Here is a 56,969-nt window from a genome sequence, read left to right as displayed (position 1 = left end):
TATCCCATTTTCGTGACATCATTCGCATAACGACAAAATACTTTCTTTTCACTTTAACAAAAACTTTACAAACTAAAGTTTTTACGATACTAATTAAGCCTTTCTCACAACAGCTTATGGAGACATGTCTATGCAAACAACGTTTACCCGTTCTTTATTGGCAAGTGCGATTGCACTTGGTCTTTCTGTTTCTGCTTTTGCGGCGAAAGTGCCTGAAGGTACTGTGCTTGCCGACAAGCAAGAAGTCATTATTAACAACAGCTCAGAACCATCCAGTTTTGACCCTCATAAAACAGAAGGCGTGCCAGAAGCACAGGTTTCATACCAATTATTAGAAGGTTTAGTGACTAAAGATTCAGCGGGTGAAGTGATTCCGGGGGTAGCGGAAACATGGACAAACTCGGATGATTTCAAAACATGGACATTCAAATTACGTAAAGATGCAAAATGGTCTAACGGCGATCCAGTTACCGCACACGATTTTGAATTCTCTCTTAAACGTTTAGGCGATCCGAAAACCGCATCACCTTATGCAAGCTACCTAAACTATCTTCAAGTTGAAAATGCACAAGATATCATTGATGCGAAAAAAGCACCAAGCGAGTTAGGCGTTAAAGCCCTTGATGATTACACTTTAGAAATCAAATTAAGCAATCCAGTGCCATACTTAGTTGGTATGATGACTCACCAAACCATGTTACCAGTGCCAAAAGCGGTAGTTGAGAAATTAGGTGATGCATGGGTGAAAAAAGAGAACTATGTCGGTAACGGTGCTTACAAACTCGCAGAACACGTGATCAACGAAAAAATCGTCTTTGAACGTAACCCACTTTATTGGAACGACAAAGAAACTGTGATCAATAAAGCGACATTCTTAATGATTTCAAATGCAAGTACAGACGTACAGCGTTACCGTGCAGGTGATTTACATATCACTAGCTACGCATTACCGCCAGAGCAGTTCCCAACGCTCAAAAAAGAAATCCCGAATGAAGTGTTTGTAACACGTACGCTTTCTACTTACTACTATGAGCCAAACAACGAAAAAGCACCGTTTAACGATGTGCGTGTACGTAAGGCATTAAACCTTGCGTTAGATCGTAATGTGATTACGGATAAAGTATTAGGTCAAGGTCAAACCCCGACTTATGTGTTTACGCCACCGTACATTACGGAAGGTCACTTAATCCAACAACCTGAGTATTCAAAACAGGATATGGCATCTCGTAAAGCAGAAGCGATTAAGTTGTTAGAAGAAGCTGGCTTTAGTAAATCAAATCCACTTAAATTCACGTTGTTATATAACACTAACGAGAACCATAAGAAAATTGCGATTGCAGCGCAATCTATCTTAAAACAAAACACAAATGGTATTGTCGATATCAAGCTTGAAAACCAAGAGTGGAAAACCTTCTTAGATACTCGCCGTGCGGGTAACTATGATGTGGCGCGTGCAGGTTGGGCAGCTGACTATAACCAAGCATCGACTTTCGGTAAATACTTCTTGTCTAACTCAAGCAATAATACAGCTAAATATAAGAGCGAAGCTTATGATGCAGAAATTAATGCAGCATACAAAGCGGGCAATGCAGAAGAGCGTGCAGCAGCGTATGCAAAAGCGGAAGCACAGTTAGCGAAAGATTATGCGATCATTCCTATCTATAACTATGTCAACCCACGTTTAGTGAAACCATTCGTGAAAGGTTATGAAGGTAAAGATCCACAAGATGACATCTTCTTAAGAAACTTATATATTATTAAACAATAATTTTTTTGTAAGCGGTGCGATCTTCTTAAAAATTTGTAAAATTTTGAGAAGATCGCCCCGCTTGTTTTATTTATAAGTGTGGATTGGAGAATTTACCTATGTTTAAGTTTATAGTTAAAAGGATTTTAGAAGCAATTCCGACGCTTTTCATATTAATTACATTTTCATTCTTCTTAATGCGTCTTGCACCGGGTAGCCCGTTTACCTCTGAGCGTGCTTATCCGCCTGAAGTAATGGCGAATATTGAAGCGAAATATCACTTAAATGAACCGTTATATAAACAGTATTTCATTTACTTGGAAAACCTATCTAAAGGGGATTTTGGGCCGTCTTTCAAATATAAAGATCAAACAGTGAATGATTTGATTGCCTCTGCTTTCCCTGTATCTATTAAATTAGGGATTGTCGCCTTTATCTTTGCGGTCACTCTAGGGTTACTGGCAGGCACGGTCGCCGCCTTGAAGCAAAATAGCAGGTGGGACTATATTGTGATGTCCTTTGCCATGACGGGCGTCATTATGCCGAGCTTCGTCTTTGCACCGTTATTAGTGCTATTCTTTGCGATTTACCTCAAATGGCTACCTGCAGGTGGCTGGAACGGTGGACAACTTTATTATATGGTCTTGCCGGTATTATCATTAACCATTGCTTATGTAGCAGGGATTGCTCGTATTACCCGTGGTTCGATGATTGAAGTGTTACATTCTAACTTTATCCGTACCGCAAAAGCGAAAGGATTACCGCTAAGCAGAATTATCTTTAAACACGCTTTACGCCCTGCGTTATTACCAGTTATCACCTATTTAGGCCCTGCATTTGTGGGGATTATTACGGGGTCAATGGTGATTGAAAGTGTTTTCGGTTTACCGGGTATCGGACAGCTTTTTGTCAACGGTGCGTTAAACCGTGATTACTCTTTAGTGTTAAGTTTAACGATTTTGGTCGGGACATTAACCATTACCTTTAATGCGATTGTGGATATTCTGTACGCCGTGATTGATCCGAAAATTCGTTATTCATAAGGAGTCAGTGAGATGTTAAATAACAAAAAGAATCAGGAACTTGCTGAAAAATTGGCGGAGCAAAATGCCGATCTGATTTTAGAAGGTCGTAGCCTTTGGCAAGATGCTCGTCGCCGTTTCTTCCGCAATAAAGCGGCGGTTGCCAGTTTGATTATTTTATTCTTTGTGGTGCTGTTTATTACCTTTGCTCCGATGCTCATGCCGTTCAGCTATGAAGATACTGACTGGAATATGATGAGTGCTGCACCCGATATGGAGTCAGGCCACTATTTCGGTACAGATGCCTCTGGGCGTGATTTGTTGGTGCGAATTGCCATCGGAGGACGTATTTCTTTGATGGTTGGGATTGCAGGGGCATTAATTGCCGTGGTGATCGGGACAATTTACGGTGCGATTTCAGGCTATGTCGGCGGTAAAGTGGATATGGTAATGATGCGTTTATTGGAAATCTTAGGCTCATTCCCATTTATGTTCTTCGTAATTTTATTGGTCACCTTCTTCGGTCAAAACATTCTTTTGATTTTCGTGGCAATCGGGATGATTGCATGGCTAAGCCTTGCTCGTATTGTACGTGGACAAACCCTCAGCTTGAAAAACAAAGAGTTTATTGAAGCAGCGATTGTCTGCGGTGTGCCGAAACGCCAAATTATCTGGAAACATATTATCCCGAACGTATTAGGTATCGTGGTCGTTTATGCTTCGTTAGAAGTGCCTTCTCTCATCTTATTTGAATCATTCTTAAGCTTCTTAGGCTTAGGCACACAAGAGCCGATGAGTAGCTGGGGCGCATTATTAAGCGATGGCGCAGCTCAAATGGAAACATCGCCGTGGCTATTGGCATTCCCAGCCTTTTTCCTCTGCTTAACCTTGTTCTGTTTTAACTTTATTGGCGACGGTTTACGTGATGCCCTCGATCCAAAAGATAGATAGGAGATCTCATGTCAGCGATACACAATTTACTTTTAGATGTGCAAGATCTGCGTGTCAATTTTAAAACCCCCGATGGCATGGTCACCGCCGTAAACGATCTCAACTTTACCCTGGATGCAGGGGAAACGTTAGGGATCGTAGGGGAATCAGGTTCAGGGAAATCTCAAACTGCCTTTGCGTTAATGGGCTTATTAGCAGCAAACGGCATTGTGTCAGGTTCGGCAAAATTTCGTGGCAAAGAGTTAGTCAATTTACCGACAGCGGAATTAAATAAAATCCGTGCTAATGAAATTGCGATGATTTTCCAAGACCCGATGACTTCTTTAAATCCGTATATGAAAGTCGGCGAACAGCTGATGGAAGTATTGATGCTACACAAAGGGTTAGGTAAAGAAGCAGCATTCAATGAATCGGTCAAAATGTTAGATGCGGTGAAAATGCCAGAAGCCAAAAAACGTATGGGCATGTATCCTCATGAGTTTTCAGGCGGTATGCGTCAGCGTGTGATGATTGCCATGGCATTACTGTGTCGTCCAAAATTATTGATTGCCGATGAGCCAACAACCGCATTAGATGTGACGGTTCAAGCACAAATCATGACGTTATTAAATGAACTCAAACGGGAATTCAATACCGCCATTATCATGATTACCCACGATTTAGGGGTGGTGGCAGGGATCTGCGATAAAGTGTTAGTCATGTATGCGGGAAGAACGATGGAATACGGCACGGCGGATCAAATTTTCTATCATCCGACCCACCCTTATTCGATTGGTTTAATGGATGCAATTCCACGTTTAGACGGACAAGCGGAAACCTTAGTCACCATTCCGGGCAATCCGCCGAATTTATTACAATTACCAAAAGGTTGTCCGTTCTCGCCACGTTGTAAACATTTTAGCTCTCAATGTCTAGTTGCCCCGCAATTAGAGCGTTTAGATGACGGTCGTTTACGTAACTGTTGGATTCCAGTGGAGAAGTTTGCCCTATGAGCCAAAATATGACAGAGAAAAAATTGATTCTTGAAGTCACAAACTTGGATGTGAACTTCAAAATTAAAGATAAAAAAGCCCTCTTTTTTGCTAAACCGCAAACGCTCAAAGCGGTCAATAACGTATCGTTTAAATTGTACGAAGGGGAAACCCTTGGCGTTGTGGGTGAATCTGGTTGTGGTAAATCGACCTTAGCCCGTGCCATTATCGGCTTGGTTCAATCATCGGCGGGGAATATTGTGTGGTTAGGCAAAGATTTGAGCCATCAATCGAAAGCAGAATGGAAAAATACCCGCAAAGATATTCAGATGATTTTCCAAGATCCGCTCGCCTCGCTCAACCCGCGTATGAATATCGGCGAAATTATTGCAGAGCCGTTGAAAATTTACCAACCGCAGTTAAGCGAAGCGGAAGTAAAAGAACGTGTACAAGCGATGATGATGAAGGTCGGCTTATTACCAAACTTAATCAACCGCTATCCCCACGAGTTCTCAGGCGGACAATGTCAACGTATCGGAATTGCCCGAGCGTTAATTATTGAACCGAAAATGATTATTTGTGATGAACCTGTTTCTGCGCTTGATGTGTCGATTCAAGCTCAGGTAGTGAACCTATTGAAATCATTACAGAAAGAGATGGGCTTATCGCTGATTTTCATTGCCCACGATTTAGCCGTGGTAAAACATATTTCTGATCGCGTATTGGTGATGTACTTGGGTAATGCGGTGGAGCTAGGTACGGATGACGAAGTGTATAATCACACTAAACATCCTTACACCAAAGCGTTAATGTCTGCCGTGCCGATTCCTGATCCAAAATTGGAACGCAATAAAGAAATTCAATTACTGGAAGGGGATTTACCGTCGCCGATTAACCCACCGTCAGGCTGTGTGTTTAGAACACGCTGCCCGCTTGCCGATGAAAGCTGTGCGAAGGAAAAACCTCTGCTGAAAGGCAACGATAGCCACTTTGTCGCTTGCTTTAAAGCTTAAAAAGCCAAATACAAGCGGTCGGATTGGCAAAATATTTTGCAAATCCGACCGCTTGTGATATATCAAACCGATTAAATAAATCGTTCTTTTATCTCTTTACTACCCATTCCAAAAATAACGCACAACATGGAAGTAAATCGGTGCGGCAAAGCAAATTGAATCGACTCTGTCCAACATGCCGCCGTGTCCGCTGATCATATTTCCCCAATCTTTGACATGATGATCCCGCTTAATCGCCGACATTACCAGTCCGCCGAAAAAGCCCATCAGGCAAATAACCAAACCAATTCCCGCTGCTTGCCAATAACTGAACGGCGTTATCGGTGCCATAAGCGCGGCTAATCCCGTTGCGGAGGCAATACCGCCCACGGTACCGGAGATGGTTTTAGACGGCGATAAGGTTGGCATAATTTTGGGACCGCCAATGGACTTTCCCCAAATATATTGCAACACGTCGCTCGCTTGAACCGTCGCAATCATAAAAATCAGTAATAGAATATTGTTGCTGCTGTCAAAACCGTCCAATTCCAAAAACAGCAATGCCGGTACATGTGATAAACAGAAAATACAGATCATCGCCATCCACTGCGTTTTTGCCGCCCGCGCTAAAAACTGCTCGGTATTACCACTCAAACTCGCAACAATCGGTAAAATCAAAAAGCCGTAAACCGGGATAAAAATCGAAAACATTCCGTACCATTGTGACCAAACAAAATAATATTGTATCGGGAGCAACAAATAAAAGCAGACAACCATGCTGTAATAGTCGCTTCGCTTCCGATAAACCAAGGTCATAAACTCACGTAATCCGACGAAAGAAATTAGAAAGAATAAAATAATCGTGCCGATATGCCCGAACAAAAATGCGATAAACAGCACAAGTACCATCGCCCACCATGCATTGATACGATCAATTAGATTCACGATCGTCGTATTTTGCGCCCCGTATTTTTGTTTCAGCAACTCTCCAATCACACTGGCAATAATCAATACGGCAAACACTGAAGCAAAAATATAGCCGACTTGCTGAGAAATCATACCGCCTCCTTCCTTTCCGGTGCTAATGCCAATAATGCCGCTTGCGTGCGATCAAGGAAAGCTTGTTTCTCTTCCCCGCCATTCCATTGCAACGGCTCGCCAATACGGACTTCGCATAATAACGGCACCGGCAGCCATTTGCCTTTCGGCAATACCCGATTAATATTGTGGATCCAAATCGGTACAAACTGTACATCAGGATTACGTTTTGCCAAGTAATAAATCCCCGTTTTAAACGGCAACAACGGAATGTTTTCATCAGTATTACGCGTACCTTCCGGAAAAATAATCAAAGAATGGTCTTTTAACGCTTCTGTCATTTGTTCGGTGATCGCTTTCGGATCATCACTTTGGCGGGGAATCAGTAAACCGTTAAAGACACTCTCGATAATGAATCGCTTAATCCGCCCCGATTGCCAATATTCGGCGGCGGCAACCGGGCGAGAATAAAGCCGCCAGCGGGCGGGCAGTGAATTCCAAACTAAAATGAAATCACCGTGACTGCTGTGATTGGCGTAATACACTTTCCTTCCCGGCTCAAACGCCATTTCATAGGGGGATTTCGTGCGAATACCGGTCAAAAAAGAAACAAACCGACAAAGTATATGGTTGGTCAACCACGCTAACGCCTTTTTGATACATCGTTTCATCGTCTGTTCCTTAAGCGTGCAAAAATAGTAATACCAGCTGTGCTGCCGTCGCATAAACAATATATTTCCACAGCCTTACCGCACCTTCTGCCCGCACTTCAAGCGGTCGGTTTCCTAACGATTTTTTCAAATTCAATTCATCTAATGAACGGTCGAGTTCTTCGGTGGTGAGATGGTGATACGCTAATTCCACGAAAAGCAGTTGATCGAAATACACCCTGACATGCAGGTAAATAAGTAGCGCAGCCAATAGCACTTGTAGAGAAAATGAACTGCCTCCTGACTGAGCTGCTAAAACCAAAATAACCAAATTAGCAATGCCGATATAACGGGCGGTTGCCAATAAATTTGATGTAACACGCGCGTGTGCAGACATATGTCCTCCTTAAAAGAATGAACAAGCGGTCAGATTTTCGCAGAATTTTGCAAATAGGCGATCGCTTCTTTTACCGCTTGCTCGGTTGCAGGCGGAAATACCATATTCGGGCGGACTCGGCGCAAATGTTCGACAGCCTGAGCAATCGTTTCACAACCGCCGAATACAACCAACCAAACGACCGTTACCGCCGCGCTGCGCCCGTAACCTAAAGCACAACACACCAATACGGACGCATTGCGTTGTCGGCAACGTTCCACGGCCTGTGCCGCATAGGCTAAATCACCGACCTCCGGGGTTGCCATATCCAACATCGGCACGCTGACATAATCTGCCGGCGGATGCAGGCAAGGATATTCTCCGCACATATCCACCACGGCATCGAACGCCTTGGCTTGAGTCACCGAACCGATATAAACCCCTTGTTTCACTTCACTGTATTTCGCTTTGTTTCTCAACCAACAAGCGATATTTACTCGGATACAGATGAAGTTAGGGAATAATAGCCACGAAGAAGCGGCGGAGAGTTTGCCGTCTTGCTGTTTTTGGAAAACCCGAATGCCGCCCCAGCCGTGTGCGTAGGCAACCAGCCCCAATGCCAGACTTATCCAAATAAACCATAACCATACACCGCCGAAAAACGCCGGTATCGCCGTGAGTACGAAACCAATCAAATACAATCTCATTTGGGCCAAGCGGGAAGCCGTGATTGTCTGCCATTTTCGCAACGGGCTCGGCTGCTCATAAGGCAATGCCCAAACGACTAACCAACCGACCAATGCTCCCGTCGGCAAATCGATAAAGTGATGTTGATAGGTGGTAAGAATAGAGACAGCAATTAATCCTAACCAAAGCAGCAACGGAATACGCCACGTTCTCGGCAAATAGCGCCAATAAAACATACCGACAATCACGGTTAAAATAATATGCAAAGAAGGGGCTTGATTATAAGGTTGGTCGAAAGTTGCCAACGAGGCGAATAAATAGCCTGAAATCCCTGTTGTTTCAGGTTTTGTCCAACTAAATTGTAACGGGAAAAGTAAAAAACAGCTCACCGCAATCACTTGCGCCACGACTAAATGCGTAATATAACGGTGCAGTTCCTGACGAGAACGGGCAAAAAAGAAGGCAAGTGAATACATCACATTGAGCGACCAATAAGGCACGATCGTCCACGCTAAAAACGGAATGTGTTGTTCCCACTCATAGACGATTTCGGGCACGTCCGCCCGTTGTGCGGTAAACCAATTGCTTAAACCGTAACTGGCGTAAAACAACATGCCGACTGCCAGTAAATAGCCTAAACGATGCCGCAGATGTTTCATCATTGCCTTGCTCTCTTATTCGCAAAATAACACGCCAAACCGACCGCTTGTCCGCCGCTAAACGGCATTTACTTTTTCACTGCCAAGCTGACGGTAAATATGCCGTCTTCATCAATCCATTGATGGATTTTTTCAAAACCGGCTTTTTCAACCAGTTGATCCATTTCTTGTTGACTGCGACGGCGCATTACCCAATCCGGACTGCCCTCTTTATGGCTGGTTAAACAGCGGGCGATCAGCTCCAACTGCGGGTGCCAAGGCTGACCGGTGTAAATCAAGTAACCGCCGGATTCAATCGCATCACCGAATCCGTAAATCGAATTCAATATTAAATCATTATCGGCAAACAGTTCATGTAAACCGGAGACAATTCCCAAGGTCGGGCGAGGCGAAAGATCACGATAATTGTTGCGATCATACGCATTCACTTCATCAAAGGTCACAACTTTTTGCAAATTGCGATCTTCAATTAGCTTCCGCCCCGCCGCCACGTTAATCGGGCTGTAATCCCGCAGACGGACTGAGTCGGGCAAACTCTCGTCCATTAATGCATCCAATACATAGCGCCCGTGACCGGAAGCAATATCCAATACATGAACCGGTTTACCCGCTTGGCGCAGTTTTGCCATTGCCATGTAAATCGCTTTGCCGATATTTACTTTGCGCTGCCGAATTCCGCGCCAACCGATTGCATTCAAGTAATTTTTATCGACCATCAGCCCGAATTTATTCGTTCCCTGCGGCTCATTGCGATATACATAATCCAAAGTTGAACCCGAATCGTATCCCGTTTCTTTGCCGATTCTGAGTCCTTCGCTCCAATTAGCACCTAATTTCATCAACCAGCGATAAGCCGCCCAAAACGCCCCTCGCGGACTATACGGGGACAACGGCGTTGCCAATTCATCCGCTTCGATACGGCTTTGGCTGTGAATATGCGCCTGCGTGACATCCACGACGGACAGCGGTTGATTAAAACGCTCACGGATAAAACGGCGCATTTCTTTAAATGCCGCTTCCCGTTGCTCCTCTCCTAAGGTATCGTGATAAAAACCGTCTAATACATGGCGTTCTTTAATATGGCTGCCCAAACGATTGTAAAAATCGTGCTGAGGTTGATGATGCACGACCCAGTCACTCCCCGAAATCAGCAACTGAATCGGTGTGGTAATTGCCTGTGCATCAGCCACTACTCTATCCGCCGCGTCATATAATCCGAGTAAAATACGCACGGAAATTGCACGAGCGATCAACGGGTCGTTGTTATAACTGTCTTGTCGCGCCTTATTGTGCGTCAGGTAGTGGGCTTTTACGTAACTGTTGACAAAGAAATTTCCTCGCCATTTATACATCAATTTCAATCCCGCACGGGCGAACGGCACATACAATTTCACTTTAAACGCCGGTGAAGCCAATACCGCACAACGAATTTTCGGTGCGTAATCATGCAGCCACGTCGACACCAACACCGCTCCGACGCTTTGCGCAATCACCGCAATATTTTCCGGCTGAATACCATACTCCCGCCCGATATGTTGAATAAAATCCTGAATATCGGAAACCGACGTCCCCAAACTCGGGCTGTCACCCCGCTCACCCGGACTTAACCCGTGCCCGCGCGCATCCCAAGCAAAATAGGCAAAATCCTCAAAACCCAGTTCATCGGCGACAAACATCATCCGTCCGGAATGCTCGTGTCCGCGGTGAAATAACACTATCGCTTTGTCCTGACTACCGTCTTTTGCCGGGCGATAACGATAAAATAACTGCGTATTATCGGCTGTGGTAAAATATTTTTCCTGCTTAATGAGACTTTGCATGAATGACTCCTTTATGCTTACGCTAAACCGTTTTTTACCCGTCTGTAACAGGTAATCACCAAGGCAACACACGCCAACCACATAATAATAGTGAAACTGAAATGAAACTTACCGACTATGGCGTACCACAGCGCCAACGCACCGATAAAAAACGCCCGATCGCTTTTACCGAAAGGACCGTCATAACGGCGTCCGTTATTACCGTGAACCTGCCCGAGCACGCCACAAAATTCCGTTATCACTGCTAAGAAAATAAACAACCCGATTTGAAAACCGTTAAACGGCGCAATAAAAGCAAACGGCAAGTACAGTGCCGCATCGGCAACGACATCCGTCAGTTCGTTCAAATAACCGCCTAACTTTGATTGCCAATGAAATTCCCGCGCCAACATACCGTCAATCGCATTTAATGCCATACGTAAAAACAGCCAAATTGGTAATAACCCAAAAAGTACGGAAGAGAAAGAAAAGAGGCTGAGAAATCCGCCAAGGAAAACGGAAACCCAAAAAGCAAACAGAGTTACTTGATTGGCGGAAATACCCTGTTTATCAAGTTGGCGAGCAATCGGACGGAGTAAATCCTGAAATTTAGGTTTAAGTGCATAAATGCTCATAATCTACACCTTCTATTGTTGATATCTTGTGCAATAGTAGCGATTAATTCCGCTAAAAACAAGTGATTCAATCAGAAAAAAGCTTGAAATATCAAAGAAATAAATCAATTAATCGAAAACGACAAGCGGTCTGATTCCACTGATTTTTTGCAAAAAACAGACGAAATCCGACCGCTTGTATGAAAGCCTTACTTTGTCAGAACAACATTCAATTAAAACAATCGCTTAGACATATCCAACCAATCATTTTTAGATTTACGACGCATATTATTAATCGCTTCAATAATATCATGATGCACCAATTCTTCATTTTGAATACCGACACAGCGACCACCCAACCCCTGTAGCAGCAGATCAACGGCAAAAATGCCCATACGGGAAGCCAATACACGATCAAAAGCGCAAGGCACACCGCCCCGCTGAATGTGACCTAATACCGTTGCTCTCGTTTCACGGTGGATTCTCGCCTCAATATCTTTAGCCAACTGATGTACATCAGTAATCAATTCTGTAATAGCAACAATCGCATGGCGTTTCTTCGTCAATTGATTCTCTATCTGACGAATCAATTCTTCACGATCAAACTGATCAGCGGAAGCTACAATATATTCACAACCACCGGCTATTGCAGCGGTAATGGTTAAATCACCGCAATGTCGCCCCATAATTTCAACGATTGAAACACGATGATGAGAGCTACAGGTATCGCGTAATCTGTCAATCGCATCCACTGCGGTTTCTAACGCCGTTTGATAGCCGATTGTATAATCCGTTCCCGCGACATCATTATCAATGGTGCCGGGAATGCCGATACAAGGGAAATTGTGCTCTTCTGTGAGTAATTTAGCGCCCATATAAGATCCGTCGCCACCAATTACAACCAACCCATCAATGCCGTGTGAGCGTAGGATTTCCACACATTTGGTTCTGACTTCAGGCTGCTTAAACTCCGGGAAACGTGCGGAACCTAAAAAAGTCCCACCTCGATTAATGACATCAGATACGCTATAGCGATCTAATGATTTGATTTGATTTTCATACAAGCCTTGATAACCGTCGTATACACCGTACACGTCCAGCCCTGCGGATAACGTGGAACGAACCACCGCCCGAATAGCGGCGTTCATTCCCGGCGCATCACCGCCACTTGTCAATACTGCAATTTTCTTGACCATAGACTACTCCCTCTATACAAATAAACAACAATAGATACGGTAAATCTTCAGAGACCTTGAGTATAACACTAACGCAATCAAGACCGCTGATAAAAACAACATTTTTTGCTGTAAACTTGATCAAATCAGACGAATGCCAAAAAAACAAGCGGTGGTTTTTGCCCGATATTTTGCAAAAACCACCGTTTTGATTAATAACAAGTTGAAGCCGTCAACCCGACTTTAACGATAATGTATTATTTCACTTCTTTAATCGCTGCCGTTTCAGTCATGATACGACCGTTAAAGTTAGTGACCGAACCGTTAAAATTGGTGTCTTGCGGAGCCACAATGGTACCGAAGGTGTTGTCGATTTCATTACCTTGCGTATTGACGGTTACCGAACTGCCATCCACTAAACCTTGATAGTTGGTTAAACCTTGAGAGTTGATTTCAACTCCTTTTGCCGCCTTAATCGTTCCCTTGGTATTGTCTACTCCGGTATCACTATTTAATTTGATTTCCGTTGATTCAGAAGCTATTTTACCCAACGTATTGTTCACTCGTCCGTTTAAAGTGATATCTTGTGTTGCAACAACAGCACCCATGCTGTTATCCAAATCATAACCCTGACTGTTCACTAAAATCGTTTGAGCAGAAACCAAACCTTGGTAATTGGTTAAGCCTTGAGTATTCACCACAGCACCTTTTGTCGCTTTGATAGTACCTTGATTATTATTCAAGCCTGCTTGTCCCGCTTTGATCACAACAACATCGGCACTGACTAAACCTTGATGATTATTTAAGCCTTTACCGTTGATAAGTACACCTTTACCTGCAGTAATCACACCTTTGGTGTTGTTTACCTGTGCATCGCTGTTAAGCAATACGAATTTATCTGAAGTAACACGCCCTTCAAAGTTCGCCAAACGACCGTTTACCAATACACCGTAAGTGCCTTCAATCTTACCTTGAGTATTGTTAACCGCCGTATTTGGGCTATTGATAACAACACCTTTACTGCTGATTAAACCTTGCGTATTCGCTAAACCTTTCGTGTTAATCACAATCGCTTTGTCTGCGGTAATCGCCCCTTTGGTATTTTTCATTTGACCATTGCTGTTGATGACAACGTGCTGAGTTTCAGAAGAAATTTTAGCAAGCGTATTATCAACTTGTTGAGCATTCAATTTCACCGAACCACGAGCAACAATCGCACCGCTGTTAACGATATTACCTTTTGTGTCGATTCTTACTTCACCTACGCTTGCACCTAAATGCCCTGCGTTACGAACACCTAAACCGGATTCCGTACCTACAAGGTGGATTTTCTCCGCATACATACCGCCTAGTTGACCTACATCGATAGCAACTTGTGGCTGAACTGCAGAATTTGAGCTTTTATGTGTAATATAAACCGCTTTACCGCCATTGGTACGTTTGTAAGCCGCTTCACCACCGCCGACATTTAACTCTTTTTTTGCCCAAACATCAGCATTAATTTCGTTACTGCGTGCAAGAATCTCCGTATAGTCGGTTTGGCGGTTATCCATCCCTTTACCTGAAATCGTGATTTTCCCTTTTTCAACGACAAAACCGTCTAAATGACCTTTAGAAACAGACGCTTTACCGGTTGTTAACGTTGCACGATCGGCATTGATTACGCCACAGCCGTCACAGTGTAAACCGTTCGGGTTAGCGATAATGACTTCCGCTTTTTTACCCGCAACTTCAACATAACCTTTTAAAACACTCGGATTGTTTGAAGTGACTTCATTTAAAATGACTCGAGCTTCGCCTTTTGCCAAATTTGCATTACCTGCCACTTTGCCGGCTAATTGTGTATTTGCGCCATAACGGCTGTTATTTAAAATCGCCCCTGGTTGATCGACGTTAAAAGTATCGTATTTATTATGTGAAAGACCTTGGGCATTCGGCGCTTGAATGTTAACCAGTTGTACATTTTGACCAACAGTTGAAACGGCAGCTTGTTGATATTTCGGTGCTGATTTATCCGCTTGAATCACTAAAGTCTGCGCGGAAACCGCAGAAGAAAGCGTCACCAATCCTAATGCACAAAATAGGCTGAAGGCGACAGGTTTTAGCGTACTCATTATTGCGGACACAACACTTGCTTTAGGGCTGTTAGCCGAAGATTTACTATCAGACTTCGTGATTTCGGATACTGCAACCAGACATTGTTGAGTTTTGCTAAAAATAACACGGAAACATTTTTTGTTCATAAGGTTGACCCTCTATAATTTTGTCATACAAATGGTCAGCTCAATCGGAAACATAACATCCTTTCTCGCCGACAGCTTTCATTTTATTCATTCCAATCGGAATATTTGCTTTTCCATTAGAAGAAAGAAACCGCTTTCTCAAGACAATATTTAACAATAACTCCAATGTATTACTGTATTAAATCAATATAGCGAAAATTACCCTAATGGCATTTTTCAATTTCTTGATCATGGTTCTTTCTGATTGCGCAAGCATCCTCGCCTGTGCTAAATACAAGCGGTAGGTTTCGTTAAATTTTTTGCAAAATTTCATCCGAAACTTACCGCTTATTATTATTCTAATTTAGATTGATATAATAAAAATGATGATGGTGCTTCCGTGTTCCGCCGGATAAATTTTAATAAAAATTCCGACTTTTGTTATCAACGGAATAATTCTGACGTGATGCCTGTCACTCACCGATATAATTCCGTTTATTCCCTTAAATATTAACCTAAAAATAAAGAGAGATACGGCATATATTACTTGGAAAATCTCACTCCAAATAAATTAACCGAATCAAAACATAGCATTAAATCATGCAAACCATATAAATTTTATAAATTATTTAAAAACTTGGGTATTATACAAACATATATTTTCGTTCGCTAACAACAAATCGTAATGTTTTACCAACTGTTGTAAATTAACTTAAAACACCTTTTGCAAACTACTCAACAAATCATTTTCTACATTTCATTCACAATGATTAACCATGTTTAAACATATAAATATGCAATATAAAAAACAGAATATTGATATTATTTTTTTGTTTAGCAAATAATTTTCAAATCATTAAATAACAAGCGGTCTTTTTTATTTAAAATTTTGCAAAATTATACCGAAAAATGACCGCTTGTTACGACTAATGTAATATTAGAAAGAATATCCGACACTAAATCCGGTAACGATGCGGGAAGTTTGGAATCCTTGCGGTTTATGTATAGGCGCACCGACAAAATAGTCATAATTCAACCCTTTCCAATATCCGCGAAATCCTGCAACACTTCCAATCAGATGATGCCCGTTTTGGAATTTACGATTGTGCGTTCCGCGTACATCGCCGGCATCAAGTGCAACATAAAATGCATGGGCACTATGGTTGATAAACCAGCTTACATCATTGCGCCACAACCAGCCTCGATTTCCTGCTAAATAGCGTTCACCGTCAAAACCACGTACGGTATAACGACCGCCAATACTGAATTGATCTTGGGCGATTAACGGAGTAAAGCTCCATTGTTGCTCCCATCGGCTGTTAAACAAGAAATCTTGCTCGTAAGCTTTAAACGGCTTGGTATAAGCTAAAGAAAGAAAAAGAATCTGCGGGCGGGAGGTCCCTTCTCCGTACGCTTCTTCCGGTGCACGTAATGAACCGTTTGCCCCAGTTCCGCGTTTGTAACTAAGTTCCACTTCTACCGTACTGTTTCCCCAAAACTCTTTATGAGCAATGCCCGCTTCCCAGCCCGACATTTTCCGTCGCTGAACGGCGATTTCGACATCATCAATATAATTGTAGGATTTACGACTCCAAACACCAAACGAAGCATAAGTTTTACGTTGGTTATCACGATAAAGTAAGCGTGAAAGAGTGACGTTACCGTTTCGGCTGTTTCCTTCATACAGGTAATCATTATTGAATGTACTGTAAATACGCTGATCATAACGGTTATCACTATACGACAAACTCAATAACCACTCTCTGAAAGGGATAGAATAGTAAAAAAGCAAATTACGACTACTGCGTTTGCCAGGTTCATCACTGTTACGCTTAATACTGTGCATGAAATAGGTATAGAAAAGATCGTTGGCTGAAAGCAAATTATCCACGGCAAATGTCGCATAGGCTTGCCATTTCCCGGTCGATTTTGAACCGCCGTCATCTAAACCGATATTCAAACGAATCGGAAAACGCTGCTCATAACTGACTTTTACATCACTGTCGCCGATTTCTGCCCCTTCTTCTGTGCTGGGAATAATGTCGATATTCGCTTCAACGGTTGGCAAACGCTTAAAATTTTCTAGAGATTGTTCAAGATCACGCAACTGTAAGACATCACCTTTCTGTAACGCCATGCCGTTCCAAGCTTGAAAACGACTAAAACGCGGTTCACTGCTGTTATCTTCGATGAAGATATTGCGCAGTTTACCCGGCACTACCATTAATGTAAGTTTGCCCGTGTTAATATCTTGATCAGGCACAATCACTTGAGTAGTAATATAGCCTTGCTTGATAATTTCATTTTGAATACGTTTAACCAATACATTGATACCTTCACCACCAAAGCAATGAGGCAATTTAAGTTTCAGATCGGCAATCACTTTTTGGTAAACACGCGAAAAGCGGCTTGGTACAGGCGGTTTTTCACTTTGATAATCCACAAAATCAATTTGATTAATCGAATAACAATCTAATTCTTTTGCAGGAAAGCGGAGAGATTCATCAACCTCTGTAATATCTAAACGAACATCAGTTTCCGGTTTTAAATGTGCTAATTGTCTTTCCGTCTGCTGTAATTGACGCTGCTGCTGTTGCGCATCAACACCGGCTAAATCTGCTAATGTATTTGCGTTGACGGGGGGAATAAAGGTAAAAAAAGGTAAAACCGCTAAAATATATTTAGACATATTCAAGACTCTATTTTATTTTTATTAGAAAATGCAAGTAAATCCTACCCATTCTGCGCTATCAATAAAATAGTCATACTGAAAATTTATCTAACTTTTAATTTTTAAAATAGACTTACACAAATTGCAATAAAGAGTTTTCTTTATTAAAAACATAAGTTTAGCAAAAATTTACTAAAACTCGCTAAACTTGAAGACAGGAAACGAGAAGGCTTATAAATAAATATCCCGGCGGATTTATCACCGGGATATTTATTTATTTTTATTATTCAATACATGTAAATTTTGTGTAAATGCCACCCTTTTTTAAGACTAAACGAAATGCGTTTGATACCACTGAGCTAATAAAATACCGGCATTTACTGCAACATTTAAACCGCTGTTCAACGGATTCACAAAAGAAAGTTGTACGGCGGTATCTTCCGGATATTCCACTTCATTTGGAACCACTTCACTTAAAATAAAGACTACTTTTTCGCCCAACTTCACCTTAGCTAAAGATTTGGCTTGCTTTTGGCGGGTTAACTGCACAATTTGATAGCCTGCATGGCGTAATTGAGTCAAGGCAATCTGTTTATGTTTGGTTTCTAGAGCATGAACAAATTCCAATCCGCCTTCGGCAACACGAGCTGCATTGCTTGAATTTAATGTATCATGACTTTCAACGATAATACCGGTCACACCATAGAATGCACAAGTACGAATGATTCCACCCACATTTTGAGCATTATTTACACCGTCCAATAACACTAAACAGTCACGCTTACGCTCTACTTGTAAATAGCCTTCCAGTGAGAACGGAGCCGATTTCTTAACTAGCAAACAGATCCCACCATGATGCTCGGTACCGGTAACACGTTCCATCTCTTCACTGTCTACCACATGATAGGCTTTTTTATTATCTGCTAAATAACTGAGCAATTCTCCGGCTTTTTTTGCTCCTTCAACGGTTGCCCACAGACGGACAATCGCTTCGGGACGTTGTCGGAATAAAGTATGGCAGGCATTTTCACCATAAATTTTCATTTCTGTCGCACGGTTATTACGGATTTTTTCCGGTGCGCGAGGCGAAAGCGGACCCGTTTTCTTTTCTGCCGAACGATTGCTGCCTTTTACACTAATCTGTACCGAACCTTCTCTACCGGCTTTTTTGCCTTCACTCGGATAAATCGCATAATTTGGTTTTTCATCGCGTTTTTCAAAGGATGAGTATTCATTACGGCTAAAACGGTCATTACGTTTATCACTGCGCTTTTCGTCGCGTTCTCTCGCTTTAAATTTATTATCACGGGAATCAGATTTAAATTTCGGCTCACGACGCTCTTCGACAGTTTTAAAGTGCGGTTTATTTTGATTAAATTTGCTAGTCATAGGAATTCTTTAGATTAAATCATTAGGAAGGAAAACGAATGAAAGTATAGCAGAGAGACGATCGGCGAGATAGGCTTTTTTATCAGCCCTATTCCTTTATTTAGGAACTTTCTCTATAATCTTTATCCTTTTATGTTCTTTAAAATCCGGTGGAAATATGAATCCAATGTTAAACATCGCTATTCGTGCGGCACGAAAAGCGGGCAATATTATTGCCAAAGGCTATGAGCAAGCGCCTCAAGACACGCAAGTGACCAATAAAAGCTCAAATGATTATGTCACTGAAATCGACAAAGCGGCGGAAGCGGCAATTATTGAAGTCGTACGTAAATCTTACCCTGATCACTCTATTGTAGGTGAAGAATCGGGCGTATTAGCCGGCGAAAATACCGATGTTCAATGGGTGATTGATCCATTGGACGGTACAACCAACTTTGTTAAACGTTTCCCGCATTTTGCAGTCTCTATTGCGATTCGTGTAAACGGACGTACTGAAGTCGGCGTCGTTTATGATCCGATTCGTAACGAACTATTTACCGGTGTTCGCGGCGAAGGTGCTAAATTAAACGAATTCCGTTTACGTATTGATAACGAACGTCGCGATTTAAACGCTGCTATATTGGCAACAGGGTTCCCGTTCAAAGCCGCACAACATCGTCCGGCACATTTAAATATGCTTGAAGGGTTAATGAATAACGGAGTTGCGGATTTTCGCCGTAGCGGATCAGCTGCGCTTGACTTAGCTTATGTTGCCGCAGGACGAGTAGACGGTTATTTTGAAATCGGACTTAAGCCTTGGGACTGTGCAGCCGGTGATTTAATTGCTCGTGAAGCCGGTGCGTTAGTCACTAGCTTCGTTGGCGGAACTGATTACTTATCGTCAGGTAACGTCGTTGCCGGTAATGCCCGTGTAGTTAAAGAAATTTTAAATACCATTCAACCTGCATTAACCGAAGCACTAAAGAGCTAATTTAAACCATTAAAAGCAGAAACAAGCGGTCGGTTTGTGCGCTTTTTTTGCAAAAATATTTCGACTTTTTGTCACTTTGTAGGGCATTGCCCGTGAATAATAAGATAAACGTTATGCAAAAAACCTATCCTCTTTTAAGCCAAATCAACTCTCCTGAAGATTTGCGTTTGTTGCCGAAAGATCAACTCCGAGCATTATGCGATGAACTACGCGCTTATTTGCTTGACTGCGTAAGCCAATCGAGCGGACATTTAGCCTCCGGACTAGGCGCAGTGGAACTCACCGTCGCGTTGCATTATGTTTATCAAACACCTTTTGACCAAGTGATTTGGGACGTTGGGCATCAAGCCTATCCGCATAAAATTCTTACCGGCCGCCGTGACCAAATGCATACCATCCGCCAAAAAGGCGGCTTACATCCGTTCCCTTGGCGTGAAGAAAGCCCATTTGATGTGCTAAGTGTCGGTCACTCTTCTACATCCATCAGTGCTGGATTAGGTATCGCCGTGGCTGCGGCAAAAGAAAATGCGGGGCGCAAAACCGTATGTGTGATTGGTGACGGTGCCATTACCGCCGGTATGGCATTTGAGGCGATCAATCACGCAGGCTCGATTCATACCGATATGTTGGTGATCCTCAATGACAACGAAATGTCAATTTCAGAAAATGTCGGGGCGCTAAATAATCACTTAGCCCGCCTATTTACCGGTTCTTTTTACGGCACGCTTCGCGAAGGCGGCAAAAAACTGCTTTCCGGACTTCCACCGATTAAAGAATTCGTGCGAAAAACCGAAGAACACGTAAAAGGCTTTGTATCACCGGTCGGTACCATGTTTGAAACCCTCGGATTCAACTATATCGGACCGATTGACGGACATGATATTGACGAATTAATTGCAACGCTCAGCAATATGCGTCATATGACCGGGCCGTTATTTCTGCATATCAAAACCAAGAAAGGTAAAGGCTATATACCTGCAGAAGAAGATCCAATCGGTTTCCACGGTGTACCGAAATTTGACCATACTAGCGGTAAATTACCACAAAGCAAATCGGCACCAACCTATTCCAATATTTTTGGCAACTGGTTGTGTGAAATGGCAGAGCGTGACCCCAAAATTATCGGTATCACCCCTGCAATGCGCGAAGGTTCCGGGATGGTCGAATTTTCCAAACGTTTTCCTCAACAATATTTTGACGTAGCCATTGCTGAACAACACGCAGTCACTTTCGGAGCCGGCTTAGCGATTGCCGGCTATAAACCCGTGGTAGCTATTTATTCCAGTTTTTTACAACGCGCTTACGACCAACTGATTCACGACGTTGCTATTCAAAACCTTCCAGTGATTTTTGCCATTGACCGCGCCGGCATTGTCGGTGCCGACGGACAAACCCACCAAGGTGCGTTTGACTTGAGCTTTATGCGTTGTATCCCGAATATGACCATCATGTGCCCGAGCGACGAAAATGAAATGCGTCAAATGCTTTATACGGCTTACACCATGAATAGTCCGGTTGCAGTGCGTTATCCGCGCGGTAACGCACAAGGTGTTGAACTTGAACCGATGCAAGCATTAGAAATTGGTAAAGGTAAAGTTCTGAAACAAGGCAAAAAAGTCGCGATTCTGAATTTTGGCGCACTTTTAAATGAAGCGAAAATTGTTGCCGAAAAGAATCAATACACCCTTGTTGATATGCGTTTTGCCAAACCTCTTGATGAAAAATTAATTAGCGAATTGGCCGACAACCACGATTTACTCGTAACGCTTGAAGAAAATGCAATTCAAGGCGGAGCCGGGAGCTTTGTGAATGAGTATTTGCAAAATATCGGCAAAATCAGACCGCTTGTCATGCTCGGAATTCCTGATTTCTTCGTTCCTCAAGCTACCCAATCCGAAGCCTATACCGATTTAGGTTTAGATGCCAAAGGTATTGAAGCGAAAATTCATAACGTATTAGGATAAAAAACAAAACCCGATAAGCTCTCGCCTATCGGGTTTTTATTGTTTGAAAGGAAAACTACGCTTCCCCAAGTAACTTCAACTCACGTCCACGTACTTGTTTTTTGAGCATTTCGACAAACTCTTCCACTTTGTATGTGCCTAAATCCGCACCTTTACGGGTACGCACAGACACTCTGCCTTCAGCGATTTCTTTATCACCGCAAACAAGCATATAAGGCACACGACGTAGGGTGTGTTCACGCACTTTAAAGCCCACTTTTTCATTGCGTAAATCCGCTTTCACACGCAAGCCTGCATCAGAAAGTTGTTTTACCACTTGTTGAACATATTCCGCTTGGCTGTCAGTGATGTTCATCACAACCGCTTGGGTTGGGGCTAACCACGCGGGGAAGAAGCCTGCGTATTCTTCGGTGATAATGCCGATGAAACGCTCGATTGAGCCTAAAATTGCACGGTGGATCATTACAGGCGTTTTACGGTCGTTATCTTCTGCCACATAAGAGGCACTTAAACGCTCCGGTAAGAAGAAGTCCAACTGGATCGTACCGCATTGCCATTCACGATCTAAACAGTCACGCAAGGCAAACTCAATTTTCGGACCGTAGAATGCACCTTCGCCTTCTTGAATTTCAAAGGCTAAGCCGTTAGCCGTTAATGCTGCCGCTAAGTCTGCTTCGGCTTTGTTCCACATTTCATCTGTACCAATGCTGTTTGCTGGACGGGTTGAAAGTTTCACTTGAATGTTCGTAAAGCCGAAAGTGCTGTAAATGTCATACACCATTTTAATGCAGGATGTTACTTCGCTTTCTACTTGCTCTGGCATACAGAAAATATGGGCGTCATCTTGGGTAAAACCACGCACACGCATTAAACCGTGCAATGAACCAGACGGCTCGTTACGGTGGCAAGAACCAAATTCCGCCATACGCAACGGTAAATCACGGTATGATTTTAAGCCTTGATTGAAGATCTGAATGTGACCAGGGCAGTTCATCGGTTTGATCGCATATTCACGGTTTTCCGATTGGGTAGTGAACATTAAATCACCATAGTTTTGCCAGTGACCTGTTTTTTCCCATAACACACGATCCATCATAAACGGACCTTTCACTTCTTGATAATCGTACTGTTTTAACTTAGTACGCACGAAAGTTTCAAGCTCACGGAAAATCGTCCAGCCGTCATTGTGCCAGAACACCATACCCGGCGCTTCTTCTTGCATATGGTATAAATCTAACGCTTTACCGATTTTACGGTGGTCACGTTTTGCCGCTTCTTCTAAACGGTGTAAATAGTCGGCAAGTTGTTTTTTATCCGCCCACGCCGTACCGTAAATACGTTGCAACATTTTATTTTTGCTGTCGCCACGCCAGTATGCCCCTGCCACTTTTTGTAATTTGAAGTGATGGCAGAAACGCATATTCGGCACGTGTGGACCACGACACATATCAATATATTCTTCGTGATGATAAAGTGCTGGACGATCATCTTTACTGATATTTTCGTCCAAAATCGCCATTTTGTACGGCTCGCCACGGCTTTCAAACGTATCTCTCGCTTCCTGCCAGCTCACACGTTTTTTCACCACATCGTAATTGGTTTTCGCCAGTTCCAACATACGCGCTTCAAGTGCATCAAGATCTTCCTGCGTTAAAGAGCGGTCTAAATCAATGTCATAATAGAAACCGTTGTCGATTGTCGGACCGATCGCCATTTTCACGTTAGGGAAAAGCTGTTTGATTGCGTGACCCAGTAAGTGTGCCGTAGAGTGACGGATGATCTCTAGACCGTCTTCATCTTTTGCGGTAATAATTTCAAGGGTTGCATCTTCGCTGATAATGTCAGAAGCATCACGGCGTTCACCGTTTACACGCCCTGCAATCGTTGCTTTCGCAAGGCCTGCACCGATACTTTGAGCAACTTCCATCACAGAAACTGGGTTGTCGAATTGGCGTTGTGAGCCATCAGGTAAAGTAATAATTGGCATTGTTAATCCTTATACAGTGGTAACCCATACGAAAGGTTACTTGTTGGTTTAAATAAAATTCGTAAATTTTTCAAAACAAAAGACCGCTTGCAAGCGGTCAGTTTTTCAAAATTTTTTGCAAGTTGCTTTACTCGCCCTCACAAACGGGCGGACGAAAAAGCGGGCTAATTTTACCATAAAAAATCAATCAGGCGGTATGTTTTACAAAATATTCCTATCCTGTGTAATCACAAACCGCCTGTCGGTTAAATCGCTTTAAAGTGGACGCCTTTAAAGGTTTTTATCGGATTGCCTCGCTCAACTTCATAATGTAAATGGCGGCGTTGTGCTTTCTGTTCGGCATCCAAAGCACGTTGCATTTCTGCTAATTTTGCTTGTAAGAGCAATACGGCAAGTCGCTTATTGGCGTGTTGGCTGCGTTCACTCTGTACTTTAACGGAAATTCCTGTTGCAATATGTGTTGCTCGAATTGCCGAATCGGTTTTATTGACATGTTGACCACCGGCACCACTGGCTCTCATTGTCTCAAACCGAATTTCTGAGTCCGCAATATGCGTTTGTTCGGCTAAAAGTTCACAGCCAATATACCAGTTTTTACGCGGATAGTGACGTCGATAAGGACTTTCACAAATCCATAGAATCGTGCCACACCACTGTTTTGCCAGCGTTGTCGCATTATCACCTTGCAAGGATATCATTGCAGATCGCAATGTATTGGGCTGATTACCCGCTTCACTGTGCAACATTGCTAATTTAATGCCTGTGGCAGCCGCCTCTTTTTCAAGTGCGGTGACCGCTTTCGCAACAGCGAAACAACACTCGGCAGGGCCTTGAGCCGAAGAGAATTGCAATAAAATCATTGTGATTCCTCCTGATTCACTTTATAAGTAAGTCGTGGTTTAAAGCGAGCAATCAGCGTGATCAGTCCTGCTTGCAGTAAAGTATCAATAATGGTTTCTATGCTTTTATAGGCTTGTGGCGCTTCTTCGTACAACAAATCTTTATTGCGGCAAATCACACGGCTACCAAACTCTGTCCGAACTAGTTGTTCCTGCTGAATGTAATGCGATAAACGCCCTTTACATTCATTGCGGTTCCACTTTCTACCGGCACCATGCGCCAAAGAGCGTAATGCAACATCCGTTTCTGTCGGTCTCACCAAATAACTGTAGCTACCTCGAGAACCCGGAATAATGACCAAACCTTGATCTGAGGGTGCAGAACCCTTGCGATGAAGCCAACCTTGTTGACCGCCAAATTCCGCTTGCTCCACAAAGTTATGCGGAATATCCAGTAAACATTCGCCTTGAGCGGCAAGATTTGCCAAAATCTGCCGCGCAATTAGCTGTCGATTTTGCTCCGCATAAGCAAGTGCAAACTGATGTTGTATTAAATAATCCGCTAAATTCGGCGAATTATCCGATAACCCCCGATGCCCGAACAGCTCTATATGACGGCGTAAAATTTCCCCGCCAATTCCACGAGAACCGCTGTGAATCAATAACTGTAAGCACTTTTTGTTTAGCCCGATTTCTGCTGCTGTTTCACGGCAATAAACGGTATCTAAAGATAATAATTCGGCAAAATGATTACCCGCACCGATAGTGCCGCAAGCAAAAGTACCGTCTGCAAGCGGTCGGATTTCAGGAAAAATTTGCAAAATATTTTCCGTTTCTAACCGCTTGTCGATATTACCGATGCGTTTCTCCAATTTGTCGAGATGCAATCCCGATTGTTTAATTGTGGTTTGCCACAATGCCATACCACAGCCGATATCACCACCAATCAATGCTGGATAAAGTGTACCAACGGAAAAAAATGCCGCACCAATCGGATAGCCTCGTCCTGCGTGCAAATCAGGTAAGCCGACGACTTGTTTCATTCCGTCTAATTTTGCGGTGGTTTGTAATTGTTGAACTGCGTTTCCCTCAATCCATGTTTTTTGAGAGGCAATTAATAAAATATTTTCAGCAAGTTGCTGAATTGAATTGTCCATTTTTGTTTACCAATGTGAAATTTTTCGGCAATAGAAAAACCTCAATAAAAAGGTTTCTATTGAGAGGATTGGCAGGCTTTCGCCAAAGTGGACTTCAAGAAAAGTTATGCTTTGGAACTGCCTGCAAGGAATGAAATTGTCAATAACATGGTGACCTCCTTTGCAGTTGAGTGAGAAATAAAACGTGCGAATTCTAAGAAGTTTTTCAAAGAAGTCAAGGGGGATAGTTATCTTAAATATTTTAAGCGTAAAAAAACGCTGATGTTGTTAAGTGTAAATTATCCTGGTACACCAAAGCGGTATTTATCGTATATTTGCAAAAAATCCGCCGAAACCGACCGCTTGTCGTTCAACAACAGGCAAAATTTTGCTATTCTAGGCAACAATTTTTTCGCTTAAATTTAAGGTCAATAACTATGCAACAACAATATAACCCAAGTGAGATTGAACCGAAAGTTCAACAATACTGGGCAGAAAACAAAGTATTCAAAGCAATTAAAGACGAAAGCAAACCAAAATATTACTGTTTATCGATGTTCCCGTACCCGTCAGGTCGTCTGCATATGGGACACGTGCGTAACTATACGATCGGCGATGTGGTTTCCCGCTATCAACGTATGAACGGCAAAAATGTGTTACAACCGATGGGTTGGGACGCATTCGGTTTGCCGGCGGAAGGGGCGGCGGTAAAAAATAAAACCGCACCGGCAAAATGGACGTATGAAAATATTGAATATATGAAAGGTCAGCTCAAGTTATTGGGCTTTGGTTTCGACTGGGATCGTGAAGTGACCACTTGCCGTCCCGAATATTATAAATGGGAGCAGTGGTTCTTCACCGAATTATATAAAAAAGGCTTGGTATATAAGAAAACCTCAACGGTAAACTGGTGTCCGAATGATGAAACGGTATTAGCGAACGAGCAAGTTCACGAAGGCTGTTGCTGGCGTTGTGATACCCCGGTGGAACAAAAAGAAATTCCGCAGTGGTTTATTAAAATCACCGATTATGCCGAACAATTATTAACCAGCTTGGACAACCTTCCGCAATGGCCGGATCAAGTCAAAACCATGCAACGCAACTGGATCGGTCGTTCTGAAGGGGTTGAAATCACCTTTAAAGTGAAAGGCACTGATCAAACCTTGCCTGTTTATACCACTCGTCCTGATACTTTCTACGGCGTGAGCTATGTGGCAGTGGCGGCGGCTCACCCATTAGCAACCCTTGCGGCAGAAAGCAATCCTGCATTAGCCTCCTTCATTCAAGAAGCGAAAAATACCAAAGTGGCGGAAGCGGATATTGCCACCATGGAGAAAAAAGGCATGGCAACAGGGTTATTTGCTGTTCACCCGTTCACCGGTGAAGAGCTACCGGTTTGGGTCGCAAACTTTGTGTTGATGCACTACGGCACTGGGGCGGTCATGGCAGTACCTGCTCACGATGAGCGTGATTTTGAATTTGCTCAAAAATACAATTTGCAAATTAAACAGGTGATCGCACCGCTTGATGGTTCTGAATGGGATTTCAGCAAAGCGGCAATGACTGAACACGGTACATTGATTCACTCTGCGGAATTTGACGGTTTAGATTTTGATGCCGCTTTCAAAGGCATTGCCGACAAATTAGAAGGAATGGGGATCGGTAAACGTCAAGTCAATTACCGTTTGCGTGACTGGGGCGTTTCTCGCCAACGTTACTGGGGTGCGCCAATTCCGATGCTGACCCTTGAAAATGGCGAAACCGTCACTGTGCCAATGCAAGATCTTCCTGTGGTGTTACCTGAAGATGTGGTGATGGACGGCGTGAAAAGCCCAATCAAAGCAGATCCAGAATGGGCGAAAACCACTTATAACGGTCAGCCGGCATTAAGAGAAACAGATACTTTCGATACCTTTATGGAATCTTCTTGGTATTACGCACGTTACACCTCGCCACAATATCAACAAGGTATGTTAGACAAAGAAGAAGCAAACTACTGGCTACCGGTGGATCAGTATATCGGCGGTATCGAACACGCGACAATGCACCTACTTTACTTCCGCTTCTTCCACAAATTACTGCGTGACGCAGGCTTTGTTACTAGCGATGAACCGACAGAAAAATTACTCTGTCAAGGTATGGTGTTAGCGGACGCTTATTACTACACCAGCCCGACCAATGAACGTATTTGGGTGTCGCCAACCGAAGTGACCGTTGAACGTGATGAAAAAGGGCGTATTTTGAAAGCCTTTGACAAAGAAGGGCGTGCGTTGGTACACAGCGGTATGACCAAAATGTCAAAATCGAAAAACAACGGTATTGACCCACAAGAGATGGTAGAAAAATATGGTGCGGATACCGTGCGTCTATTTATGATGTTCGCTTCCCCTGCTGAAATGACATTAGAATGGCAAGAGTCTGGCGTAGAAGGGGCAAAACGTTTCTTAGGTCGTCTTTGGAATTTAGCCTATGAATATGCACAATCACCGGCCACAGTTACATTAGATCCTGCGGCATTAAACAAAGAGCAAAAAGATTTACGTCGTGATGTACACAAAACCATTGCGAAAGTGAGTGATGACATTGGTCGACGTCAAACATTCAATACCGCAATTGCGGCAATTATGGAATTGATGAATAAGCTCACCAAAGCACCGCTTGTTAATGATCAAGACAAAGCGGTAATGGAAGAAGCATTAAATGCGGTGATCCGTATGCTCTACCCAATCACTCCGCACATCTGCTTTGAATTATGGCAAGCCTTAGGCAATGAAGGTTCAATCGACTTTGCACCTTGGGTTGTGGCAGATAAAAAAGCAATGATAGAAGATGAAAAACTCGTTGTGGTGCAAGTAAACGGTAAAGTGCGTGGCAAAATTACCGTATCAGCAACTGCGACAGAAGATGAAGTCAAAGCCATTGCGAAAGCTGATGAAAATGTGGCGAAATATCTTGAAGGCGTAGAAATCGTGAAAGAGATCTATGTACCGTTTAAGATGTTAAGCTTTGCAGTGAAAGGCTAACGCGTTATTTAATGTTGGTGCGAGCGTCTCGCTCGCGCCAAATAAGATATGGAAAGCACGAGCGAGATGCTCGCGCTAGCTATAAAGCATAAGGAGAAATTATGTTTAAAAAACTCTCTCTCGTTTTTGTGCTGTTTCTGACCGCTTGCGGTTGGCATTTTAAAAATAAGGAGCTATTTCCTGAAGAATTACGTACGCTGAGTTTTGAAAGTGCAGACCAATATAGTGATATGTCTCGTATTCTGCGTCAGCAGATGCTGCTAAGCGATATTACTATTGTGCCTAAGTCGGCTGATGTGGCAAATCTACGCTTAAATTCAACGGAAAGCTCTTCAAAAGTAGCCTCAGTATTTAAACAAGCGCGTGAAGCAGAAAAAATATTGAGTTTAACCGTAAAAGCGACAGTGACAGTACCAAACAAAGGTGCTTATCCATTAGAAGTTTCTGTTTATCGAACTTTCTTTGATGATTCTCGTGCTGCTCTGGCAAAATCAGAAGAACAAGAAAGTATTATGCGACAAATGTATGAACAAGCTTCCCATCAGCTACTCATTAAAGTCGCGGGTTTACATACTGAACTTTCTTCGACTAAAGCACAATAATTCACTATGCAACGTATTTTCCCGGAAGGATTGAACCCTGCCCTTGAAAAAGGATTACAGCCTTTTTATTTGCTAACAGGGCAGGATCTGTTATTGGTTGGTGAGGCAAAAGATGCTATCTGCTTATCCGCTCGTGAACGCGAATTTGATGAAAAGTTAGAAATTACTATTGCTAATGATACAAAATGGGAAGATCTGTTTGAACAAGCTCAATCAAACGGATTATTTTTCAACCGCCAAATTTTTATTCTCAATCTCCCGGAAAATCTAACCGTATTCCAGCAGAAACAGCTTACGGAATTGCTCAGCTTATCTGTCGAAGATTTGCTGTTTATTTTACATTCTCCCAAACTGACTAAGCCGATGGAAAAACAGGCATGGTTTAAGCGAATTGAATCGCAAGTCATATTAGTCAATTGCCAAACACCCGATATCAGCAAGATGCCGATTTGGCTTCAACATCGTGCAAAATTGATGAAACTCAATATCGATCAAGAAGCAATTCAGCTACTTTGCTATAGCTACGAAGGAAATTTATTAGCGTTAAAACAAGCATTACAAATGTTACAACTGCGTTTTTCCGATGATAAAATCGGTGTTAACCGTGCTAAAGAAGTGGTTGAGCAATCAGCTCAATTCTCTCCTTTTCAGTGGATTGACGCTTTACTGGAAGGCAAAATGAACAGAGCATCGCGGATTCTGAAACATTTGCAAAATGAAGAAATTCAGCCGGTTGTGTTGCTACGAATTATTCAGAAAGAACTCACTGTATTGCTTGAAGTGACTCGTTTACCTCAACCAATGTCGAATCTGAATCAACCGCTATTTATTGGTAATTTACGTGCCGAATTTGACCGTTTGAAGATCTGGCAACATCGCCGTGTGCTTTACCAAAATGCAGTGCAACGTCTGACCTACCATAAATTATATACATTGATTCAAGCTTTGGCACAATTAGAAAAAAAGGCAAAACAGGAATTCAGTGATGAAATTTGGGAAGAATTAGAAAGATTCGGAATATTGTTTCACTGACACGCTAATTGCTTAATAAAAAACCTCATCAACCGAGTTGATGAGGTTTTTTTATATTGTTTTACGTTATGGCTTAAAGAATATTAATTAGCCCATACCGTATTTTTTTAATTTTTTACGTAATGTACCACGGTTAATACCTAACATCGTGGCAGCACGCGTTTGGTTGCCACGCGTATATTGCATTACCATATCCAGCATCGGATGCTCAATTTCTGATAACACCAACTCATATAATTCTGTTGGATCTTCACCGTTTAATTGAGAAAGATAGTTTCTCAATGCTTGTTTTACATTGTCACGAAGTGGTTTATTCACTTGTTGTGCTTGTGCGTTAAGCATTGCTACGGTCAATGGGTTTTGTGTTGATTGTTGTTCTAACATGTCTTTTAAATCCGGCTTATTAAGATTCTTGATGAATCGATTTCACAAAATCTTCTAATGCATTAAGCTGTTCCGAAGTAGAATCAAGCGCATTAAAAGTACGTCTAAAATTTGAATTTGGTTTAAGTTGCTCGATATACCAACCAACATGTTTCCGAGCAATTCGGTATCCTTTTTCTTCTCCGTAAAAACGGTGGACTTCCTGAATATGCTCAAACATTGTATGGCATTTTTCATCTAACGATGAAGTCGATATGAGAATTCCTTTCTCCAAAAAGTTTTCGATTTCCGAAAACAACCAAGGGCGCCCTAAACAGCCTCGACCTATCATCACAGCGTCGGCCTGTGTGTATTCGAGAACCTGTTTTGCTTTTTCAGCAGAGGTAATATCACCATTAGCAATAATTGGAATCGAAACCGCTTGTTTTACTGCCTTAATACTGTCATATTCTGCGTCACCTTCAAATAAACAACTTCTGGTGCGACCATGAATTGTCAGTGCAGAAATGCCTGCCTGTTCGGCGATTTTGGCAATATCCGAGCAATTTCGGTTTTCAGGATCCCAACCTGTTCTAATTTTTAATGTTACAGGCACATCCACGGCTTGAACGACAGCCTCTAATATTCGAGCAACCAAATCAGGCTCACGTAAAAGGGCAGATCCTGCCATTTTTTTATTCACCTTCTTTGCTGGGCATCCCATATTGATATCAATAATGTCTGCGCCATACTCGACATTAACTCTTGCCGCACTTGCCATTTCAGAGGGATCCGATCCCGCAATTTGTACAGCATTAATACCGATTTCCTCATGATGAGCTAAACGCAATCTTGATTTTTCGGTATGCCACACTTCAGGATTTGTGGACATCATCTCTGAAAATGTTAAACCCGCTCCAAACCTTGTACATAATCGACGAAAAGGTTGGTCGGTAATCCCGGCCATCGGCGCAAGGAGAATACGGTTTTGAATTTCATATTGACCTATACGCATCGATCTCTATCCAAGTGGTTAATTTTAAAACAAATTTAACAAGAGTGACTTCCAAATAAAAAGTACGGCTTAAAACCGTACTTTTCTAACATCTCACTGTCCGCAGTTTTTATCAAACCACTGACTTAGGGACGGGTATAATACGCATTTTTTACGTCTTTTGGAAGACTATTTATTCGACAATCTTCACAAATTTTTAAATTAATCAAATTATCGGATAATTCTTATCACATATAAGAACGATTTTTATTCAGAAACTTACCTACGAGGTTTTCCACACTGGATTCAACTTGTTCGCCGACACGTTGAGTCAATTTTTTCTTCTGATGATATTTTATTTCAATCACGTCTTTTTCTTTAGTGGCTTGCAAAATCAAATCATCACTGGTCGAAATTTCATCAACCAAATTCAATTCTAACGCTTGTTTGGCAAACCAATGTTCGCCGGTTGCTACTTTGTCGATCACTAACTGTGGTCGATGTTCTGCGACAAACTGTTTGAACAATAAATGAGTTTCTTCCAATTCTTGTTGGAACTTCTGCTTGCCTTTTTCGGTATTCTCGCCGACAAAAGTAACGGTACGTTTATATTCACCCGCAGTCATCACATCCACATCAATATCATGCTTTTTCAGCAAACGGTGAATATTCGGCACCTGTGCCACGACCCCAACTGAACCGATTACGGCAAAAGGCGCCGCAATAATTTTATTGGCGACACAAGCCATCATATAACCACCGCTTGCCGCCACTTTATCCACGGCAGCTGTCAGCGAAATATTGCCGTTTCTTAAACGCTGTAGTTGTGATGCAGCCAATCCATATCCATGAACGACACCACCCGGGCTTTCTAATTTAATTAATACTTCATCTTTTTGTGGATTTGCCAAGGTCAAAATCGCATCGATTTCTTTGCGTAAAGCTCCAACCGCATTGGCTTGAATATCACCATGAAAATCAATCACAAATAAGCGCGCCTTTTCTTCTTCCTGCGGTTTTTCACTCCCCTCTTTTAAGCGCTTTTTCTCAGCTTTCACTTTCTCTTTTTCCGCTTTCTTTTCCAATTTTTCTTGATGTTTCTGCTCCGCTTCACTTAAAAAGAAGCTCTCCAAACTTTTTTGTTGATCTTGATATTTTTCGGTTAAATTGGTCATTGAAATCGTGCCGTTTTCCGGCTGTTTACGGCTGTCTAAAATCAGCATGACGACCATGGCAATAATGCCGAAAATAGTTAATAATTCTAATAAAAAAATACCGTAGTTAAGTAAAATTTCTTTCCACATAATTTTCCCCTTAATGTCAACAAGCGGTCACTTTTTTGCAAAATTTTGCGAAAATCTCACCGCTTGTAAATGTAAATATTAATATGCTGCCTCGATCGGTAATTCTGCTCTTACCCAGCCTTCAAAGCCGCCTTTAATGCTATATACCCGCTCAAAGCCCTGTTCTACCAGAAACTGAGCTGTGTTACGGCTACTGACACCATGATAACAACTAACGATAATCGGTTGCTCAAAGTCGTATTCGTCCAGAAACCGCCCATAACTTTGATTTGTCAGATGAAACGCATCTTTCGGATGGCTGTAACTAAAACGAATAGCGTCGCGAATATCCACCAATACGGCATCATCCTCACTTTGGAGTATCTCCCATGCTTGTTGCGGAGTAATTTCAATAAATGTTTCTTCCATATTTATTCTGTGTTTTATTGCCTTAAAAGGCGCGAATATAGCATTAAATCGTAAATTGTAAATCGATTACTGTCGGATTTAGTTTGAAATTTTAACCAAATTTCATATAATAAGAACAATTCTCAAATGCGTGCAACTAGCACGCTTTTTTCTTCTTTTTGTATTTTTAAGGATAGCGCCAATGGATCAACTTTTTCATTTTTTACAAAGCTATATTGACTACATTATTCTCGGACTACTCGCGTTAATGAGCATTATCTTGTTTGCCAAGGTCATCGAACGCGTTTTGTTTTATAAAAAAGTGGATGTACAGCATTATCAAACCTTAGAAGAACTGGAAATTGATTTAACCCACAATCTCACTACCATTTCCACCATTGGCTCTAATGCGCCTTATATCGGATTATTAGGTACGGTCGTCGGGATTTTGTTAACCTTTTATGAACTCGGAAATACCGGTGGCGACATTGATGCCGCCTCGATTATGGTACATTTATCATTAGCATTAAAAGCAACGGCAGTCGGTATTTTAGTCGCGATTCCGGCGATGGTGTTTTACAACGGTTTCGGTCGAAAAGTAGAACATAACAAATTGAAATGGCAGGCAATTGCAGCGCGCAAAACTAATGTGTAAGCGGTCGGTTTTGACGAAAAATTTGCAAATTTGAAGAGGTACCGTAATGAAAAAATTTGATGAGATTAACATCATTCCCTTCATCGATATTATGTTGGTATTGTTGGCCATTGTCTTGGTTACCGCATCTTTTATTTCACAAGGTAAAATTCAGGTCAATGTACCCAAAGCCACCACGACCCAAACGATGAAAGCGGATGAATTAGCCAAATTGTTAACCATCACCGAAAAAAACGAATTCTTCTATAACGACAAACCGATTGATCGTGAGCAGTTGAATACAGAAATTGCGACTTGGGATAAAACACAAAAAGTTACCCTAAAAGTCGATGCCGCGGTAACCTTTGAAAAATTCGTTGAATTGACCGATCTTTTAGCAGCAAACGAAATTAAAAACGTGGCGATTGTCACCAAAAAAGAGAGCGCCAAAGAGTAGGATGTCATGATGAAAAAACGCCATTCACTCATTGGTCTGCTCTGCTCTATTTTGTTTCATGCAACGGTTTTTGCCAGTATTTGGTATGTTGCCAAATCATCACCGCAAACCCAAGCAGTGGAAGAAGTGACCAATATTTCAATTGAAATGTTAGCAGCACGTTTGGAACAACCGGAAGTGGCAGCATCCCCCGAGCCAATGAAAGAACCGGAACCAGAGCACAAACCGGAACCGGCAGTCGAACCGGAGCCGAAGCCTATTCCTGAACCCAAACCAGAACCACCTGTAGCCGTAGAAAAACCGAAGGAAAAACCTAAAGATCCACCGAAAGAGAAAGCAAAACCGAAAGAAAAGCCCAAGGAAAAGCCGAAAAAAACGCCTAAAGAAAAACCCAAAGCCATAAAAGCATTAGAAAAAGGACCTGAGGCAAAACAAGGCGTAGTTGAAAAAGCCATTCCCAATGCGGCTCAAGGATCCAAAACCCAAGCAGGCATAGTGAAAGGTTCGCCGAGCGGTAATGCAACGGCATCGGGCAATAGCGCAGGCGGTAACGAACTGAATGCTTACAAAGCACAATTACAGAAAATGTTACAGCAACGAGCCTATAACGCTTATCCGCAACGCGAAAAAATGATGCGTAAAACCGGTACCGTCACATTGAGTTTTTCGGTTTCCTCATCAGGACAAGTCACCAATGTTAATGTATCAAAATCATCGGGTAACACCAATTTGGATAATGCCGCAGTGAAAGCCGCTCAAAGCACGCGCATGAACTCACCGCCGCCGGCAGGTTTCCCGTCATCGTTAATCGTACCGGTACGATTTTCAATTCATTAAAAATGAAGCCCTTGGTTTATACAAAGCCAAGGGCTTTTAGCTAAATATTTTGTCTCGGCACGGCATTTTGATAACCAAATTGCCGCCAAGCTTCATAAACCACCACGGCAACGGCGTTTGATAAATTCATACTACGGCTGTCTTTGCACATCGGAATACGAATTTTTTGCGTCATGGGTAAATCGTCCAAAATTACTTTCGGAATACCACGACTTTCCGGACCGAACATCAAAAAATCGCCCGGCTGATAACTCACATCACTGTGATTCGGTTCACCTTTAGTGGTTAACGCAAATAACCGTTTCGGCTGCGCTCTTTCAATAAAATCTGCAAAGTTACAGTATTTCTGAATATCGACAAATTCACGGTAATCCAAGCCCGAACGACGCAATTTTTTATCATCCCAAGTAAAACCGAACGGTTCGATCATATGTAAACGAAAGCCGCAATTGGCACAAAGACGAATGATGTTTCCACTATTTTGCGGAATTTCCGGTTCAAATAACACAATATCTAACATAACTATCCTAGGTAAATAATTTGGTTGAATTATGAAGTCAAAATCAATTTAAGCAAAGCACAAAACGCGGATTACTCAACTCATTGAGCCAATCACGCTATAATACCTTCGGAAATTTTCCATTTTTTAATCTGAAGGATAACACTATGACCGAAAATACCATCCGCGCCTATGCCGTACATGCTCCAAATTCGCCTGTAGAGCGTTATGACTACGATGCCGGCGCATTAAAAGCGGACGAAGTAGAAATTAAAGTATATTACTGTGGCATTTGCCATTCTGATTTATCAATGATGAACAATGAATGGGGAATGAGCCAATATCCGCTTGTCGCAGGGCATGAAATTATTGGCGAAATCGTCCGTTTAGGGAGTGAAGCCAAAGGGTTACATATCGGACAAATGGTTGGCGTAGGTTGGACCGCTGAATCTTGCCAACATTGCGATCCTTGTATTGACGGTAAACATCATGTTTGTGCAAGTGCTGTACCGACCGTGGCAAAAACGGGAGGCTTTGCCGATAAAGTCCGCGCTCAATGGCAATGGGTTATTCCAATGCCGCAAGGGGTTGATTATGCCAAGGCTGGACCGCTGCTATGTGGTGGTATTACGGTATTTCAGCCGTTACTACAACACAATATCCAAGCTCATCATAAAGTGGGCGTTGTGGGTGTCGGTGGCTTAGGACACATGGCTCTACGCTTTTTCAACGCTTGGGGTTGTGAAGTTAGCGCTTTTAGCTCAAACCCGTCTAAATATGATGAAATCCGTGCTTTAGGCGCACATCATATTTTGGATTCAACCAAACCCGAAAGCTTTGCTTCAGCAAAAGGCAGCTTAGATTTAATCGTGGTAACCGTCAATGTACCTTTAGATTGGAATGCTTATTTATCTTTACTGAAACCGGAAGGGAAATTACATATCGTCGGCGCCGTGTTGAAACCATTAGAAATTCCGGCGTTTTCATTGATTGAAGGTGCAAAATCAGTTGCCGGTTCTCCAACCGGTGCACCGATTCACTTAAGAACGATGATGGAATTTGCTGCCCGTAAACAGATTACTCCGGTTGTACAAGAATTCCCAATGTCGCAAATTAATGATGCAATTCGCCATGTGCAAGAAGGCAAAGCACGCTATCGTGTCGTTCTTAAAAATGATTTTGCATAATTAAGCCCGAAAACGACCGCTTGAGAAGTGCAAGCGGTCTGATTTCATACAATCTCATTTTACTCGGAGAGCAAAATGCCCCCCAAATACAACCCTTTGTTTACCCCTTTTACACTCAATAACGGCATGGAAATCAAAAAAATGTTTAGTTGTTGCACCGATGACTCATTGAGCTTCGGATACCTTGCCAACGCTTTTCTGATCCACAAAATGCCACGCTATGAGGTATTGAATGCTTGAGTTTAAGAGCATTTTTGGCGAAGTTGATGGGGTAATTGGAGAAAGTGCGGTCGGAACTTGTGAATTTTTTGCAAAATTTCCCCAAAATCCAACCGCTTGTCTTTTTTATTTTCTTACTGTTTAAACACCCTTTTCAACACATTCAACACGGCGGCATTTTTGGCTGATTGGGCAGCGTTGGCGACCACGGCGGAAATGCGTTTTTGGGGTAATTTGGCGTGAGGTAACACGCTTTGTAAGCGGTGATTTTTTTCAAAAACCTGCAATTCACCTTCCAAAATAAAGGTCAGCCCCATTCCTTCCGTTGCCAAATAATACGCAATTGCCGACATATTCGGGCATTCGGTGCGTTTTTCAGGCAAAATTTTGGGCAGATTCAAGGTTTCAAAGGCATTGAACAACACAAAATCGCTGTGATTCAACCAATGTGCCGTGAGCAAATCCGTGGGTTGGGTAATGGGATTTTCTGCCAAATACTCAGGCGATGCGGCAATAAACATCGTCCAATCCGCCAAACGATAAACCACATTATCCATTGAATCGCTGATTTCGCCCACACGCAACGCAATGTCTGCCGTGCCTTGTTGCAGCTGTGCCAGCGAATCTTCGGCAAGCAACACCAACCTAATCTCGGGGAAATCCTGATCAATAATACGCATTAATTCCCGAATTTCACGACAACGCACAAAGCCCGTAGGCAACGACAAACGCACGGTTCCACTCGGTTTGGCTTTCAGTGCGGTCATTTTTTCCTGCGTTTCTCGCATAATGTCTGCCAATTTTTCCGTTTGTTGCCACAAAATCCGCCCCGCTTCCGTGAGTTCCAAACGGCGAGTGTTACGGTTCAGCAATTTCAAACCATAATCACGTTCCAAATTTTGCAAATGCTGGCTCACTGCACTGGCAGTCATTCCCAAGCTTTGCGCCGTTTTGCTCATACTGCCTTTTTTGATGACTTCATTAAAAATCAATAATCGTTTTGCATTTTCCATTTTCAAGTTTAACTTAAAATAGTTTTCATTATTTGCCACATTATCAAGTAAATCCACTTTAATTACAATGCACCCATCTTAACTACTTCAGTACAACTTAACGACAACTTAATAAGGAGCTTATTATGGTAACCGTTTCAATTTTTGGTAAAGGTAATATGGGTAAAGTATTGGCAGAACGTTTCAGCCAAGCAGGTAATCAGGTTTCATTCATGGGACGTGATGAACAGGCAACTCTAGGCGACATCGTGATTTTTGCTGTGCCGTATACATCCATCGATGAGATTATCGCAAAATACAGCAAACAGCTGGCGGATAAAATCGTGATTGACATCACTAATCCAGTGGATTTCAGCACAATGGATAGCTTGCTTGTGCCAGCAGACAGTTCAGCCGCCGAAATTATTGCACAAAAACTACCAAAATCGGCAATTATCAAAGCATTTAACACCAATTTCGCCGCTAATATCGGCTTAGGTAAAGTAGCAGACAAAGCCGACACGACGGTATTATTAGCAGGCGATTGCGAACAAGCGAAAACCAAAGTGGCAGATGCCCTTAAAGGCAGTGATTTAATCGTGAAAGATGCCGGCTCGCTCAAACGAGCTAGAGAATTAGAATCCTTGGGTTTCTTACAAATCACCCTTGCCGTACGTGAACAAATCGGCTGGACAGGTGGCTTTGTACTGTTTGAATAACATCACATAACTATATTTAACCCATTTTCAAGAGAAGGGCTAAAAAATGAACAAACTTTTAACCGCACTTTTAGCAACCATGATTTTTATTGCTCCTATTGCACAAGCACAACCGACTACACCTGTTGCCATTAACGCTGAAAAGCAAGATGAAACCGCCATTCGTCAATTGATCAACAATTATGCGGCAGCTTTGAGATCAGCGAATCCGCAAAATGTGGTAGCTCTTTACCGCAATGATGGCGTGTTAATGCCGTCCAACGCCCCAACCGCTCAAGGCAAGGATGCGATTACCGCAACCTATCAGCATATCTTTAGCACCGTCGGTTTGGATTTGCAGTTTGACATTAAAGAAATCACGGTGAATGACAACGTAGCAATTGTTCGCTCAACGTCAAACGGCACTGCCACCATGAAAGCCAATAATGCCAAGGCGCCAGAAGTAAACCGTGAGCTTTTCGTTTTAGATAAAGTGGACAGCAAATGGAAAATGGCTCGTTATATGTTTAACAAAACTGAATAATGATTTAGCAAATACAACCAGTTATAAGGAACCAAAATGAGCATGATTACTTTATTAAACGAACGCCACGCCACACGTCATTTAGACCCGAATGTCACGATTAGCCAAGCGGAATTAAGCGAGCTGGTTCAAGCTGCCAGCCGTGCACCAAGTGGTTTTAATTCACAACCTTGGAAAGTGGTTGCTTTGACAGAAAAAGCCCAAAAAGAAAAACTGTTTCCTTTGGCATTTAATCAACAACAAGTGTTAGATGCGTCAGCGGTGTTAATTGTCTTGGCAGATCGCCAAGCCTATCAACCAGCAGCCGTTGAAAATCTCAATAATACGATGGTTGAGCAAGGCTTTTTACCAGCGAAATTAAAAGATCAGATGATTGGAATAACCACAGGTTTTTACGACGCACAAAATGACGTGCAAACCGAGAAGTTTTTAGCGTTAGACGTGGGCTTATTTGCAATGAGTTTCATGTTGGTGGCACAAGAAAAAGGCTGGAACACCAGCCCAATGATTGGCTATGCACGCGATGCCGTTCGTGAAGCCTTTGCTATTTCGGATAATTACGAAGATGTGTTACTGATTGCGGTGGGTAAACAAACGCAAGTACCTTATCCAAGCTATCGTTATCCTGCGGAAACGGTGATCAGCCGGAACGAAAGTCCGAAAAAATAAACTGTTTTTACTTACTATGTAGTGTAAATGTTCAAACGGCATTTTTTACTCATTATCACGGTGGAAGGGCGATTGCAAAATTATCCCAAAATTCGACCGCTTGTTTATATCATATGGCGGATTGACTGGCGTAAAATAGGTAAATCAATGAGAGATAAGGTGGAAAAATGATTATCAACACAGGCGGTCGCACCGATACGGTGCATTATTATTCAGACTGGCTACTCAAACGGTTTGAAGAAGGCTATGTTTTAGTACGGAACCCGATGTTTCCCAACAAAGTTTCACGCTACGAACTCACGCCCGACAAAGTGGATTGCGTGGTATTTTGCTCAAAAAATTATCGTCCGATTTTAAAAAATCTGCACCAAATTACCCGCCGTTTCAACACCTATTTTCACTACACCATTACCGCTTATGAAAAAGATGTTGAGCCTTCTGCGCCGATGATTGCCAAAAGCATAGAAACCTTACGACAGCTTTCCGTCCAAGTGGGCAAACAGCGTATTGCGTGGCGATATGACCCTGTGTTACTCACGACAAAATACACGGTGGACTACCATTTGCAAGCCTTTGAGCAAATGGCACAAGCCATTACGCCGTATGTAGATCGTTGTATTTTCAGCTTTGTGGAAATGTACAAAAAATTAACCGTCAACATGCCCGAAATTATTTTGCTGACCGAAGACGACAAACAAAGGCTCACCCAAGGTTTTGGCGAAACGGCACAACGCTACGGCCTGTATTTGCAAACTTGTGCCACCGCCGGCGATTTTTCCGCTTACGGTATTCACGCTTCAGGCTGTATGACGCTTGATGTGCTGGGGCAAGCCAATAGCGTGGATTTCAAACATCTCAAACACAACGGCTCTCGCCAGCATTGCGGTTGCATTGAAACGCGTGATATTGGCGCGTATGACAGCTGCCCGACAGGCTGTAAATACTGTTACGCCAACCAAAGCTCTGATAAAGCGCGTGAAATGTACAAATGGCACAATCCCAATTCGCCCTTATTGCTCGGGCATTTGACCGATAAAGATGTGGTTACGCAAAGCCATCAAAAAAGCTTTTTGTTACATAAACAAATGGATATGATCGAGCTGTTCGCTTTATAAATAAAGACGGATCCCTGATGGCGCAAGTTTCCTCACTTATGCCAAAACAAGCGGTCGGTTTGTCGCTAAAATTTGCAAATTTCGGATTGAATAAAGCACTAGCACGGACGTTGGCGCTATCTAGTGCAACGCCCTCTCTTGCCATCACTCTAAAATTGTTCAACTAAAAGCAGTAAGGCAATCATAATCATTGCAATGCCTGAAAATCGGCTAATCCAACGTGCTAAACCAGGTCGGTAACGTAAACTGATCCCAACGCCCAGTCCAACCAAAGGATAAATCAATGCACAATTTGCCATGTGAATTAAACCAAGAAATAAAGTTTGAACAGACATTGAAAAATCCGATTGTGCGGTTAAAAACTGTGGGATAAGCGCTAAAAACATCAGTAACACTTTAGGATTTAAACCGCTTACCGCAATCCCTTTTAAAATCCACCGATTTGCCTGATTTTGTGTTTTATTATTTTCGCCAACCGTAGGCGGAAAGCGTAGCACCTGTAACCCAAGCCATAAGAGATAAGCGGCACCGACAACCGTTAAAAGTTGTAACAATAGCGGAAAAGCGATAACCAATGCCCCTACACCTGCCATTACGGCAAATATCACAAATAAATATCCCAGTAACATTCCAAATAATGCTGTGAACACTTTATTTTTCATTCCTGCGGTCATCACATACGCCCAATCAGCTCCCGGTACTAACGTGAGCGACATTGATAGCATCCAAAATCCCCATAACATGGTTTCAGGCATGTTTACTTCCTCTTTTTTAATCGCCATTATTGTAGCAATTTCGCCCTAGAAAGAATTCTCAAAATTTGCTAATATATTGATTATTTTTAGAATAATTTATCACATGGATAAGATAGATAGAAAGATTCTTGCTGAAATGCAAAAAAATGGGCGAATATCTCTTACAGAACTAGCTGATAAAGTAGGGATTAGTCTTTCCCCTTGCCAGCGACGAGTAAAACAATTAGAGCAAAGCCGCATCATTACGGGTTATCAAATTGCCATCGAGCCTAAGCAAGTCGGGTTAAATTTTTCAGCGATTGTTTTTGCTACATTGAAAAATGTGGTAATGGAAGATGTCGAAAAATTTGAACACGCCCTGCAAGACTTACCTGAAATTGTCCAAGCTCAACGGTTATTTGGTGATATTGACTATATTTTGCACATTGTTACCCCTTCAATCGAGGACTTTCAGCTATTTTACGACAGATGTCTGACTAGGCTACCTAACATACAACGATTAAATTCTACGTTAGTAATGAAAGAGATTGTTCCCAAAAGGGGGCTACCATTGAAAATATAAAACCCTCGATGGCGCAAGTGCCCTCACTTATGCCAAACAAGCGGTTAATTTGTCGCTGAAATTTGCAAATTTTCACAAAAACTGCCTAGGTATTACTCTAGTATAAGTGGTACAGATCGACAAAATTTTACTTACCTTAAGGTTTTTTTAAGATTTATCTATTATTATACGTATTTCCAAACTTAAATAACCGAGGAAAGCCAATGACAGATCAAACTACGCTGTTTTCAGAAAACTGCCCGCTGAGTGTGGTCATTATTACGCTAAACGAAGCAAAAAATATCGGCAATATTCTTGATGATCTTGTCGCTCAACAATACAAGAATTTTGAAGTATTGGTGGTTGATAGTAATAGTGATGACAACACCGTTGAGATTGCCCAATCTTATCAAGATAGATTGGATTTACGCACAGTGGTGATGTCCGATCGCGGACACAGCCTTGGGCGTAACACCGGGGCGGAAAATGCGAAATATGAGCGTATTGTCTTTTTTGATGCGGATGTGCGTATCACCCCTGATTTTCTCGGCAATGCCTTGAAAGCGTTGATTAAAAAGCGTTTATTGATCGGGGCAGGCAGAATGAATTGTACCGAACCTTCTCGACTAAACCGAGTGGGCGTGCGTTTATTTGATTGGGGTATGGTGGCAACACAATATACCTTCCCGACTTGTACGGGTGCTTGTATTTTTTCAACCAAATTTATTCACCAAATGTTAGGCGGCTTTGATACACAGATCAGTCTATGTGAAGATTGCGACTATGTGAACCGTGCGTCAAAAACAGTGAAATTCCGTATGCTGCCTGTCTTTTTTGAGTTCAACACTCGCCGTTTAAATCAAGACGGTATTTTCAAAATGGGTTATACCTATTTAAAAGCCAATGTATTGAGAATGTGGCGTGGCGAATTGCGCAATAACGAAATCCACTATCCTTTTGATCACTACGATAAAGCCAAATGAGCGGACTTCCGGATTGGTTGGTGGCATGGTTTAGTTCTCCATGGCTACCTGCAATTTTATGCTTAGGAGCATTTGCCGATGCCTTTATCGGCATGAGTTTATTTGTATTGGGTGAATTTTTCTTTGTCGCAGGCGGCTATCTTGTCGCCCAATCTTCGCAGTGGTGGATTGTGCCACTAATTTGGGCAGCGGCATTATTAGGCGATGTATTGAGCTATTTAGTCGGCAAACGCTACGGCAAACAGATCGTCGCCAAATATATTCGTCCCAAAGCCAAACGTCGTTTGCACTACCGCCGAGCCTACCGCTTAATGCTCAAACGTGGCGGAATGGCGATTTTTATCGCCCGTATTACCGGTCCGCTCTCCAAATTTATGCCTCTGCTGGCAGGCTCTATGCGATTGCCGTTTAATACCGTCTTTTTTGCAAGCCTATGGGGAATTATCATCGGTACCGCACAATTTTTTGTGATCGGCTACGCCTTGGCAAAAGGAAGCGATTATTGGACGATGATTTTTGGATAATCACAAAAAATCGCTCGAACTACTCCGGCTGTTATCCCTTGATGGTGCAAGTATGGACTTTGATTCTACATCGGCGAAGGTTTTGCAAAAAATTGCCGAAATCTCACCGCTTGTTTCCCTAAAAATCGCTGATTTTCATGCGCTATGGTGAATCGGTAGATTATTTTCGTATAACAATCTGAAATAAAACCGATGATTTTTGAAAAGTTTTACAGACCATTCTCAATTTAAACGCCTGCTGATGAAAATTTAATTTCTCACCTTGATCAACACGATCATACTACCGCTCCGCCCCTTTTCATCGGTGACGGAAAGCTGATATTGTCCGCTTGTTTTAGGCTCCCACAATAACGGTTGCAGCGGACTTGAGGCGCCTAAATAGCTATTGTTGACAAACCAATAAAGCGTATTGACATCACTGGTGGTCGTCGCCGTAAGCGGGATTTTATCGCTGTTATTACGGGCTAAAATATATTCTCGATGCCCCTGAGGTGAGGTAATTTTTAGCTGTTGGTCTGCCAATAACTGTAGTGATTGATTTTGCTGTAGATAAGGACACTGGGGATTGACTATCGGCTTACGTTTGATAATGCCTGCCTGCGCAAAAATTTTCTCAAAATCACTACTCCAGATCTCATAGATTTTTTGCTCGCTTAATTGTGAATTATAAGGTGGACAAGCAAGTAAATCACTCTCCTTCTCCACTTGAAAAGCTTGATAAATATGACTGATTTTAATCGGGGATTTACCGGGAATAAAATCGGTTTTCACTCGTTGCTGACAATATACATTTGGCAGATTACCATCAGCGGCACACACTTCAATGCTTTTTAGGTTTAAATCCGCATCGCGCAATATATCCGCCATTTTGGGGTTTTGGGCAATCACGTTATCGGCAATCTGTAAAAATAGCGGTGTAGCAAGCGATCGCCCAATAAAATGCGGATTGCTTTTGTTATTAAAATTCCCAAACCAAACTACTAAAGTGAAATCACCGAAATAACCCACTGTCCAAGCATCGCGTAAACCGTTTGAAGTACCGGTTTTCCAATAAAGCGGCAAGCGGGTAATTAACGATTTATTATACACATCGGTACGTGGTGTTTTTGCAAGAATGTTGCTGATCATTACCGCACTTTCACGGCTTAATAGTTGCTTGGTGAAAATTGTCGGACTATTTTGCAACCACTTTAACGGTTGCCACCCCCCCTGATTAGCAAGCATTGCATATAAGGTCGAAAGCTGCTGAACGCTCAATTCAGCGCCTCCCAACACCAATGATAAGCCGTAATAAGCCTTGGATTTTGGTAAATACATTTGTGCCTGTTGTAATAAATCGTAGAGATCGGGCGATCTCAATTTGCTTGCCATTTCAATGGCCGGAATATTACGGCTTTGAATTAATGCCTGCTCAAGTGGAATCGGACCTAAAAAGTTGCCTTCATAATTTTCCGGACTGTAATCGTTAAACGTCGTCGGAAGATCTTTTAATACGGTTTTAGAATGCGCCAAACCCTGCTCAAAAGCCAAAGCATAAATAAAAGGCTTTAAGGTTGAACCATAGGAACGTTTGACCGCAGTGCCGTTAATCTGCCCTGAAATTGTGCGGTTTAAATAGTTACCGGAACCGACTAAAGCCTTAACTTCCATGGTGCGATGATTGACTAACAGCACTGCAGCATTTTCAATACCTTTTTGTCCCAGCTGAGCCAAATACCGTTGTGTCGCCCGTTCGACCAAACGTTGCATTTGACTGTTTAAGGTGGTTTTAATCTCTCCTTTTTCAGGATATTGTGACAACATTTGATCGGTAAAATGCGGAGCAATAAAAGGCAGCTTTTCTAACGGACGCAACGGATAGCTGAGTTGGAAATCGCTCTGCCATTGCTTATCTTCAGGATGTGCGGTTAACCAACGTTGATAAAGTTGGTTTCGAGCCTGCCACAGAGCAGGATTGAGTTGTTGATTGTTTTGGCGGATATACGCCGACGGGTTTTTCGGTAGAATCGCCAAGGTCATCGCCTCCGCTAAATTCAGTTGACGGTTCGCTTTATTAAAATAGATTAAGCTTGCTGTGCCAGCCCCTTCAATATTGCGTCCATAAGGCGCAAAATTAAAATAGGCTTCCAAAATGTCTTCTTTGGAATATTGCATTTCAAGCTGCACCGCACGCAAAATTTGCTCTAATTTACCGCCAATAGAACGGCTGTCAATCTGCCATAATATTCGTGCCAACTGCATGGTTAACGTTGAGCCACCCTGCGGGGAATTGCCTAAAAGATAAGTTTGGACAGCACCACGCACCAACCCGTAAGGATTTACACCCCAATGCCAGTAAAACCACTGATCTTCCTGCAACAACACTGCGTCAATCAATTCGGGCGAAATTTGATTTAACGGCGTCCATAAACGATAGCGTTCATCTTCTGCCGTGGTTAAACGAATCAGCTGGTTTTGGTCATCATAAATCGCAGTGGAATAAGTGAAACGCGCTTTTAACGGCGGATGAGGCAGAAAACGCACCACCAGTGCAAGACAAAGGCAGAACAGCAAAATATAACCCGTCCAACGGGAAATTTTTTTAAACCATATCGGCATAGTTTTAAATCAGGATCTATTGATTCGCATATTTTGCAAATTATCGAAGAAAAGTGACCGCTTGTCAGCGGTCACTTGATAAGGCTACTGAACAACCTTAATCACACCTTGCGGAACAAATTGTGCTTTGATTGCTCGGTTGTACATACTCTCTGCGTAAACAGCCGGGATACGGTATTCCCCGACACTAACCGCTTTGAGTTTATAGGTAAGTGCTGAGCTGTCCGATCCGACTCCGCCGTAATTAAGTAAGCGGTCTTCACGTAAATCAGTATGAGTCGGTAACCAAATCGGTAATTTAACCTCATCCTCTTCTTCCCCATTTTTTTGCCATACCGCCTCAAACCCGGCAGGGAATAGATCGGTAATGACGACATCCGATTGGTAACCCTTAGGCGCACGAATCACAACAGTGACATTGATTGTCTCACCCAATTTCACTTCGCTGATTTCTTTACCTGCGTCATCTGTATAAGTACGATGAATTTCCAGTCCTTGCGATATCGATTTTTCCGCTGCTGTTTGCGGATAACCCGCTTGACTTACCGCGAACCACGCAGTACCTGAAGATTTATTGTCAAAACGAATCTGACCATTATCATTTAGTACCGTACAAGCGAATAAACCACCACAATCACTTGAAATGACGCTACCTGCAGCGTTGTGAATAGTGAGATCTTTTACCGCATTCGGATTATGTTGTACATAGCTATCTAAAGCCAGTAACATCATTGCGGAGGACAACGTGTTATAACGCTGTGCATTCACATCATCACTGATACGGCTCAGAACAGTCTCGGATACCGAATCTAATTTAGCCGGGAAATGACGGGCAATCACATATAACGCCACACTGTCTTGAATCATTGGGTCATCAAAATCAGCAAATTGCCATTCTGTGGTACGGGCTTGATTCAATTTAGCAATCAACGGCGTAATCAAATTATTGGCTTCTTGATCCTGTTTAACCAATTGATAAGTTCCCGCCAACCACGCACTGACTAAATCGCTCTGCCAATCTTCCGCTTTAAAGTTTTGATTTAACTGTGAGCGGATAGACAATAACGCATTCGACGGCACTTGACCTAAACGTGCCAATAGATATGCCGAATAGGCACGTTGACGTAATGTGGCAAGGCTATCTCCCTCTTGTGGCATACTTTGTTGTTCTAACGCATACAAAGTACCATTAAATAAACCGCTTCCGCTCAACCAAGCTCTCGGCACGCTGACATTATGCTCTTGTGCTTCAATTAAGAAGTGTGCGACATAAGCGGTTAAGAAAATATCGCTATCCTCGGTATTATTCCACATACCAAAGCTACCATCCGGGAATTGACGGTTCGGTAATAGGCTAAAGACCTTGTTAAGCGCATTATTAATTTCCTTATCGCTGGATTGCGCCAAATTCTCTTTACTCGTAGAAGATAGCATATTCAGTAACGGCTTATACGCCGGCTTATCTGCAAACAATAATGTCGGCATGGCGGCACTGATAATTTGTTCGGTACAGTAGTTGTCATAATCGCTTAGATACGCCGAAACACCTTGTGCCAAAGCCAATGGTACAGGTGAGAACAATGCTCCTTGATAACGTTCCTGAGGATAAAGCGCTGCACTCGGCGTATGAGTAGTTGATTGTCCTGCGCTGACCTTACCGATGTATGTAAAGTGCTGTTTCTCCATCAATGGACGTACGGACAAACTCATATTACGCTCTGCCGTTGCGATTTGTTGGTGACTGTCTTGATAAGTTGCGCTAAAACGGACATTTGCCGCACCGAGTAATTCGGTTGCTTTCACCTCAAACGTGACCAATTGTTCGCTCATTGCTGCGATTTCTACTGTTTTTTCCGTATCACCTACAACCACTAATTGTGGGTCTGTAGTAAGTACCACTTTAATTTGCTGATTCAATTTAGTGTTATTCGACACATTAACGCTAACCTGACTCTGATCTGACGGTGTTAATGTTAATGGTACTGCCGGAGATAAAATCAAATCATTACGGACAAGCGTATCTGCTTGAGAAATACCTACATTATCACTGTCATTACTGACCGCAATCGCCATGACTTTCAAATTACCGTTAAAGTGTTCCGGAATTCGGTAACTGACGGTCGTTTCACCGTTAACATCCACAATATCCGACCAATAGGCTACCGGTTTCTCCACTCTGCGTTGGAAAGGATTGTGGCTTTTCGCTACCATTGCGGTGGCAAACATTTCCATCATATCGGAATCACCGCCTGTTTGAGCGTACTGCATAATCCGGCTAAACTCCGGCAGAATTAAATCTAAGATCTGTAAAGTATTCACTTCTAATGCCCGTTTCGGGAAGAAGAACGCAAGCGGCTCGGTCTGTTTATAGCGTGCAACTTGCAGGATCCCTTCATTCACCGCATAAATAATAGCTTTACTTGGCTTATTGGCAGAGAGTTTGAATTCGACCGTTTCGCCTGATTTCACTTGTTTCGGTGCAACGAGTTCCATCGCTAAACTGTGGTTCCCCACATTCACACTAAACGGTACGACAGCATAGCTTAGCGGGCTGGTGAAAATATCGTTTGAATTCAAATCACGTGAAAACTGAACATTGATATAACCACTACCTTCAAAATTCTCCGGTAAGGTAATACGTTGTACCGATTGGTTTGTATCTGCTTTAAACCATTTATGAGCGTATACCCGATCAGTTTCAATTGTAATCAAACCGCTACCGGTGTAAGGAGCTTGAATCGCAATTTCGATATCTTCACCTTTTTGATACTCTTTCTTATTCAAACGCAGTTTCAGTTCACTGTTCCGATCCATTTCGGTAGTCAAATTTTGGTTACCTACAACAGTATATGGGATCCGGTTTACGACCTGATCATTTTGATCGCTGATAACAACCACATAGTCACCACTGTTTGCCGTATCTAATACCAATTCGATACCGTCTGCGGTAATCATAAGCGGCTGTTTGCTTTTCTCGGTCTCCACCAATTTACTTTCGTATTTGTAGGCGCCTGAATTTTGTTGAGTCAGCACTGAAACGTATTTACGTTCCATCACAGTTGCACTGAGATTTTCCACCGCTATTTTTTCAAGATTCGGATTCACCGCAATTAACTGCGCTTGCGCTTGGCTGTTTTGCTGCAAATAAGCTAAATCCTGTTTACTTGTATAACCGACAAGCCAAGGTTGTGCGGAAACCATCACTGTTTGCACTGTTGAAACACTGCGTCCGCTATTACCTTCAAAGCCATCGGCAGTAAAATAAAGCATTTGCACAGTATTAGTCGCATATTGACTCAAATCGAATTTAAAAGTTGCTTCACCTTGATTATTGGTGCGCTGTTCATCCAGCTCCGTCTCATATAAAACCGGCGATTTATCGCGTTGGTTATCAAAGAAGTGATAATCCGGGTATTCGCTGAATTTTGGTAATGCCGAATGTAGTGCAAGCATACCGTTTACTTGACGATCTTGAGCCGGTGTACCGAATAAATTCGTGAGTAACACATTCGCTTCCAAATTTTGTGGCGAAACCCAAGCCAGACTACCTTGTTGATTGAAGCGCGTTCTAATTTTTAATGTATCAGGTTGGAATTCTTGCACTTGGAAAGTGTTAGAGCCAATCATTTCCCCTTGTTTGTTGATATACAGTAGTACTTCCCATTCGCCAGTTTCTGCATTTTCAGGCAAATCGTAGCTCAAACTATTCAACCCGCTTTGGTTTAGCTGAATAGTTTTTTCCAACATCCGTTTCCCGCTTGGCGAATAAATCTCTGCGTGTAGCGGAATACGGCTGACGTTATGGCTCCAATCCACCGCTTTAACGATCATACCGATATGTACCGGTTCATTCGGTCGATAAATACCTCGGTCATTAAACATATAGGCTTTTAATGCTGCACTATCACTTTCTGTACTGTAACCATCAATCTCAAAGCGAGAATAATCTAATGTACGTTCACCGCTTAACGGTAAGAACGATTGATCCGCCTCCGATTCCACGAGATACATCACCGGCATTAATTCTTGTTGATATTGATCCAAATTCGGGAATAACACCAAACCTGTCGTATCGGTATAACGCTGTTCGATAACCGAACCGTTACGGCTGATGACCTGTACTTTAGCATAAGCAACCGGTTGACCGCTTGCTATAGATTGGACAAATACCGCTTGGGAGCCATCAGCGGCTTTCTTGGCAATAATCCCAAGGTCCGTTAAAACGATAAGGCGATAGTCGCTGTATTGATTTAATTCATCATTGCGCCAATCGTACTCTTGCGATGTATCTTTATGCGATGACTGTCCTTCATCCTTCTGCTCCGATACTTTCAACCAGAAAATACCCTTATCCGTTGCAAGCTTGTCGAGAGCAATGCTTTGATAATGATTTCTACGCGGATCACTGTTAAAGACATCAAAGACTTGAGTATCGAAATTAGCGATATCGTCAAAGCGCAAATTCCCTAAATTCGGTTTTTGGAAACTATCGCGATTTAAATTTGCAATGTGACGAAGTTGATCACCTTGTACACGGCCGATATCCACCCGGATACGATCCAAATTACGGGAAAGGACCGTCAATTTACGCTCACCGCTTAATGCCAATAAAGAACCTTCACCAACAAAACTCACGTATTTCGGATATTCACCCGCACACACCAAAGAGCCGATCGGATATTCCATTTGATAGCCGCCTTGAGCAACCATTTCATTATCCAACACCATATAAGCACAGCGTTGCTCCGGAATATTTACCTGAAAATTCTGTTCTTGCGCATAAGTGTTTTCAGTCGGGACCCATTGATATTTAATTCTATTCGCTTCCGTTAAATGCTCTTGTCTCACTTTCGATGCAGACCAACCATCTTCTTGTTTCGGCAATAAGAAAAGTTGAAGATGCTTTTCAAGCTCCGAGCCTTTAATCGGATAGTTAAACGATAAACGTAGTAATTGATCCAACTCGTTTTGCTGATTATTAACATAGTTAATATTTTGATTCATTCGTAAACTGAATTTAGTCGGCACCGCCACTTCCGCCTTCAATGGCTCCGTAAGCGTATTTTCACCGAGATAACCTGTTACACTTGGTTGAATAGTCGTTTGAATGTACTGGTTATTGCTGCCCGCCAATCCGACGCTATCGGAATTCACCCAAGCGGATAAGCCATTATCTGAATAACGAACCTTAAAATTCAAAGGAGAAATAGTTTCTGTAGTATTGTCCTTATTTTTACGGACTAAATTAACCGCAATCGCTTTTTCCAGCTTTTCTTTATCAACCGGATGAGAAAAGCTTAATTCTACGATAGATTGACGAATATGAGCTTGTACCGGATCTTGATAAAAACTTTGTTGCTGAATATTAGCATTAAATGCCGGGCTGACAATTTGTTGAGCTAAGGTCACCGCTTTTGCATAATCCAGCTTATCATTCAAAATGCTTTGATCTAATTTAACACTATACGTTTTTCCGGTCGGCCAATCATCTGCCGGCGTAAAGGTTAAGCTACGATCACTCTTCCACTCCCAACGCCCTTTAATTTCAGGCGTAATACTCGCCCCTTGCTTCAATTCGGCTTTCAGTAAATCGATACGTGCTGCAGCATCACTGAATTCGATTGTCATTGGATAGACGACCTTAGGATTTTCAGAATAATTTGTTGGTTCGATAGCATTAAGCGTCATTGTTACTGCATTCGGATCGTCTTCTTTATGGCTTTGATACCAATAACTGCCTCCGGCAATAGCGCCAATACCCAAAATCGAAATTAAAGGAAGATAGGCTTTTTTCATCATAATAACCTCAACGATTAAAGTTAGAGTGATTTGCAAATTTTTGCGGCAATCATACCGCTTGTTTATTGTTTTTGATACGGTCAATAAATAAAAAAATGTCCTCCTTGAACAGGAGAGCCGTTGACTACTCAGAATGTTTAATCATCCAACAATTGTGAATATGCGGATTACGCTCAAAATCCAACGGCAATGTTTTGTGCGAAATGTTTTCCGCCGTTAATCCTAATTCAGCCAAGCCGTCAAAATCCATTTTAAAGCCACGTTTATTGTTCGAGAACACAATCGTACCGTTTGCCGTTAAAATGCGTTTCAACTGTTTCATCAAAGCAATATGATCACGTTGTACGTCCCAACTGTTTTCCATTCGTTTTGAATTAGAAAAGGTCGGCGGATCGACGAAAATCAGTTCAAAACGCTCACGACAATCCGCTAACCACTGCAAGCAATCTGCCTGATGCAAGCGGTGATTTCGTAGTGAAATATTGTTTAGCTCAAGATTTTGTTCCGCCCAGTTGAGATAAGTGTTTGACATATCCACGGTGATGGTCGATTTTGCCCCGTTTAACGCTGCGTGAACCGTCGCTGAACCTGTGTAGGCAAACAGATTTAAGAACGTTTTTCCTTTCGCCATTTCGCCGACCATCTTACGCGTTAAGCGGTGGTCAAGGAACAAGCCTGTATCAAGGTAATCCGTCAAGTTTACCCACAGCTTCGCCCCGTATTCATTCACGAAGAAATAGTCGCCTTTATTCGCCAGTTTCTCGTATTGATTAGTCCCCTTTTGACGTTGGCGAACTTTTAAAACTAATTTATTCGTTTCAACACCAGTGGCATACAAAGTCGCAGATACCGCATCAAGCAGGCGTTGGCGAGCTTTATTCTCATCAATATTTTTTGGTGCGGCATACTCTTGTACCACGATATGATCGCCGTATCTATCCACTGCCAAATTATACTCAGGCAGATCCGCATCGTATAAACGATAGGCATCAAGCCCTTGCTGTTTCGCCCATTTTTCGATCTTTTTGATATTTTTGGTTAAGCGATTAGCAAAATCAGGGGCAACCTGTGCGTTTTGGCTAAATTGCAGATTTTCGTCAAGATCTGACCGCTTGTCTGCATTTTCACTGATCAAATAGTTCTTCTGCACACACTCAAGCGGTCCGTTCTTCGCTTTAAATTGACGAGCCGAACGCAGACGTAAGCAGTTCAGCAATTCAGGTTCACCACTAAAAATAGAGGCATTCCAACCTGCAAATTGCTGTTTTAACCGTTGTCCAAAGACAGAATATAACGCAATTAACGCTGGGGTTGTGCCTAATCGTTCGCCATAAGGCGGATTACAAATCACCGTCCCCACTTGCTCGGTAATCGGATTTTTCAACGCCGACACATCACCTTGTTGCCATTGAATTAAATCTGCCACCCCTGCATTTTTCGCATTCTGTTTGGCTTTTTGTAGCACTCGATGATCGAGGTCAAAGCCGAAGAACAGCACATTGCTTCCCTCCTCCTGCTCGCGGGGGAAGGTACCTAAGGCGGAAGGTGGGAGGATTTCAGCTTCTTTCGCTTCCTGCCAAACCCTTTTCCACAGTTCGATCTGATGCCCTTTCCAACTATCAAATCCCCAATGGATACGGTTAATTTGTGGGGCAATATTCGCTTGCATTTGAGCCGCTTCAATCAACAAAGTCCCCGAACCACACATCGGATCGACAAGTGGCGTGCCTTTTTGCCAGCCTGAACGCAACACAATCGCTGCCGCCAAGGTTTCACGTAACGGTGCTTTCCCCGTTTCTTCACGATAACCACGCATATGCAAGGCTTCACCGCTTAAATCCAGAGAAATAATCAGCTCTTCACGGTTTAAATAGGCGTGTAAACGAATATCCGGGCGGATTTTATCCACAGTCGGGCGAGCAAAACCTTTACGTTCAAAATAATCGACAATGCCGTCTTTCACTCGCATTGCACCGAATTGCGTGTTGCGAATTTCACGGTTTGTGCCGTTAAAATCCACGAAAAAGGTATCTCTTGGATCGAAAATGCTCTGCCAGTCGTAAGCAACCACAGAGGCATATAAATCGCTGTCGCTGAAAATTTTCGTATTGATTAAGGGCAATAAAATACGGGAAGCCAAGCGACTGTGTAATAACGCTTGATACGCCCCTTTTAAATCAGTGGTGAAATGCACACCGCCTTGAGCCACTTTGCATTGTGCATGCGTAATCTGCTCAAGTTCGGTTTTTAACATTTCTTCAAAGCCACGTGCCGCGGTGGCGAAATAAGTTGTTTGTGTCATTGTGTTGTTGTACTGGAAAAAATTGGCAGAATTATAGCGGAAGAATGCTACAAGCGGTGAGATTTCAGCAGAAATTTGCAAAAGTTACATAAAAAGAAAACAGGATAACCGCTGGCTATCCTGTCTATTGGACTATACTGGACTGTATAAATTCACTTGGCTCAACTCAGCCATTTTTTCCACATAGTTTTTCACCTTCGGCGGGAAGGTTAATCCTTTCACACAAGTCAAATTGCGTAGCATTGGGAATAGTACAATATCTTCTAAAGAGAGTTTGCCGTTTACGGCTTCAGATGAAACGACAAGGTTTTCCAAAGCGGTCAGATCTTGCGTTAATTTTGCAATATATTCTGCTGAACGAGCGAGATTTTCAGCGAAATCACCGATAAATTCGGTTTTCTTCGCCACAAAATAGTCAATCGCACTTTGGGTTTTGTACTCATCTAACCCCAACTGTACAAAACGTGGCAATAATAGATGATTATAGTAACTGCCGACTTGTTTAATCCACTCATTGATTTCAGGACGAATGTCATCTGCAAGCAATTTCTCACCGTAGTTTTCATCCACGTATTTCACAATATCCAAACTTTCAGGCATTGCAGAACCATCTTCCTTCACTAAAATTGGTACGACTTTTTTTCCGACTAAGCCAATAGGGGTCGGTTCATCGTCATTCAATAGGGTGATAAATTCGACATCTAGCTTTTTCAAGCCGAAAATCATTCTTGCACGGACGCAAAACGGGCAATGATCGTAAATATAAAGTTTCATAGGAGCTCCTTTTTTTCTACTACTTTGCATACATTACAGTGCCGATAAAACATAAGCAACACTGCGACCACCTTTTTCCGTTCTCTGCAAAATGCCTTTGTCAACCAAATCGTTAATATCTCGAAGGGCGGTATCTCTAGAGACTTTGGTTAAACTTGCCCATTTTTGATTAGTAAGATGGCCTTCAAAATGATCTAATAATCTGTTCAGTACCTTACGTTGTCGCTCATTGAGCTCAATGGTTCGCCATGCTTGCCAATAACGATTTTTTACCAGAACTTTATCTAAGGTTTTATGGGAAGATTTTATCGCCTCGATGATCATTTGTAAAAACCAACTCAGCCAAGCGGTCAGATCACAGAGCCCTTTTTGCGTATCTTCTAACATTTCATAATAGGATGAACGATGCTGTTGAATCTGTGCGGATAAACTATAAAAACGTTGGCGGCTACTATCGGCTTTTGCTAATTGCATATCTGCAATGACTCTTGCAATGCGTCCATTACCATCTTCAAAAGGATGTAGCGTTAAAAACCAAAGATGTGCAATCGCTGCTTTTAAGAAAGGATCGAGAGGTTGTTCTTGGTTAATCCAGTTTAGGAAACGGGTTATTTCCGTTTCTAAACATTCGGCTGGGGGGGCTTGAAAATGAACTTTTTCCTTTCCATAGCTTCCGGATACGACTTGCATCACTCCCTCACCATCATCTCTAAATTGCCCTACGCAAATTTTTCTGATACCGCTGTAACCTGTTGGGAAAAGTGCCGCATGCCAACCAAATAGACGAGTTTTATTTAATGGATCCTGATAGGAAGTGACGGCATCAAGTAACATTTCTACGACACCTTCCACATGGCGATCTGCTGGGGGTAAAGCTCCGCTCTCTATACCTAAACGTTTTGCCAAAGATGAACGAACTGATTGTACATTAAGTATTTCGCCTTCTATTTCACTGCTTTTTACAATACTTTCAGTTAAAAATTGCAGATTGGTTTGCTCACGCTCTAACATACCTAGATCTAACATTCTGCCAAGTAATAATCCTTGTTGATAATGAGCTTCTGTCAGTAAAGGGGAAAGTGTGTGAAGATCAAACCGCCAGTTCGTCCAATCAGGCTGCTGCCAAATGTAAGTGTAGTTTAAGTGATTCATCAGGCGATTACCTTGCTTATTTGCCTTAAAAATTAAGGCGAATAATAGCATTATTCGCCTGATGGGTGCAATTTAACCATGATGTAAGGTATCAAAAATCGTTTCCGCAAGGGAAGCGGAAATCCC

46 protein-coding genes are annotated in these 56,969 nt (G+C 42.4%); 21 read left to right on the top strand and 25 right to left on the bottom strand.

The genetic code is table 11. The features are described from left to right. Positions 1-130 precede the first annotated feature (130 nt). From ACEYJ7_RS11340 to oppF, 5 genes are all read left to right on the top strand, one after another. A complete protein-coding gene (locus ACEYJ7_RS11340; RefSeq protein ID WP_373779208.1) occupies positions 131-1,768 on the top strand; it encodes an ABC transporter substrate-binding protein in 1,638 nt (545 codons plus the stop codon). 98 nt (positions 1,769-1,866) lie between these two features. Next, the gene (gene oppB, locus ACEYJ7_RS11335) at positions 1,867-2,790 is read left to right on the top strand and encodes an oligopeptide ABC transporter permease OppB (protein ID WP_135672916.1); all 924 of its coding nucleotides are present in this window, start codon (positions 1,867-1,869) and stop codon (positions 2,788-2,790) included. A gap of 12 nt (positions 2,791-2,802) precedes the next feature. Further along, positions 2,803-3,720, top strand: coding sequence for an oligopeptide ABC transporter permease OppC (oppC, locus tag ACEYJ7_RS11330; RefSeq protein ID WP_373779207.1), 918 nt, complete (start codon positions 2,803-2,805; stop codon positions 3,718-3,720). Between the two features lie 8 nt (positions 3,721-3,728). Beyond that, positions 3,729-4,712 carry an ABC transporter ATP-binding protein gene (locus ACEYJ7_RS11325; RefSeq protein ID WP_135672918.1) on the top strand — a complete coding sequence of 328 codons (984 nt, stop codon included), beginning with the start codon at positions 3,729-3,731 and terminating at the stop codon, positions 4,710-4,712. Then, complete coding sequence (gene oppF, locus ACEYJ7_RS11320) at positions 4,709-5,704, top strand: murein tripeptide/oligopeptide ABC transporter ATP binding protein OppF (RefSeq protein WP_373779206.1); 996 nt, start codon at positions 4,709-4,711, stop codon at positions 5,702-5,704. The genes ACEYJ7_RS11325 and oppF overlap by 4 nt, the downstream gene beginning before the upstream one ends. A gap of 99 nt (positions 5,705-5,803) precedes the next feature. On the opposite strand, the gene ACEYJ7_RS11315 is transcribed toward oppF, so the two are convergent. The 10 genes from ACEYJ7_RS11315 to ACEYJ7_RS11270 form a co-directional block, all read right to left on the bottom strand. Further along, positions 5,804-6,742 (bottom strand): phosphatidate cytidylyltransferase, encoded by a 939-nt coding sequence (locus ACEYJ7_RS11315; RefSeq protein ID WP_373779205.1) that lies wholly within the window; start codon positions 6,740-6,742, stop codon positions 5,804-5,806. After that, positions 6,739-7,392 carry a lysophospholipid acyltransferase family protein gene (locus ACEYJ7_RS11310; RefSeq protein ID WP_373779204.1) on the bottom strand — a complete coding sequence of 218 codons (654 nt, stop codon included), beginning with the start codon at positions 7,390-7,392 and terminating at the stop codon, positions 6,739-6,741. Before ACEYJ7_RS11310 ends, ACEYJ7_RS11315 begins: the two co-directional genes overlap by 4 nt. A gap of 10 nt (positions 7,393-7,402) precedes the next feature. Then, positions 7,403-7,768, bottom strand: coding sequence for a hypothetical protein (locus ACEYJ7_RS11305; protein ID WP_373779203.1), 366 nt, complete (start codon positions 7,766-7,768; stop codon positions 7,403-7,405). 29 nt (positions 7,769-7,797) lie between these two features. Beyond that, positions 7,798-9,096 carry a phosphatase PAP2/dual specificity phosphatase family protein gene (locus ACEYJ7_RS11300; protein ID WP_373779202.1) on the bottom strand — a complete coding sequence of 433 codons (1,299 nt, stop codon included), beginning with the start codon at positions 9,094-9,096 and terminating at the stop codon, positions 7,798-7,800. A gap of 65 nt (positions 9,097-9,161) precedes the next feature. Then, positions 9,162-10,913 carry a bifunctional alpha/beta hydrolase/class I SAM-dependent methyltransferase gene (locus ACEYJ7_RS11295; RefSeq protein ID WP_373779201.1) on the bottom strand — a complete coding sequence of 584 codons (1,752 nt, stop codon included), beginning with the start codon at positions 10,911-10,913 and terminating at the stop codon, positions 9,162-9,164. A 17-nt stretch (positions 10,914-10,930) separates the two neighbouring features. Then, positions 10,931-11,527, bottom strand: a complete 597-nt coding sequence (locus tag ACEYJ7_RS11290; RefSeq protein ID WP_373779200.1) for a CDP-alcohol phosphatidyltransferase family protein — start codon at positions 11,525-11,527, stop codon at positions 10,931-10,933. Between the two features lie 212 nt (positions 11,528-11,739). After that, positions 11,740-12,702, bottom strand: coding sequence for a 6-phosphofructokinase (gene pfkA, locus ACEYJ7_RS11285; protein ID WP_373779199.1), 963 nt, complete (start codon positions 12,700-12,702; stop codon positions 11,740-11,742). Positions 12,703-12,938: 236 nt separating this feature from the next. Then, positions 12,939-14,924, bottom strand: a complete 1,986-nt coding sequence (locus tag ACEYJ7_RS11280; protein WP_373779198.1) for a filamentous hemagglutinin N-terminal domain-containing protein — start codon at positions 14,922-14,924, stop codon at positions 12,939-12,941. 916 nt (positions 14,925-15,840) lie between these two features. Then, the gene (locus ACEYJ7_RS11275; protein ID WP_373779197.1) at positions 15,841-17,592 is read right to left on the bottom strand and encodes a ShlB/FhaC/HecB family hemolysin secretion/activation protein; all 1,752 of its coding nucleotides are present in this window, start codon (positions 17,590-17,592) and stop codon (positions 15,841-15,843) included. Between the two features lie 312 nt (positions 17,593-17,904). Beyond that, complete coding sequence (locus ACEYJ7_RS11270; protein ID WP_373779196.1) at positions 17,905-18,963, bottom strand: TrmH family RNA methyltransferase; 1,059 nt, start codon at positions 18,961-18,963, stop codon at positions 17,905-17,907. Positions 18,964-19,120: 157 nt separating this feature from the next. Here ACEYJ7_RS11270 and suhB point away from each other — a divergent pair, with 157 nt between their 5' ends. Together suhB and dxs are read left to right on the top strand one after the other, a co-directional pair. Beyond that, positions 19,121-19,933 carry an inositol-1-monophosphatase gene (gene suhB, locus ACEYJ7_RS11265; protein WP_373779195.1) on the top strand — a complete coding sequence of 271 codons (813 nt, stop codon included), beginning with the start codon at positions 19,121-19,123 and terminating at the stop codon, positions 19,931-19,933. A gap of 113 nt (positions 19,934-20,046) precedes the next feature. Then, positions 20,047-21,897, top strand: a complete 1,851-nt coding sequence (gene dxs, locus ACEYJ7_RS11260; protein WP_373779194.1) for a 1-deoxy-D-xylulose-5-phosphate synthase — start codon at positions 20,047-20,049, stop codon at positions 21,895-21,897. Between the two features lie 55 nt (positions 21,898-21,952). On the opposite strand, the gene thrS is transcribed toward dxs, so the two are convergent. The 3 genes from thrS to ACEYJ7_RS11245 form a co-directional block, all read right to left on the bottom strand. Continuing rightward, a complete protein-coding gene (gene thrS, locus ACEYJ7_RS11255) occupies positions 21,953-23,884 on the bottom strand; it encodes a threonine--tRNA ligase (protein ID WP_373779193.1) in 1,932 nt (643 codons plus the stop codon). Between the two features lie 245 nt (positions 23,885-24,129). Further along, on the bottom strand, positions 24,130-24,744 hold the full coding sequence (gene prfH / locus ACEYJ7_RS11250) for a peptide chain release factor H (protein WP_373779192.1): 615 nt from the start codon (positions 24,742-24,744) through the stop codon (positions 24,130-24,132). After that, positions 24,741-25,880, bottom strand: coding sequence for an RNA ligase RtcB family protein (locus tag ACEYJ7_RS11245; protein ID WP_373779191.1), 1,140 nt, complete (start codon positions 25,878-25,880; stop codon positions 24,741-24,743). The genes prfH and ACEYJ7_RS11245 overlap by 4 nt, the downstream gene beginning before the upstream one ends. Positions 25,881-26,296: 416 nt before the next feature. Between ACEYJ7_RS11245 and leuS the strand changes: the two genes are divergently transcribed. The 3 genes from leuS to holA all read left to right on the top strand — a co-directional run bounded on the left by leuS (position 26,297) and on the right by holA (position 30,516). Then, positions 26,297-28,882, top strand: a complete 2,586-nt coding sequence (gene leuS / locus ACEYJ7_RS11240) for a leucine--tRNA ligase (RefSeq protein ID WP_373779190.1) — start codon at positions 26,297-26,299, stop codon at positions 28,880-28,882. Positions 28,883-28,983: 101 nt separating this feature from the next. Then, positions 28,984-29,484, top strand: coding sequence for an LPS assembly lipoprotein LptE (lptE, locus tag ACEYJ7_RS11235; RefSeq protein ID WP_373779189.1), 501 nt, complete (start codon positions 28,984-28,986; stop codon positions 29,482-29,484). Between the two features lie 6 nt (positions 29,485-29,490). After that, a complete protein-coding gene (gene holA / locus ACEYJ7_RS11230; protein WP_373779188.1) occupies positions 29,491-30,516 on the top strand; it encodes a DNA polymerase III subunit delta in 1,026 nt (341 codons plus the stop codon). An 87-nt stretch (positions 30,517-30,603) separates the two neighbouring features. Here the strand turns inward: holA and fis are convergent, their stop codons facing one another. The 4 genes from fis to glpE all read right to left on the bottom strand — a co-directional run bounded on the left by fis (position 30,604) and on the right by glpE (position 33,585). Next, on the bottom strand, positions 30,604-30,900 hold the full coding sequence (gene fis / locus ACEYJ7_RS11225) for a DNA-binding transcriptional regulator Fis (protein WP_373779187.1): 297 nt from the start codon (positions 30,898-30,900) through the stop codon (positions 30,604-30,606). Positions 30,901-30,919: 19 nt separating this feature from the next. Next, the gene (gene dusB / locus ACEYJ7_RS11220; protein WP_373779186.1) at positions 30,920-31,894 is read right to left on the bottom strand and encodes a tRNA dihydrouridine synthase DusB; all 975 of its coding nucleotides are present in this window, start codon (positions 31,892-31,894) and stop codon (positions 30,920-30,922) included. A gap of 227 nt (positions 31,895-32,121) precedes the next feature. After that, positions 32,122-33,177: a protease SohB gene (gene sohB / locus ACEYJ7_RS11215; RefSeq protein ID WP_373779185.1), complete on the bottom strand. Its 1,056-nt coding sequence runs from the start codon at positions 33,175-33,177 to the stop codon at positions 32,122-32,124. 78 nt (positions 33,178-33,255) lie between these two features. Continuing rightward, positions 33,256-33,585, bottom strand: coding sequence for a thiosulfate sulfurtransferase GlpE (gene glpE / locus ACEYJ7_RS11210; protein WP_373779184.1), 330 nt, complete (start codon positions 33,583-33,585; stop codon positions 33,256-33,258). A gap of 181 nt (positions 33,586-33,766) precedes the next feature. Between glpE and exbB the strand changes: the two genes are divergently transcribed. Genes exbB through ACEYJ7_RS11195 form a run of 3 tightly spaced genes read left to right on the top strand, consistent with a single transcriptional unit; the run spans position 33,767 to position 35,492 of the window. Next, the gene (gene exbB / locus ACEYJ7_RS11205) at positions 33,767-34,219 is read left to right on the top strand and encodes a TonB-system energizer ExbB (protein WP_373779183.1); all 453 of its coding nucleotides are present in this window, start codon (positions 33,767-33,769) and stop codon (positions 34,217-34,219) included. Positions 34,220-34,265: 46 nt separating this feature from the next. Next, a complete protein-coding gene (gene exbD, locus ACEYJ7_RS11200; protein ID WP_373779182.1) occupies positions 34,266-34,655 on the top strand; it encodes a TonB system transport protein ExbD in 390 nt (129 codons plus the stop codon). 9 nt (positions 34,656-34,664) lie between these two features. Beyond that, the gene (locus ACEYJ7_RS11195) at positions 34,665-35,492 is read left to right on the top strand and encodes an energy transducer TonB (protein WP_373779181.1); all 828 of its coding nucleotides are present in this window, start codon (positions 34,665-34,667) and stop codon (positions 35,490-35,492) included. Positions 35,493-35,532: 40 nt separating this feature from the next. Here the strand turns inward: ACEYJ7_RS11195 and trmL are convergent, their stop codons facing one another. Then, on the bottom strand, positions 35,533-36,012 hold the full coding sequence (gene trmL / locus ACEYJ7_RS11190; RefSeq protein WP_373779180.1) for a tRNA (uridine(34)/cytosine(34)/5-carboxymethylaminomethyluridine(34)-2'-O)-methyltransferase TrmL: 480 nt from the start codon (positions 36,010-36,012) through the stop codon (positions 35,533-35,535). A gap of 146 nt (positions 36,013-36,158) precedes the next feature. Here trmL and ACEYJ7_RS11185 point away from each other — a divergent pair, with 146 nt between their 5' ends. Next, on the top strand, positions 36,159-37,178 hold the full coding sequence (locus tag ACEYJ7_RS11185) for an NAD(P)-dependent alcohol dehydrogenase (RefSeq protein WP_373779179.1): 1,020 nt from the start codon (positions 36,159-36,161) through the stop codon (positions 37,176-37,178). 353 nt (positions 37,179-37,531) lie between these two features. On the opposite strand, the gene ACEYJ7_RS11180 is transcribed toward ACEYJ7_RS11185, so the two are convergent. Beyond that, positions 37,532-38,410, bottom strand: coding sequence for a LysR family transcriptional regulator (locus ACEYJ7_RS11180; protein ID WP_373779178.1), 879 nt, complete (start codon positions 38,408-38,410; stop codon positions 37,532-37,534). A 125-nt stretch (positions 38,411-38,535) separates the two neighbouring features. Here ACEYJ7_RS11180 and ACEYJ7_RS11175 point away from each other — a divergent pair, with 125 nt between their 5' ends. From ACEYJ7_RS11175 to ACEYJ7_RS11160, 4 genes are all read left to right on the top strand, one after another. Continuing rightward, on the top strand, positions 38,536-39,108 hold the full coding sequence (locus tag ACEYJ7_RS11175) for an NADPH-dependent F420 reductase (protein WP_373779177.1): 573 nt from the start codon (positions 38,536-38,538) through the stop codon (positions 39,106-39,108). A 46-nt stretch (positions 39,109-39,154) separates the two neighbouring features. Beyond that, a complete protein-coding gene (locus ACEYJ7_RS11170) occupies positions 39,155-39,631 on the top strand; it encodes an SgcJ/EcaC family oxidoreductase (RefSeq protein ID WP_373779176.1) in 477 nt (158 codons plus the stop codon). A 36-nt stretch (positions 39,632-39,667) separates the two neighbouring features. After that, entirely contained in the window at positions 39,668-40,300 is a 633-nt protein-coding gene (locus tag ACEYJ7_RS11165) for a nitroreductase family protein (protein ID WP_373779175.1), read from the top strand. Positions 40,301-40,467: 167 nt separating this feature from the next. Continuing rightward, positions 40,468-41,415, top strand: a complete 948-nt coding sequence (locus ACEYJ7_RS11160) for a DUF1848 domain-containing protein (RefSeq protein ID WP_373779174.1) — start codon at positions 40,468-40,470, stop codon at positions 41,413-41,415. A 149-nt stretch (positions 41,416-41,564) separates the two neighbouring features. On the opposite strand, the gene ACEYJ7_RS11155 is transcribed toward ACEYJ7_RS11160, so the two are convergent. Next, positions 41,565-42,170 carry a LysE family translocator gene (locus ACEYJ7_RS11155; RefSeq protein ID WP_373779173.1) on the bottom strand — a complete coding sequence of 202 codons (606 nt, stop codon included), beginning with the start codon at positions 42,168-42,170 and terminating at the stop codon, positions 41,565-41,567. Between the two features lie 103 nt (positions 42,171-42,273). Here ACEYJ7_RS11155 and ACEYJ7_RS11150 point away from each other — a divergent pair, with 103 nt between their 5' ends. The 3 genes from ACEYJ7_RS11150 (at position 42,274) to ACEYJ7_RS11140 (ending at position 44,218) form a co-directional block, all read left to right on the top strand. Continuing rightward, a complete protein-coding gene (locus ACEYJ7_RS11150; RefSeq protein WP_373779172.1) occupies positions 42,274-42,732 on the top strand; it encodes an Lrp/AsnC family transcriptional regulator in 459 nt (152 codons plus the stop codon). 203 nt (positions 42,733-42,935) lie between these two features. Continuing rightward, positions 42,936-43,694: a glycosyltransferase family 2 protein gene (locus tag ACEYJ7_RS11145; protein WP_373779171.1), complete on the top strand. Its 759-nt coding sequence runs from the start codon at positions 42,936-42,938 to the stop codon at positions 43,692-43,694. Beyond that, positions 43,691-44,218, top strand: a complete 528-nt coding sequence (locus ACEYJ7_RS11140; RefSeq protein ID WP_373779170.1) for a DedA family protein — start codon at positions 43,691-43,693, stop codon at positions 44,216-44,218. Before ACEYJ7_RS11145 ends, ACEYJ7_RS11140 begins: the two co-directional genes overlap by 4 nt. A 249-nt stretch (positions 44,219-44,467) precedes the next feature. Here ACEYJ7_RS11140 and pbpC read toward each other — a convergent pair whose 3' ends face one another. The 5 genes from pbpC to ACEYJ7_RS11115 all read right to left on the bottom strand — a co-directional run bounded on the left by pbpC (position 44,468) and on the right by ACEYJ7_RS11115 (position 56,843). After that, a complete protein-coding gene (gene pbpC, locus ACEYJ7_RS11135; protein ID WP_373779169.1) occupies positions 44,468-46,816 on the bottom strand; it encodes a penicillin-binding protein 1C in 2,349 nt (782 codons plus the stop codon). Between the two features lie 84 nt (positions 46,817-46,900). After that, positions 46,901-52,615: an alpha-2-macroglobulin gene (locus tag ACEYJ7_RS11130; RefSeq protein ID WP_373779168.1), complete on the bottom strand. Its 5,715-nt coding sequence runs from the start codon at positions 52,613-52,615 to the stop codon at positions 46,901-46,903. A gap of 124 nt (positions 52,616-52,739) precedes the next feature. Next, the gene (gene rlmKL / locus ACEYJ7_RS11125; protein WP_373779167.1) at positions 52,740-54,917 is read right to left on the bottom strand and encodes a bifunctional 23S rRNA (guanine(2069)-N(7))-methyltransferase RlmK/23S rRNA (guanine(2445)-N(2))-methyltransferase RlmL; all 2,178 of its coding nucleotides are present in this window, start codon (positions 54,915-54,917) and stop codon (positions 52,740-52,742) included. Between the two features lie 132 nt (positions 54,918-55,049). Further along, positions 55,050-55,691, bottom strand: a complete 642-nt coding sequence (gene grxB, locus ACEYJ7_RS11120; protein WP_373779166.1) for a glutaredoxin 2 — start codon at positions 55,689-55,691, stop codon at positions 55,050-55,052. 33 nt (positions 55,692-55,724) lie between these two features. Continuing rightward, positions 55,725-56,843, bottom strand: a complete 1,119-nt coding sequence (locus ACEYJ7_RS11115; RefSeq protein WP_373779165.1) for a Fic family protein — start codon at positions 56,841-56,843, stop codon at positions 55,725-55,727. Positions 56,844-56,969: the final 126 nt, after the last annotated feature.

Source organism: Glaesserella sp., from assembly GCF_041814905.1.
Lineage (GTDB): Bacteria > Pseudomonadota > Gammaproteobacteria > Enterobacterales > Pasteurellaceae > Glaesserella.
The sequence above is the reverse complement of the archived record's forward strand: the minus strand, read 5'-3'. Positions and strand labels throughout refer to the sequence as shown.

Bases quoted from the DNA above. Each gene is read 5' to 3' on its own strand.
- fis (WP_373779187.1), bottom strand. From the start codon at position 30,900: ATGTTAGAACAACAATCAACACAAAACCCATTGACCGTAGCAATGCTT.
- ACEYJ7_RS11290 (WP_373779200.1), bottom strand. From the start codon at position 11,527: ATGAGCATTTATGCACTTAAACCTAAATTTCAGGATTTACTCCGTCCG.
- ACEYJ7_RS11150 (WP_373779172.1), top strand. From the start codon at position 42,274: ATGGATAAGATAGATAGAAAGATTCTTGCTGAAATGCAAAAAAATGGG.
- ACEYJ7_RS11115 (WP_373779165.1), bottom strand. From the start codon at position 56,843: ATGAATCACTTAAACTACACTTACATTTGGCAGCAGCCTGATTGGACG.
- ACEYJ7_RS11195 (WP_373779181.1), top strand. From the start codon at position 34,665: ATGAAAAAACGCCATTCACTCATTGGTCTGCTCTGCTCTATTTTGTTT.
- ACEYJ7_RS11310 (WP_373779204.1), bottom strand. From the start codon at position 7,392: ATGAAACGATGTATCAAAAAGGCGTTAGCGTGGTTGACCAACCATATA.
- ACEYJ7_RS11325 (WP_135672918.1), top strand. From the start codon at position 3,729: ATGTCAGCGATACACAATTTACTTTTAGATGTGCAAGATCTGCGTGTC.
- oppB (WP_135672916.1), top strand. From the start codon at position 1,867: ATGTTTAAGTTTATAGTTAAAAGGATTTTAGAAGCAATTCCGACGCTT.
- prfH (WP_373779192.1), bottom strand. From the start codon at position 24,744: ATGATTTTATTGCAATTCTCTTCGGCTCAAGGCCCTGCCGAGTGTTGT.
- rlmKL (WP_373779167.1), bottom strand. From the start codon at position 54,917: ATGACACAAACAACTTATTTCGCCACCGCGGCACGTGGCTTTGAAGAA.
- ACEYJ7_RS11180 (WP_373779178.1), bottom strand. From the start codon at position 38,410: ATGGAAAATGCAAAACGATTATTGATTTTTAATGAAGTCATCAAAAAA.
- ACEYJ7_RS11270 (WP_373779196.1), bottom strand. From the start codon at position 18,963: ATGACTAGCAAATTTAATCAAAATAAACCGCACTTTAAAACTGTCGAA.
- ACEYJ7_RS11175 (WP_373779177.1), top strand. From the start codon at position 38,536: ATGGTAACCGTTTCAATTTTTGGTAAAGGTAATATGGGTAAAGTATTG.
- holA (WP_373779188.1), top strand. From the start codon at position 29,491: ATGCAACGTATTTTCCCGGAAGGATTGAACCCTGCCCTTGAAAAAGGA.
- ACEYJ7_RS11315 (WP_373779205.1), bottom strand. From the start codon at position 6,742: ATGATTTCTCAGCAAGTCGGCTATATTTTTGCTTCAGTGTTTGCCGTA.
- dusB (WP_373779186.1), bottom strand. From the start codon at position 31,894: ATGCGTATAGGTCAATATGAAATTCAAAACCGTATTCTCCTTGCGCCG.
- ACEYJ7_RS11155 (WP_373779173.1), bottom strand. From the start codon at position 42,170: ATGCCTGAAACCATGTTATGGGGATTTTGGATGCTATCAATGTCGCTC.
- ACEYJ7_RS11165 (WP_373779175.1), top strand. From the start codon at position 39,668: ATGAGCATGATTACTTTATTAAACGAACGCCACGCCACACGTCATTTA.
- oppF (WP_373779206.1), top strand. From the start codon at position 4,709: ATGAGCCAAAATATGACAGAGAAAAAATTGATTCTTGAAGTCACAAAC.
- ACEYJ7_RS11130 (WP_373779168.1), bottom strand. From the start codon at position 52,615: ATGATGAAAAAAGCCTATCTTCCTTTAATTTCGATTTTGGGTATTGGC.
- ACEYJ7_RS11140 (WP_373779170.1), top strand. From the start codon at position 43,691: ATGAGCGGACTTCCGGATTGGTTGGTGGCATGGTTTAGTTCTCCATGG.
- dxs (WP_373779194.1), top strand. From the start codon at position 20,047: ATGCAAAAAACCTATCCTCTTTTAAGCCAAATCAACTCTCCTGAAGAT.
- sohB (WP_373779185.1), bottom strand. From the start codon at position 33,177: ATGTGGAAAGAAATTTTACTTAACTACGGTATTTTTTTATTAGAATTA.
- ACEYJ7_RS11300 (WP_373779202.1), bottom strand. From the start codon at position 9,096: ATGATGAAACATCTGCGGCATCGTTTAGGCTATTTACTGGCAGTCGGC.
- ACEYJ7_RS11160 (WP_373779174.1), top strand. From the start codon at position 40,468: ATGATTATCAACACAGGCGGTCGCACCGATACGGTGCATTATTATTCA.
- ACEYJ7_RS11245 (WP_373779191.1), bottom strand. From the start codon at position 25,880: ATGGACAATTCAATTCAGCAACTTGCTGAAAATATTTTATTAATTGCC.
- ACEYJ7_RS11185 (WP_373779179.1), top strand. From the start codon at position 36,159: ATGACCGAAAATACCATCCGCGCCTATGCCGTACATGCTCCAAATTCG.
- glpE (WP_373779184.1), bottom strand. From the start codon at position 33,585: ATGGAAGAAACATTTATTGAAATTACTCCGCAACAAGCATGGGAGATA.
- thrS (WP_373779193.1), bottom strand. From the start codon at position 23,884: ATGCCAATTATTACTTTACCTGATGGCTCACAACGCCAATTCGACAAC.
- ACEYJ7_RS11145 (WP_373779171.1), top strand. From the start codon at position 42,936: ATGACAGATCAAACTACGCTGTTTTCAGAAAACTGCCCGCTGAGTGTG.
- leuS (WP_373779190.1), top strand. From the start codon at position 26,297: ATGCAACAACAATATAACCCAAGTGAGATTGAACCGAAAGTTCAACAA.
- exbD (WP_373779182.1), top strand. From the start codon at position 34,266: ATGAAAAAATTTGATGAGATTAACATCATTCCCTTCATCGATATTATG.
- ACEYJ7_RS11170 (WP_373779176.1), top strand. From the start codon at position 39,155: ATGAACAAACTTTTAACCGCACTTTTAGCAACCATGATTTTTATTGCT.
- exbB (WP_373779183.1), top strand. From the start codon at position 33,767: ATGGATCAACTTTTTCATTTTTTACAAAGCTATATTGACTACATTATT.
- ACEYJ7_RS11295 (WP_373779201.1), bottom strand. From the start codon at position 10,913: ATGCAAAGTCTCATTAAGCAGGAAAAATATTTTACCACAGCCGATAAT.
- lptE (WP_373779189.1), top strand. From the start codon at position 28,984: ATGTTTAAAAAACTCTCTCTCGTTTTTGTGCTGTTTCTGACCGCTTGC.
- oppC (WP_373779207.1), top strand. From the start codon at position 2,803: ATGTTAAATAACAAAAAGAATCAGGAACTTGCTGAAAAATTGGCGGAG.
- pbpC (WP_373779169.1), bottom strand. From the start codon at position 46,816: ATGCCGATATGGTTTAAAAAAATTTCCCGTTGGACGGGTTATATTTTG.
- ACEYJ7_RS11305 (WP_373779203.1), bottom strand. From the start codon at position 7,768: ATGTCTGCACACGCGCGTGTTACATCAAATTTATTGGCAACCGCCCGT.
- pfkA (WP_373779199.1), bottom strand. From the start codon at position 12,702: ATGGTCAAGAAAATTGCAGTATTGACAAGTGGCGGTGATGCGCCGGGA.
- ACEYJ7_RS11280 (WP_373779198.1), bottom strand. From the start codon at position 14,924: ATGAACAAAAAATGTTTCCGTGTTATTTTTAGCAAAACTCAACAATGT.
- trmL (WP_373779180.1), bottom strand. From the start codon at position 36,012: ATGTTAGATATTGTGTTATTTGAACCGGAAATTCCGCAAAATAGTGGA.
- grxB (WP_373779166.1), bottom strand. From the start codon at position 55,691: ATGAAACTTTATATTTACGATCATTGCCCGTTTTGCGTCCGTGCAAGA.
- suhB (WP_373779195.1), top strand. From the start codon at position 19,121: ATGAATCCAATGTTAAACATCGCTATTCGTGCGGCACGAAAAGCGGGC.
- ACEYJ7_RS11340 (WP_373779208.1), top strand. From the start codon at position 131: ATGCAAACAACGTTTACCCGTTCTTTATTGGCAAGTGCGATTGCACTT.
- ACEYJ7_RS11275 (WP_373779197.1), bottom strand. From the start codon at position 17,592: ATGTCTAAATATATTTTAGCGGTTTTACCTTTTTTTACCTTTATTCCC.